Annotated in this window: 52 protein-coding genes (2 of these 52 cut by a window edge); 25 read left to right on the forward strand and 27 right to left on the reverse strand. The window is 70.9% G+C overall.

Annotation, left to right across the window (positions count from 1 at the left end; genetic code table 11):
* A protein-coding gene (locus COA07_RS11720) for a transglycosylase domain-containing protein (protein WP_096641038.1) crosses the window boundary here: on the reverse strand, positions 1-273 show its 5' portion. 1,932 nt of this gene lie to the left of the window's left edge; the window shows 273 of its 2,205 coding nt (coding positions 1-273); its start codon is at positions 271-273; the stop codon falls past the left edge of the window.
* Between the two features lie 193 nt (positions 274-466).
* Between COA07_RS11720 and COA07_RS11725 the strand changes: the two genes are divergently transcribed.
* The 7 genes from COA07_RS11725 to COA07_RS11755 all read left to right on the forward strand — a co-directional run bounded on the left by COA07_RS11725 (position 467) and on the right by COA07_RS11755 (position 8,169).
* Entirely contained in the window at positions 467-1,582 is a 1,116-nt protein-coding gene (locus tag COA07_RS11725; protein WP_066712286.1) for an Rv3169 family protein, read from the forward strand.
* Complete coding sequence (locus tag COA07_RS11730; RefSeq protein ID WP_211280962.1) at positions 1,579-2,607, forward strand: phosphotransferase family protein; 1,029 nt, start codon at positions 1,579-1,581, stop codon at positions 2,605-2,607. Before COA07_RS11725 ends, COA07_RS11730 begins: the two co-directional genes overlap by 4 nt.
* The gene (locus tag COA07_RS11735) at positions 2,604-2,999 is read left to right on the forward strand and encodes a hypothetical protein (protein ID WP_066712282.1); all 396 of its coding nucleotides are present in this window, start codon (positions 2,604-2,606) and stop codon (positions 2,997-2,999) included. Before COA07_RS11730 ends, COA07_RS11735 begins: the two co-directional genes overlap by 4 nt.
* A gap of 26 nt (positions 3,000-3,025) precedes the next feature.
* A complete protein-coding gene (locus tag COA07_RS11740) occupies positions 3,026-3,829 on the forward strand; it encodes a crotonase/enoyl-CoA hydratase family protein (protein WP_066712280.1) in 804 nt (267 codons plus the stop codon).
* On the forward strand, positions 3,826-5,337 hold the full coding sequence (locus COA07_RS11745; protein ID WP_066712277.1) for an acetyl-CoA acetyltransferase: 1,512 nt from the start codon (positions 3,826-3,828) through the stop codon (positions 5,335-5,337). The genes COA07_RS11740 and COA07_RS11745 overlap by 4 nt, the downstream gene beginning before the upstream one ends.
* A 41-nt stretch (positions 5,338-5,378) precedes the next feature.
* Positions 5,379-6,236, forward strand: coding sequence for an HpcH/HpaI aldolase/citrate lyase family protein (locus COA07_RS11750; protein WP_096641039.1), 858 nt, complete (start codon positions 5,379-5,381; stop codon positions 6,234-6,236).
* Positions 6,237-6,336: 100 nt separating this feature from the next.
* Entirely contained in the window at positions 6,337-8,169 is a 1,833-nt protein-coding gene (locus COA07_RS11755; RefSeq protein WP_245842138.1) for a methyl-accepting chemotaxis protein, read from the forward strand.
* A gap of 16 nt (positions 8,170-8,185) precedes the next feature.
* Here the strand turns inward: COA07_RS11755 and COA07_RS11760 are convergent, their stop codons facing one another.
* From COA07_RS11760 to COA07_RS11770, 3 genes are all read right to left on the reverse strand, one after another.
* Complete coding sequence (locus COA07_RS11760; RefSeq protein WP_211280963.1) at positions 8,186-9,367, reverse strand: aspartyl protease family protein; 1,182 nt, start codon at positions 9,365-9,367, stop codon at positions 8,186-8,188.
* A 411-nt stretch (positions 9,368-9,778) separates the two neighbouring features.
* Positions 9,779-11,326: a TadA family conjugal transfer-associated ATPase gene (locus tag COA07_RS11765; RefSeq protein WP_174525866.1), complete on the reverse strand. Its 1,548-nt coding sequence runs from the start codon at positions 11,324-11,326 to the stop codon at positions 9,779-9,781.
* Between the two features lie 61 nt (positions 11,327-11,387).
* Complete coding sequence (locus COA07_RS11770; RefSeq protein ID WP_096641107.1) at positions 11,388-12,224, reverse strand: Ada metal-binding domain-containing protein; 837 nt, start codon at positions 12,222-12,224, stop codon at positions 11,388-11,390.
* Between the two features lie 85 nt (positions 12,225-12,309).
* Here COA07_RS11770 and COA07_RS11775 point away from each other — a divergent pair, with 85 nt between their 5' ends.
* The 6 genes from COA07_RS11775 to COA07_RS11800 all read left to right on the forward strand — a co-directional run bounded on the left by COA07_RS11775 (position 12,310) and on the right by COA07_RS11800 (position 18,235).
* Positions 12,310-13,116 (forward strand): enoyl-CoA hydratase, encoded by an 807-nt coding sequence (locus COA07_RS11775; RefSeq protein WP_096641041.1) that lies wholly within the window; start codon positions 12,310-12,312, stop codon positions 13,114-13,116.
* Positions 13,117-13,260: 144 nt separating this feature from the next.
* Positions 13,261-13,830, forward strand: a complete 570-nt coding sequence (locus COA07_RS11780; RefSeq protein ID WP_066710672.1) for a F0F1 ATP synthase subunit delta — start codon at positions 13,261-13,263, stop codon at positions 13,828-13,830.
* A gap of 4 nt (positions 13,831-13,834) precedes the next feature.
* Complete coding sequence (gene atpA, locus COA07_RS11785) at positions 13,835-15,364, forward strand: F0F1 ATP synthase subunit alpha (protein ID WP_066491266.1); 1,530 nt, start codon at positions 13,835-13,837, stop codon at positions 15,362-15,364.
* 99 nt (positions 15,365-15,463) lie between these two features.
* Positions 15,464-16,342 carry a F0F1 ATP synthase subunit gamma gene (locus COA07_RS11790; protein ID WP_066710669.1) on the forward strand — a complete coding sequence of 293 codons (879 nt, stop codon included), beginning with the start codon at positions 15,464-15,466 and terminating at the stop codon, positions 16,340-16,342.
* Positions 16,343-16,451: 109 nt separating this feature from the next.
* Entirely contained in the window at positions 16,452-17,930 is a 1,479-nt protein-coding gene (atpD, locus tag COA07_RS11795) for a F0F1 ATP synthase subunit beta (protein ID WP_066491260.1), read from the forward strand.
* 53 nt (positions 17,931-17,983) lie between these two features.
* Positions 17,984-18,235, forward strand: coding sequence for an ATP synthase F1 subunit epsilon (locus tag COA07_RS11800; protein WP_066710667.1), 252 nt, complete (start codon positions 17,984-17,986; stop codon positions 18,233-18,235).
* Positions 18,236-18,725: 490 nt separating this feature from the next.
* Here COA07_RS11800 and map read toward each other — a convergent pair whose 3' ends face one another.
* The 4 genes from map to COA07_RS11820 all read right to left on the reverse strand — a co-directional run bounded on the left by map (position 18,726) and on the right by COA07_RS11820 (position 24,169).
* On the reverse strand, positions 18,726-19,493 hold the full coding sequence (map, locus tag COA07_RS11805; protein ID WP_066710655.1) for a type I methionyl aminopeptidase: 768 nt from the start codon (positions 19,491-19,493) through the stop codon (positions 18,726-18,728).
* A gap of 25 nt (positions 19,494-19,518) precedes the next feature.
* Complete coding sequence (locus COA07_RS11810) at positions 19,519-21,690, reverse strand: primosomal protein N' (RefSeq protein WP_066710650.1); 2,172 nt, start codon at positions 21,688-21,690, stop codon at positions 19,519-19,521.
* Positions 21,691-21,760: 70 nt separating this feature from the next.
* Positions 21,761-22,594 carry a transferrin-binding protein-like solute binding protein gene (locus tag COA07_RS11815; RefSeq protein WP_066710648.1) on the reverse strand — a complete coding sequence of 278 codons (834 nt, stop codon included), beginning with the start codon at positions 22,592-22,594 and terminating at the stop codon, positions 21,761-21,763.
* 105 nt (positions 22,595-22,699) lie between these two features.
* On the reverse strand, positions 22,700-24,169 hold the full coding sequence (locus tag COA07_RS11820) for a diguanylate cyclase domain-containing protein (protein ID WP_066710646.1): 1,470 nt from the start codon (positions 24,167-24,169) through the stop codon (positions 22,700-22,702).
* Positions 24,170-24,495: 326 nt separating this feature from the next.
* On the opposite strand from COA07_RS11820, the gene COA07_RS11825 reads away from it, so the two are divergent.
* Positions 24,496-25,428 (forward strand): tyrosine-type recombinase/integrase, encoded by a 933-nt coding sequence (locus COA07_RS11825; RefSeq protein ID WP_211280964.1) that lies wholly within the window; start codon positions 24,496-24,498, stop codon positions 25,426-25,428.
* A 184-nt stretch (positions 25,429-25,612) separates the two neighbouring features.
* On the opposite strand, the gene COA07_RS11830 is transcribed toward COA07_RS11825, so the two are convergent.
* Both COA07_RS11830 and gshB read right to left on the reverse strand, forming a co-directional pair.
* Positions 25,613-26,215: a DedA family protein gene (locus COA07_RS11830; RefSeq protein WP_066713329.1), complete on the reverse strand. Its 603-nt coding sequence runs from the start codon at positions 26,213-26,215 to the stop codon at positions 25,613-25,615.
* A gap of 115 nt (positions 26,216-26,330) precedes the next feature.
* Complete coding sequence (gene gshB, locus COA07_RS11835; protein ID WP_066713326.1) at positions 26,331-27,290, reverse strand: glutathione synthase; 960 nt, start codon at positions 27,288-27,290, stop codon at positions 26,331-26,333.
* 134 nt (positions 27,291-27,424) lie between these two features.
* On the opposite strand from gshB, the gene COA07_RS18595 reads away from it, so the two are divergent.
* Positions 27,425-28,174 (forward strand): helix-turn-helix domain-containing protein, encoded by a 750-nt coding sequence (locus COA07_RS18595; RefSeq protein ID WP_066713323.1) that lies wholly within the window; start codon positions 27,425-27,427, stop codon positions 28,172-28,174.
* On the opposite strand, the gene COA07_RS11845 is transcribed toward COA07_RS18595, so the two are convergent.
* Positions 28,168-28,548 carry a YraN family protein gene (locus tag COA07_RS11845; protein WP_096641043.1) on the reverse strand — a complete coding sequence of 127 codons (381 nt, stop codon included), beginning with the start codon at positions 28,546-28,548 and terminating at the stop codon, positions 28,168-28,170. The genes COA07_RS18595 and COA07_RS11845 overlap by 7 nt on opposite strands.
* Positions 28,549-28,961: 413 nt before the next feature.
* Entirely contained in the window at positions 28,962-29,804 is an 843-nt protein-coding gene (gene rsmI, locus COA07_RS11850) for a 16S rRNA (cytidine(1402)-2'-O)-methyltransferase (protein ID WP_066712130.1), read from the reverse strand.
* Between rsmI and COA07_RS11855 the strand changes: the two genes are divergently transcribed.
* A complete protein-coding gene (locus tag COA07_RS11855) occupies positions 29,803-30,996 on the forward strand; it encodes a penicillin-binding protein activator (protein WP_066712132.1) in 1,194 nt (397 codons plus the stop codon). The two genes, rsmI and COA07_RS11855, sit on opposite strands and share 2 nt — an antisense overlap.
* Positions 30,997-31,190: 194 nt before the next feature.
* On the opposite strand, the gene COA07_RS18315 is transcribed toward COA07_RS11855, so the two are convergent.
* Positions 31,191-32,012: a DUF6454 family protein gene (locus COA07_RS18315; RefSeq protein WP_157085322.1), complete on the reverse strand. Its 822-nt coding sequence runs from the start codon at positions 32,010-32,012 to the stop codon at positions 31,191-31,193.
* Positions 32,013-32,222: 210 nt separating this feature from the next.
* Here COA07_RS18315 and COA07_RS11865 point away from each other — a divergent pair, with 210 nt between their 5' ends.
* On the forward strand, positions 32,223-33,512 hold the full coding sequence (locus COA07_RS11865; RefSeq protein WP_066712136.1) for an adenylosuccinate synthase: 1,290 nt from the start codon (positions 32,223-32,225) through the stop codon (positions 33,510-33,512).
* Between the two features lie 61 nt (positions 33,513-33,573).
* Here COA07_RS11865 and COA07_RS11870 read toward each other — a convergent pair whose 3' ends face one another.
* The 3 genes from COA07_RS11870 to aroC form a co-directional block, all read right to left on the reverse strand.
* The gene (locus COA07_RS11870) at positions 33,574-33,933 is read right to left on the reverse strand and encodes a hypothetical protein (protein ID WP_066712139.1); all 360 of its coding nucleotides are present in this window, start codon (positions 33,931-33,933) and stop codon (positions 33,574-33,576) included.
* A 136-nt stretch (positions 33,934-34,069) separates the two neighbouring features.
* The gene (locus tag COA07_RS11875) at positions 34,070-34,624 is read right to left on the reverse strand and encodes a hypothetical protein (RefSeq protein ID WP_141396529.1); all 555 of its coding nucleotides are present in this window, start codon (positions 34,622-34,624) and stop codon (positions 34,070-34,072) included.
* A 72-nt stretch (positions 34,625-34,696) separates the two neighbouring features.
* Positions 34,697-35,764, reverse strand: coding sequence for a chorismate synthase (gene aroC / locus COA07_RS11880; protein ID WP_096641047.1), 1,068 nt, complete (start codon positions 35,762-35,764; stop codon positions 34,697-34,699).
* Between the two features lie 142 nt (positions 35,765-35,906).
* Between aroC and COA07_RS11885 the strand changes: the two genes are divergently transcribed.
* Positions 35,907-37,592, forward strand: a complete 1,686-nt coding sequence (locus tag COA07_RS11885) for a hypothetical protein (protein WP_096641049.1) — start codon at positions 35,907-35,909, stop codon at positions 37,590-37,592.
* A 521-nt stretch (positions 37,593-38,113) separates the two neighbouring features.
* Here COA07_RS11885 and COA07_RS11890 read toward each other — a convergent pair.
* The 8 genes from COA07_RS11890 to COA07_RS11925 form a co-directional block, all read right to left on the reverse strand.
* Positions 38,114-38,638 carry a GNAT family N-acetyltransferase gene (locus COA07_RS11890; RefSeq protein WP_066712568.1) on the reverse strand — a complete coding sequence of 175 codons (525 nt, stop codon included), beginning with the start codon at positions 38,636-38,638 and terminating at the stop codon, positions 38,114-38,116.
* Positions 38,639-38,648: 10 nt separating this feature from the next.
* On the reverse strand, positions 38,649-39,440 hold the full coding sequence (gene fabI, locus COA07_RS11895) for an enoyl-ACP reductase FabI (protein WP_066712574.1): 792 nt from the start codon (positions 39,438-39,440) through the stop codon (positions 38,649-38,651).
* 38 nt (positions 39,441-39,478) lie between these two features.
* Entirely contained in the window at positions 39,479-40,426 is a 948-nt protein-coding gene (locus tag COA07_RS11900) for a YihY/virulence factor BrkB family protein (protein WP_066712577.1), read from the reverse strand.
* Positions 40,427-40,432: 6 nt separating this feature from the next.
* Positions 40,433-41,371 (reverse strand): DnaJ C-terminal domain-containing protein, encoded by a 939-nt coding sequence (locus tag COA07_RS11905; protein WP_096641051.1) that lies wholly within the window; start codon positions 41,369-41,371, stop codon positions 40,433-40,435.
* Between the two features lie 21 nt (positions 41,372-41,392).
* Entirely contained in the window at positions 41,393-42,325 is a 933-nt protein-coding gene (locus COA07_RS11910; protein ID WP_066710922.1) for a transglutaminase family protein, read from the reverse strand.
* Positions 42,326-42,332: 7 nt separating this feature from the next.
* Complete coding sequence (locus COA07_RS11915) at positions 42,333-44,810, reverse strand: circularly permuted type 2 ATP-grasp protein (RefSeq protein ID WP_066710928.1); 2,478 nt, start codon at positions 44,808-44,810, stop codon at positions 42,333-42,335.
* A 71-nt stretch (positions 44,811-44,881) separates the two neighbouring features.
* On the reverse strand, positions 44,882-45,760 hold the full coding sequence (locus COA07_RS11920) for an LOG family protein (RefSeq protein WP_066710931.1): 879 nt from the start codon (positions 45,758-45,760) through the stop codon (positions 44,882-44,884).
* Between the two features lie 45 nt (positions 45,761-45,805).
* On the reverse strand, positions 45,806-46,426 hold the full coding sequence (locus tag COA07_RS11925; RefSeq protein ID WP_083956853.1) for an extensin family protein: 621 nt from the start codon (positions 46,424-46,426) through the stop codon (positions 45,806-45,808).
* A gap of 212 nt (positions 46,427-46,638) precedes the next feature.
* Here COA07_RS11925 and COA07_RS11930 point away from each other — a divergent pair, with 212 nt between their 5' ends.
* From COA07_RS11930 to COA07_RS11945, 4 genes are all read left to right on the forward strand, one after another.
* Positions 46,639-47,793, forward strand: a complete 1,155-nt coding sequence (locus COA07_RS11930; RefSeq protein ID WP_066710934.1) for a phosphoserine transaminase — start codon at positions 46,639-46,641, stop codon at positions 47,791-47,793.
* A gap of 121 nt (positions 47,794-47,914) precedes the next feature.
* Positions 47,915-49,492, forward strand: a complete 1,578-nt coding sequence (gene serA, locus COA07_RS11935; RefSeq protein WP_066710936.1) for a phosphoglycerate dehydrogenase — start codon at positions 47,915-47,917, stop codon at positions 49,490-49,492.
* Between the two features lie 145 nt (positions 49,493-49,637).
* Positions 49,638-50,033, forward strand: a complete 396-nt coding sequence (locus COA07_RS11940; RefSeq protein ID WP_245842139.1) for an endonuclease domain-containing protein — start codon at positions 49,638-49,640, stop codon at positions 50,031-50,033.
* Positions 50,030-51,130: an ATP phosphoribosyltransferase regulatory subunit gene (locus COA07_RS11945; protein WP_066710938.1), complete on the forward strand. Its 1,101-nt coding sequence runs from the start codon at positions 50,030-50,032 to the stop codon at positions 51,128-51,130. Before COA07_RS11940 ends, COA07_RS11945 begins: the two co-directional genes overlap by 4 nt.
* 108 nt (positions 51,131-51,238) lie before the next feature.
* Here COA07_RS11945 and hemW read toward each other — a convergent pair whose 3' ends face one another.
* Positions 51,239-52,405, reverse strand: a complete 1,167-nt coding sequence (hemW, locus tag COA07_RS11950) for a radical SAM family heme chaperone HemW (protein ID WP_066710939.1) — start codon at positions 52,403-52,405, stop codon at positions 51,239-51,241.
* A gap of 21 nt (positions 52,406-52,426) precedes the next feature.
* Between hemW and COA07_RS11955 the strand changes: the two genes are divergently transcribed.
* Together COA07_RS11955 and COA07_RS11960 are read left to right on the forward strand one after the other, a co-directional pair.
* Positions 52,427-53,002 (forward strand): CAP domain-containing protein, encoded by a 576-nt coding sequence (locus COA07_RS11955; RefSeq protein WP_245842140.1) that lies wholly within the window; start codon positions 52,427-52,429, stop codon positions 53,000-53,002.
* 77 nt (positions 53,003-53,079) lie between these two features.
* On the forward strand, positions 53,080-53,637 hold the full coding sequence (locus COA07_RS11960) for a hypothetical protein (RefSeq protein ID WP_141396530.1): 558 nt from the start codon (positions 53,080-53,082) through the stop codon (positions 53,635-53,637).
* 202 nt (positions 53,638-53,839) lie between these two features.
* Here the strand turns inward: COA07_RS11960 and rdgB are convergent, their stop codons facing one another.
* On the reverse strand, positions 53,840-54,508 hold the full coding sequence (rdgB, locus tag COA07_RS11965; protein ID WP_066711696.1) for an RdgB/HAM1 family non-canonical purine NTP pyrophosphatase: 669 nt from the start codon (positions 54,506-54,508) through the stop codon (positions 53,840-53,842).
* A complete protein-coding gene (gene rph / locus COA07_RS11970; protein WP_066711695.1) occupies positions 54,505-55,218 on the reverse strand; it encodes a ribonuclease PH in 714 nt (237 codons plus the stop codon). Before rph ends, rdgB begins: the two co-directional genes overlap by 4 nt.
* Before the next feature lie 223 nt (positions 55,219-55,441).
* Here rph and COA07_RS11975 point away from each other — a divergent pair, with 223 nt between their 5' ends.
* Positions 55,442-56,681, forward strand: partial view of a TonB-dependent receptor gene (locus COA07_RS11975; protein WP_066711694.1) — the beginning only. 1,517 nt of this gene lie beyond the right edge of the window; the window shows 1,240 of its 2,757 coding nt (coding positions 1-1,240); its start codon is at positions 55,442-55,444; the stop codon falls past the right edge of the window.

Raw genomic sequence — 56,681 nt, forward strand, 5'->3', positions numbered from 1 at the left:
GCGCACGATCCACTTGCCCGCGCCGGCGAAGCGGCGGCGGCGCGGCGGGAGCGGGGGTGGCGCGCCGTCCCAGCCGCCGCCGTTGCCGCCGCCGTCGCCGCCATATCCGCCGCCGCCGTGCCACGCGTCGAACGAGGGCAGCGGCGCTGCCGGGGCAGCTGGCGGAAGCGCAGGCGGCGGGGGCGGCGAACCGGGCGACGGGGCGGGATCGGCCGCATCGGCGCGGGCGTGATGGTAGCGGACGCGGCCGGGTTCGTAGGGGTCGGGGCGCATGGTCAGTTGGTGTCTTACGTTGATATGACAGTCGCCGCAAGCCGGCGCCCTCGCAAAGGATAGCGGCGGACGCCGCGCCACGAAAGCGCCTCGCCGTAACTCTTGTTATCTTGTCGTTGACACGGGGCGCGCGGCTGGTCCACCCACGGGCCAACGACAGGCGGGCAGCGATCCGCATGCGGGAGAGCGAGCGATGGTCCTGACCAAGGGTGACGACTACCCGATCCACCAGACGCCGGACCCGGTGGCCTATGCCGGGACCGACCGCAATTTCTACGACCGCTATTACTTCAACGGCTATGCCCCGGGGGTCGAGGACGACGGCTTCTTCGCGGCCGCGCTGGGCGTCTATCCGCACATCAACGTCATCGACGCCAGCTTCTGCTGGCTGATCGGGGGGCGGCAGGTCAACCTGCACGCCAGTCGCGGGCTGGGGATGGAGCGGATGGACACGCGCGTCGGCCCGATCGCGATCGAGGTGGTCGAGCCGCTGCGCATCCTGCGCGTGACGGTGGACGCGCCCGACGAGGGCGTTCGCGCCGACATCACCTTCACCGGCCGCGCCTTTCCGCTGGAGGAGCCGCGCTTCACCCGCCGCAACGGGCCGCGCGTGCTGATGGACGTGACGCGGCTGACGCAGAACGGGCGCTATGCCGGGTGGGTCGAGGTGGACGGGGTGCGCACCGACGTCACCGGCTGGGTCGGCACGCGCGACCGCAGCTGGGGCGTGCGCCCGATCGGCGCGCCCGACGCGCAGCCGCCCAGCCCGCCGATCGCGCCGCAATTCTACTGGTTGTGGAGCCCGTGCGTGATCGAGGGCGGCGACCTGTATTTCCACACCAATGACGATGCGCACGGCCGCTTTTGGAACCGGCGCGCGACATGGCGGCCGGAAGGCGGCGGCGCGGCGGACGAGCATCATTACGACGATGCCGACTGCACGGTGCGCTGGCGCACCGGCACGCGGCGGGCGGAGGCGGCGGGCATCACGCTGCACGATGCCGAGGGCGAGACGCGCGTCGACTTTGCGATCGGGCGCACGTTCATGATGAAGGGGCTGGGCTATGGCCACCCGACATGGGCGCACGGGCTGAGTCATGGCGAGGCGCTGACCGTCGAGCGCGAGGATTTCGTGCCCGAGGAATGCGACCCGATGCAGCCGCACCATTTGCACGTCCAGGCCAGCGTGGGGGTGACGATGACCGGCCCCGACGGGACGGTGCGGCGCGGCAAGGGGGTGCTGGAGCAGCTGGTGATCGGCCCGCACGCGCCATCGGGGTTCCGCGACGTGATGGACCCGGCGTCGTGACCGGCACCGCGTTGCACGACCATCAGGTCGCGGCGTATCTGACGCGGCTGTGGGATGAGCCTGTCGCGATCGAGGGGCTGGCGCGCATTCCCGGCGGGGCGAGCCGCGAGACGTGGCGGTTCGATGCGCTGGTCGGCGGCGAGCGGCGCGCGCTGGTGCTGCGCCGCGATCCGGGCGGCAGCCTGATCGATACTGAGAGCGAGACCGAATATCGCGCCTATCAGAGCGCGGCGGGGATCGTCCCGGTGCCGGGCGCGGTGGCGCTGGAGCGGGACGGTGCGGAGCTGGAGCGGCCGTTCTTCGTGATGGAGCGGATCGACGGGGGCGAGGTGTGCTCGCCGTTCGTCACCGCGCCGTTCGGCGATCATGCCGCCGCGCTGGGGCAGGCGTTCTTCGGTGCGCTGGGTCGGCTGGCGGCGGCGGAGCCGGCGGGGACGCCGCTGGCCGCGCATGTCGCCGCGCCCGCGCCGGGCGACTGCTGGCGCGTCGCGCTGGACGAATGGGAACGGGTGATCGACGAGGATGCGACCGCGCCGATCCCGGTGGTGCGCGCCGCGATCCGCCGGCTGCGCGCGAACCCGCCGCCGCCGGCGCAGCGGATCGCGATCGTCCATGGCGATTATCGGTCGGGCAACATGATGCACGACGGCGCGGGCCGGATGCTGGCGATGTTCGACTGGGAAATGGCGCATCTGGGCGATCCGCTGGAGGATCTGGGCTGGGCGCTGGACCCGATCTGGGATCATTTCGAGCCGGGCAGCGCGTGCGGGATGCTGCCGCGCGACGAGGCGCTGGCGGTGTGGCGCGCGCACAGCGGGCTGGACGTCGACCCGGCGGCGATGCGGTGGTGGGCGCTGTTCAATTCGGTGAAGGGCCGCGCGATCTGGACGTCGGCGTACCGCGAATTCATCGACGGCGGGCGCACCGATCCGGTGCTGGCGTTCTCGGGCTGGTACCTGCCGCGGCGGCAGGATGCGATCATCGCCGCGCAGCTGGAGACGCTGACAGCGGGGGGCGGGGCATGAGCGACATCGGCGAGGTGCTGACCGGCACGGGCATGGTCGCGCTGGGCACGGGCGAGGCGCTGGGCGCGACCCAGGCCTTTGGCGGGGCGATGCTGACCGTGGCGGGGCTGCTGGCGATGCTGGCCGCGCAGGAGGCCGGGCAGGCGGCGGCGTGGCGGATCGCGGACATTGCGGAGATGCGCGCGTTGCTGGCCGACGGCGGCGCGGCGATGCCGGAGGTGGCCGAGGGGTTCACGCTGGAGGCGCTGGACGCGGCGTGGAACATGCTGTCCGCCGCGCTGGAGGCGCATCATGCCGCGGTGGAGGCGCGCCGCGATGCGGCGCGCGATGCCGCGATCTGCGCCTTCTATCGCGAGAGCACGGCGCGCCGCGGGCTGGTGTGGCCGGGATGACGGGACGGGCAAGGGAGACGACCGAGATGACGCAATTGGGTAACGACGCTGTGCTGGTGGAGCGGCGCGGGCATGTGATGATCGTCACGATCAACCGGCCCGAGGCGCGCAATGCCGTCAACCGCTTCGTCCACGAAGGCGTGGGCGATGCGCTGGCGGCGGCGGATGCCGACCCGGAGGTGCGGTGCGTGATCGTCACCGGGGCGGGCGACAAGTCGTTCTGCGCCGGTGCCGATCTGGTCGCGCTGTCGCGCGGCGAAAGCCTGGCGCCCGACGACCGCGCCAAGCAGGCCTGGGGCTTCGCCGGGCTGGTCAGCCACGCCGTTTCGACCCCGGTGATCGCGGCGGTGAACGGCCATGCGCTGGGCGGCGGGCTGGAGATCACGCTGGCGTGCGATCTGGCGGTGGCGGTCGATACCGCGCAGTTCGGCCTGCCGGAGCCCAAGCGCGGGCTGTTCGCGGCGGCCGGCGGGGTGTTCCGCCTGCCCGACCAGCTGCCGCGCAAGATCGCGATGGAGATGATCCTGACCGGCGAGCCGATCTCTGCGCAGCGCGCGCTGGAGCTGGGGCTGGTCAATGCGCTGGCCCCCGCCGGGCAGGTCGTCGACGCCGCGCTGGCGCTGGCGGAGAAGATCGTCGCCAATGCGCCGCTGTCGGTGCAGGCATCCAAGCGGATGGCGCAGGGGATCGTCGAAGGCGCCGTCCCGCACGAGGCGGCGGCGTGGAAGCAGAACCGCGCCGAAACCGCGATCGTGTTCACCAGCGAGGATTCGCGCGAAGGCCCGCTGGCGTTCGCGCAGAAGCGCGCGCCGGTGTGGAAGGCGAAATGAGCGTCGATCCCGAACGCGTCGCCGTGATCGTGGGGGTAGGGCAGGTCAACGACCGCCCCGCCGACCCGGCGCAGGGAATGGAGCCGGTGGCGCTGATGCGCGCCGCGCTGGAGGCGGCGGACCGCGACGCGGGCGGCGGCTGGCTGGCCGATGTCGCGTCGCTGGGGGTCGTCCAGCAGATCAGCTTCCGCGACCAGAACCCGCTGGCGGACAAGGTCGCCGCGACGATCGGCGCGGGCGGCGCGGCGGCGTACGAATCGGTCGGCCCCAACGGCGACAGCCCGATCCTGCTGCTGAACGAGGCGGCGAACCGCATTGCGCGCGGCGAGGTGCGGGTGGCCGCCGTGGTCGGCGCGGAGGCTCTGCGCACCGCCAGCCAGCGCGCCGCGCGGGCCGCGAAGACCAGCGTGGCCGAGCAGAACCCGATGGCCAATCTGGCGAAGCGCGCGGCGCCCGGTTACCGCCAGCGGTACGGGCTGGCGATGCCGGTCGACGTCTATCCGCTGTACGAGAACGCCGGGCGCGCCGCCTATCGCCAGACGCTGGCCGAGGGGCAGCGCGAGTCGGGCGAGATCTGGTCGCGGTTCAGCCAGGTCGCGGCGCAGACCCCGGCGGCGTGGATCCACGCACCGCGCACCCCCGAGGAGGTGCTGACCCCCACCGCGGACAACCGCCCGATCGCCTTTCCCTACACCAAGCTGATGGTCGCCAATTCCAGCGTCAACCAGGGCGCCGGCTTCATCGTCACCAGCTGGGCCGAGGCGCGGCGGCGCGGCGTGCCGGAGGCGCGGATCGTCCATGTCGGGCGCGGCGCGGCGGCGCATGAGAGCGACGATTACCTGGCGCGCGACCGATACGACATGTCGCCCAGCATGGCGACGTGCCTGACGCGCACGCTGGAATGGAACGGGGTGACGGTGGACGACCTGGACCTGGTCGAACTGTATTCGTGTTTCCCGTGCGTGCCCAAGATGGCGCGGCGGGTGATCGGCTGGCCGGTGGAGCGGCCGGCGACGGTGTTCGGCGGGCTGACGTTCGGCGGCGGGCCGATCGGCAACTACATGAGCCATGCGGTCGCCGAGATGGTCGACGCGCTGCGCGCCGGCGCAGGGGCCAAGGGGCTGCTGTTCGCCAACGGCGGCTATGCCACGCACAATCACGCGATCGTGCTGGCCACCGATCCGCCGCCCGGCGCGGGCGCGGCGCACGATTTCGACGTGCAGGCCGAGGCGGATGCCGCGCGCGGGCCGGTGCCCGAGCTGGTCAAGGACTATGTCGGGCAGGCCACGGTCGAAACCTATACCGTGTTCTACAAGCGCGACGGATCGCCGCGCGCGGGAGTGATCGTGGCGCGTACCCCCGCCGGGCAGCGCACGCTGGCGAAGGTGCCGGGCGAGGATGCCGCGACGATCGCGTGGCTGACCGACGGCGCCGCCGAGCCGGTCGGCAGCGTCGGCGAGATCGTCGCGCAGGGCGAGGAGATGGTGTGGACGCGGGCGACCGGATGAACCCGGTCGCCACGGCGGCGCGGGGTGGCTAGGGTCGCGCGATGACGACGATCCGTCCGCGCCGCAGCGCGCTGTACCTGCCCGCGTCCAACGCACGCGCGATCGAGAAGGCGCGCACGCTGGACTGCGATGTCGTGATCCTGGACCTGGAGGATGCCGTCGCGCCCGACCAGAAGGCGGCGGCGCGCGACGCCGCGGTGGCGGCGGTGCGCGGTGGCGGGTTCGGGCACCGCGAACTGGTGGTGCGTGCCAATGCGCCCGACACGCCATGGGGCGCGGACGATCTGGCCGCGCTGGCGGGCAGCGGGGCGGCGGCGGTGCTGCTGCCCAAGGTATCCGCCCCCGCGACGCTGGTCGAGGCGCGCGCCGCGCTGGGCGACGGCCCCCCGCTGTGGGCGATGATCGAGACGTGCCGCGCGATCGTCGACCTGCCCGCGATCGCCGATGCGGCGGGCGCGACCGGGCTGGCGGCGTTCGTCGTCGGCACCAACGATCTGGCCAAGGAAATGCGCTGCCGCCCCGGCGCCACCCGTGCGCCGCTGCTGCCGGTGCTGACGCAGGTGGTGCTGGCGGCGCGGATGGCGGGGCTGATCGCGCTGGACGGCGTGTGCAACGTGCTGGACGACGAGGCGGTGGTGGAGGCCGAATGCCGCCAGGGGCTGGACTGGGGCTTCGACGGCAAGACGCTGATCCACCCGGCGCAGATCGCCGCGGCCAACCGCGTCTTCACGCCGTCCGCCGCCGAGGTCGAATGGGCGCAGGCGATCGAGGCGGCGTTCGCGCGGCCCGGCAATGCCGGCAGGGGCGCGATCCGTGTGGAGGGCAAGATGGTGGAACTGCTCCACCTGGAGGAAGCGCGCCGGACGCTGGCGATCGCGCACGCGGTGGCGAGGCGGTAGCGGATTCGCGCGCGACGGGGCGGGGGGCGCGCAAAGGTAGGCTGGCATCAACCTTTTAGACTTAGGTCTACAAAACAAATCAGATGCGCCAGGGAGCAGGATGACTATCAAGCGTAACAGCCAGATCGGTGCAGCGATCATGGCGACCGCCCTCCTGCTGGGTACGGGAACGACCGCGATGCTGGTCGGCGAGATCCGCGTCGGCGGACCGATCGACAGCGCCGGACAGCAGATCGACGATCTGCAGGCCGCGATCCTGCCGCCGCCGGCCTATATCATCGAACCGTATCTGGAGGCGTCGCGACTGCTGGGCGAGCCGTCGTCGCAGGCCGCGCACCTGCGCCGGCTTTCGGCCCTGGAGCGCGACTATCGCGCCAGCATGGCCGACTGGCGCGCGTCGTCGCTGGACCCCGACCTGAAATCCGCACTGATCGAGAGCGCGGCGCGCCCCGCCGACGCCTTCTGGCGCGAGTTGCACGCCGCGTTCCTCCCGGCGGTGCGCCGCGGGGACATGGCGGGCGCGCGTGCCACCTACGATCGCCTGACCGTCAGCTACGACCGGCATCGCGCCGCGATCGACCGGCTGGTCAGCCAAGCGGCGGAGCGCAAGAAGGCGCTGGTCGCGCGCAGCGCCGAACGCGTCGGTATCGCGATGATCGTGCTGGGCGCGGTCGCGCTGTTCCTGATGGCGCTGCTGGTCGCGGGGATCGCGGCGCTGTTCCGCGGCGCGCTGACCCCGCTGGGCGACACCGCGGAGACGATGCGCCGGATGGCCGACGGCGATCTGGAGCGGGCCGTCAAGGGCGCGGGGCGGCGCGACGAGGTGGGCACGATGGCGGCCGCGACCGAGGTGTTCCGCACCGTCGCGCTGGAACAGCGGCGTACCGCGGCCGAGCAGCAGCGCGTGGTGGCGACGCTGGCCGAGGCGCTCGACCAGCTGGGCGAGGGCAGGCTGACGCATCGCATCGGCGATGCCCTGCCGGAACAGTATCGCGGTGTCGCCGCCTCCTACGACCAGGCGGTCGCCCAACTGGCGACCGCGCTGTCGGCGGTGGGCCGCTCCGCCGCGCGCGTGAACGAAGGGTCCGGCGAGATCCGGGTGGCGTCCGACGACCTGTCGCAACGGACCGAACAGCAGGCGGCCAGCCTGGAGCAGACGGCAGCGGCGATGGACGAGATCACCGCGACCGTCCGCCAGACGGCGGAGCGTGCCGACAGCGCCAATGCCGCGGTACGCACGATGCGCGAGATGGCCGAACGGTCGGGCGCCGTGGTGCGCGACGCGGTGGAGGCGATGGGCGGGATCGAGCGGACGTCCAACGAGATATCGGACATCATCGCGGTGATCGACGGGATCGCGTTCCAGACCAATCTGCTGGCGCTGAACGCGGGGGTCGAGGCGGCGCGTGCGGGGGAGGCGGGCAAGGGCTTCGCCGTCGTCGCGAGCGAGGTGCGCGCGCTGGCGCAGCGATCGGCGGACGCCGCCAAGGACGTCAAGGGCCGCATCACCGCATCGTCGGCGCAGGTCGCGACGGGCGTGCGGCTGGTCGGCGAGACCGGCGAATCGCTGATCGGCATCGTCGCGCGGATCGGCGAGGTCAGTGCGCTGGTCGGCGACATCGCGGCGGCCGCGACACACCAGTATGGCGGGCTGAAACAGGTCAATATCGCGATGTCCGAGCTGGACGGCGTCACCCAGCAGAATGCCGCGATGGTCGAGGAGGCGACGGCCGCCGCGCGCGGCCTGGCCGACGAGGCGGACCGGCTGACCGGGCATATCGCACGTTTCCGGACCGGTGACGTGCCGGCGGCGGCGGTGGCGAGCATGCACCGGCTTGGCGGCCATGCCGCACCGGCGGCGCGGCGGACCGGCGGGGCGCCGGTGCGGGTGGCGGGCAATACGGCACTGGCCGCGGACTGGTCGGCGTTCTAGGGCCGGGCGCGCGGCCCTAGTAGAAGCGTCGCAGCGTCAGCGTGCGCTTCGTGCCGTCGCACATCGCCAGCTGCACGACGCGGCCGGGCGTGCCGGTGGGCCAGCGCGCCATCGGGGTGCCGATATAGCCGGGGGTGACCGCGGTGCCGTCCACCGCGCAGATCGTGTCGCCCTCCCGCCAGCCCGCCGCCGCCGCCGGGCCGCCGCGCATGACGTGGAGCACCTTCAGCCGATCGCCCGCCAGCCCCAGCAGCAGCCCGCTGGTCGATCGTTCGGGCGCCCGCGCGGCGCCTTCGGCGCGCAGCAGCATGTGGCCCGCGCCGGGATCGAGCAGCACGCGATAGCGTTGCAGGAAGCCCGAGCCGATCCGCCCGGCGGTGCCGATCGTTTCGGAAAAGCCGCCCGCGCCCTCGATCCGCACCTCCACGTCGCGCGCGGCGACCTGCCCGATCGTCAGCACCGGCACGATCGCGACGTCGCTGACCACCGGGCCGGCAAGCCCGTAGGAGATGGTGGTGGTCGCCCCCGCCGTGCCGCCCGCCGCCGCCCAGGCGGGGGCCGCGACGGTCACCGCCGCACCGTCGCCGGTATCGACCACCATCGGGCGCAGCGGGCGCCCCGCCAGCGCGGCGGTGGTGACGTACAACTGCCGGTCTGGCGCGATCGACAGCGGCGCGGACGGCGCGGCGAACGGCATCCGCCCGCTTTTCAGCAGGCGGAAGCGACGCGCCTGATAGTCGATGTCGAGCGCGTAGCCGGCGGTGAGGTCGCGCCCGACCAGCAGGTCGACCGCCGCCGCGCCGTCATGCCCGCCGCCGGTCGCCGTCGCGGGCAGGTCCGCGATCAGCAACGCGCCGCCGCGCCGCGTCAGCCCGCCCAGCGTCAGCGTGGTCACCGGCGTCCTGCCCACCGTCAGCGTGCCGCCGATGACGTCGGCGCGCCCTTCCTCCGTCACGCGCAGGCCGCTGGCGCGGGCATGGTCGCGCGACAGCACCGACATGCTGACCCCGGTATCGAGGATCGCGGTGACGCGCCGCCCGTCGAGCGTCATCGCAAAGCGGATCTGGTTGCCCGCCGTCAGGTCGAACGGCACCCAGCGCGCCTCCGCATCGGGCGCGAGCGTATCGACCGGCGTGCGCGACGGTGCGGGGGGAGGGGCGGCGGCGGCGAGCAGCAGCGGCAGGAGGATGGCGGGCACGCGGGGATGCTTAGAGGGATTTGCGCGCGGGTTGAACCGTCGTCATGGGGCCGGGGGCGCTCGTGGGGCGGCGTTGGCGACACGCACCCGGCGTGTTTCGCAGGCACCGCGACGTTCGCAGCGGACCCCGGCCCTGCTCGGAACCTCTGCGAAAGCCGCTCCCGTCATGCCGGACTTGTTCCGGCATCCATGTTGCCGCGCACGCACAAGCCGATGCTTTTGTGGCACCATGGATCCCGGCTTTCGCCGGGGTGACGGGCGTAAGCGGCAGGAAGCCGATCCCGGGACGTTGTTCTGCTCGGCCCTGGGCTCCTGCCTGTGCGGGAGCACGGCGCCATTACCGCTGGAGTGTCTGCGGAAGCATGGATGCCGGAACGGGTCCGGCATGACGGGGGCCTCGCGCGGCGGGCGTTACAGGCAGGCTTCCAGATAGGCCTGGTCGAAGCCGAACTGCTTGGCCTTGTCGATCGTGTACGGGCGCAGCCCCATCGAGCGATATTCGCCGATGATCTTCCCGTCGGCGCTTTCGTCCAGATATTCGAACTTGAACAGTTCCTGCGTGACGATCACCGGACCTTCCATGCCGATCACCTCGGTGATGTTGGTGACGCGGCGGCTGCCGTCGCGCAGGCGCTTCACCTGGATGATCATGTCGACCGAATCGGCGATCTGGCGGCTGATCGCTTCCTTCGGCACCTTGATGTCGGACATCATCACCATGTTCTCCATACGCGCCAGCGCCTCGCGCGGGGAGTTGGAGTGGAGCGTACACATCGACCCGTCGTGGCCGGTGTTCATCGCCGCCAGCATGTCGAAACATTCGGAGCCGCGGATTTCGCCCAGGATGATGCGGTCCGGGCGCATACGCAGCGCGTTCTTCACCAGGTCGCGGATGCTGATCTCGCCCTGACCCTCCAGGTTGGCGGGGCGCGTTTCCAGCGGCAGCCAGTGCGGCTGCTGCAAACGCAGTTCGGCCGCGTCCTCGATCGTCAGCACGCGCTCGCCCGGGTCGATCATCTTCGACAGCGCGTTGAGCATCGTCGTCTTGCCCGAGCCGGTGCCGCCCGAGATGACGACGTTGAACCGGCACGCGCCCGCGATCTTCAGCGCGGTGGCCATCTTGGTCGACATGCTGCCGAACCCGGCCATCATGTCGAGCGTGATCGGCTTGGCCGAGAATTTGCGGATCGAGATGGCGGTGCCGCGCAGCGACAGCGGCGGCACGATGACGTTGACGCGGCTGCCGTCCTTCAGCCGGGCGTCGGCGAGCGGCGTCGTCTGGTCGACGCGGCGGCCGACCGAGTTGCAGATGCGCTGCGCGATCTGGAACAGATGCTCTTCGTCGCGGAACGCGATCTGCGCCAGTTCCAGCTTGCCCTTGCGCTCCACGAACGTCTGTTCGGGGCCGTTGACCATGATGTCGCTGATGTCGGGATCGGCGAGCAGTTCCTCGAGCGGCCCCAGCCCGAGCAGCTCGTCGACCAGCACCTTTTCCAGCGCGAACTGTTCGCGGCGGTTGAGCGTCAGTTTGAGCTCGGCCAGCACCTCGCCGATGATCGGGCGGAATTCCTCCGCCAGCTCGTCCTTGCCCAGCGTCGCGGCGGCCTCGGGGTCGACGCGCTCCAGCAGGCGCGGGAGCACCTGTTCCTTGATCTTGTGGATCGACGCCTCGAACCCCTCGACCCGGCTGTTGCCGGCCTCGCCGCTGGCGTTCTGGCGATCGGACAGCCGCTGCATCGCGTCGATCTGCGATTGCGGCGTGGTGTTGTTGATGTCGACGTTCGCCTCGTCCGGGCGCAGCGCGAGCGAATCGAGCGGCGGGAACTGGTCGAGCGACGGGGCGGGCGCGGGGGGCGGGGTGTCGGCGCGCTGGCCGCCCTGCATCGGGCGCGCGACCCCGAATCCGGTGCGGGTGCCGCCCGTCGCCATGCCGCCGTTGCGCCGTCCGAACGCGCTCATCGTGCTGTTTCCGTCCCCTGGGTCCAGCGGACGGGAGTAAGCGCGATGGCTTTACAATTGCCTAACCATCGGCGGCGGCGCGGCGCACCGCCTCCAGGAAGGCGAGCCGCCGGGCATCGTCGGGCAGGGCCGGATCGTGACGTTCCGCCGCGGCGCGCGCGGCCAGCGTGGCGGCCCAGCGCCGGTGCGCATCGTCCCCGGCGACCAGCGTCGCGGCGGGGAACAACTCGCCGGGCGTGGGGCCGTCGCCCAGCGCGGCGTGGCACAGCCCGCGCGGCGTGGTGGCGACCAGCAGCGGCCCCAGCGCGGTATCGACGCGCGACCAGCGGATCGTCACCCCCGCGCCGCCCTCCGCGAAGGTGGCGGGCGTCATGCCCAGCCGCGCGGCATCGGCGTAGAAGCGGCTGGGGGCGGCATAGCCGGCGGCATAGATGGCATCGGTGACCCGCGCCGCCCCGCGCAGCTGCTCGGCCGCGTGCGCGGCGCGCAGCGCGCGGGCGTAGGCCGCCGGGGTCAGGCCGGTGTCGCGCTTGAACAGGCGCAGGAAGTGGTGCGGGGCATAGCCGACCGCATCGGCCAGCGCGGCGAGCGGCGGCGGCGCGCCGTTCGCGGCGGCGATCAGCCGCGTCGCATCGGCCACCGCCGCGCGGTCGCGCGCGACCGAATCGGGGCAGCAGCGCCGGCACGCGCGATAGCCGCGCGCGCGGGCGGCGGCGGCGTCGGCCAGCATCTCCACATTCTCGCGACGCGGGCGGCGCGCGGCGCAGCTGGGCCGGCAGTAGATGCCGGTGGTGCGCACCGCGACGACGAAGCGGTCGTCCAGCCGCCGGTCGCGGCGGGCGAAGCCCTCCCACGCCTCGTCCAGGGTCAGGCCGGCGATGGAGGTGGCGTCGCTCATCGCGCTTATGTATGCGATCGCGACGCGCCGGCCATCCCGCGGCTTGCGCCGAAACCAGAACCGGCGGGGCAGGAGGAGGCCGACGATGACGAGCGCCGCGCAGCCCGTGCTGATCGACCCCGTGCTGATCGACAGGCCCGGCGACGGCGTCGCGATCGTCACGCTCAACCGGCCGGAGGCGATGAACGCGCTGTCGGTGGCGATGCGCGCGGCCCTGTACGATGCGATGCGGCAGGTGGATGCGGACCCGGCGGTGCGCTGCGTCGTGCTGACGGGGGCGGGGACGCGCGCGTTCACCGCCGGGCTGGACCTCAAGGAGTTGGGCAGCGTCGACGGCGCGCTGGGCGCGGCCAATGCCAGCGGCCCGGCCGACAACCCGGTGCGCGCGATCGAATCGTGCCGCAAGCCGGTGATCGGCGCGATCAACGGCGTCGCGATCACCGGCGGGTTCGAAGTCGCGCTGGCGTGCGACATGCTGATCGCCAGCGACACCGCGCGCTTCGCCGATACCCATGCGCGCGTCGGCGTGATGCCCGGCTGGGGGCTGAGCCAGAAGCTGTCGCGGCTGGTCGGCATCGCGCGCGCCAAGGAACTGTCGCTGTCGGGCAATTTCCTGGACGCGGCGACCGCCGAACGCTGGGGGCTGGTCAACCGCGTGGTCGCGCCCGGCGATCTGCTGCCCGCCGCGATCGCGCTGGCGAGGGATATCGCATCGGCGGATGCGGCCTTCGTCGCCGATTACAAGCGGCTGATCGACGACGGTTTCGGGCTGCCGTTTGCGGCGGCGCTGGCGCTGGAGACGGAGCGGTCGTCGGCGGCCAATGCGCAGGTCACGCCCGCGGCGCTCGAGGCGCGGCGCGCGGGCGTCCAGGCGCGCGGGCGGGCACAATGAAGCGATGATGAACAAGCTTCCGCCCATCCGGTTGCATAGCGGCCCCCCCTTTGCTACGCGCCCGGCATCCCAAGCGAGGTGCGTTCCGCGCGCCATCCCTTCGCATGGGCCAACACCCTTGGGTTTTCGAGGAAAGTGAATCGCGTGGAGAGCTCCAGCGGTAATCAGGGCAGCAACATTCAGGCCAGCCTGGGCGGCCGCTACGCGAGTGCGCTGTTCGATCTGGCGGTGGAGGCCAAGGCCGTCGACCGAGTCGAGGAAAGCCTGTCCGCCGTGCGCCAGGCGCTGGCCGAATCGGCCGATTTCCGCATGCTGACCGCATCGCCGGTGGTCGCCCGCGGCGAAGCGGTGAAGGCGGTGCTGGCCACCGCCGACCAGCTGGGGCTGGACACCACGACGAAGAGCTTCCTGGGGGTGCTGGCGGAAAACCGCCGCCTGTCGCAGCTGCCGCAGGTGATCGCCGCCTATCGCACGCTGGCCGCGCGCCACCGCGGCGAAACCACCGCGGAGGTGACCAGCGCCCACCCGCTGTCCGACGACCAGGTCGAGGAGCTGAAACAGCAGCTTCGCCGCCGCGTCGGTCGCGAGGTGTCGGTCGACCTGACGGTCGATCCCGCGATCCTGGGCGGGCTGGTCGTCCGCATCGGTTCCCAGATGATCGATTCGTCGATCCGCACCCGTTTGAATGCGCTCGCCAGCGCGATGAAAGGCTGACGTAATGGATATCCGCGCCGCAGAAATCTCCAAGGTCATCAAGGACCAGATCGCCAATTTCGGTACCGAGGCCGAAGTCAGCGAAACCGGCCAGGTGCTGAGCGTGGGCGACGGCATCGCGCGCATCTACGGCCTCGACAACGTCCAGGCGGGCGAGATGGTCGAATTCGCCAACGGCGTGCAGGGCATGGCGCTGAACCTGGAAGCCGACAACGTCGGCGTCGTGATCTTCGGCTCCGACGCCGAGATCAAGGAAGGCGATACCGTCAAGCGCACCGGCACGATCGTCGACGTCCCCGTCGGCAAGGGCCTGCTGGGCCGCGTCGTGGACGGCCTGGGCAACCCGATCGACGGCAAGGGGCCGATCGTCGCCGAGAAGCGCAGCCGCGTGGAGGTGAAGGCGCCGGGCATCATCCCGCGCAAGTCGGTGCACGAGCCGGTGCAGACCGGGCTGAAGGCGATCGACGCGCTGGTGCCGGTCGGCCGCGGCCAGCGCGAGCTGATCATCGGCGATCGCCAGACCGGCAAGTCGGCCGTCGCGATCGACACGTTCATCAACCAGAAGCAGGCGAACGCCGGCAGCGACGAATCGAAGAAGCTGTACTGCATCTACGTCGCGGTCGGGCAGAAGCGCTCGACCGTCGCGCAGCTGGTCCGCACGCTGGAGGAAAACGGCGCGATGGAATATTCCATCGTCGTCGCCGCCACCGCGTCCGACCCCGCGCCGCTGCAGTTCCTGGCGCCGTACACCGGCTGCGCGATGGGCGAATATTTCCGCGACAATGCGATGCACGCGGTCATCGTCTATGACGACCTGTCGAAGCAGGCGGTGGCGTATCGCCAGATGTCGCTGCTGCTGCGCCGTCCGCCGGGCCGCGAAGCCTATCCGGGCGACGTCTTCTATCTCCACTCGCGCCTGCTGGAGCGCGCGGCGAAGATGAACGACGACAACGGCAACGGTTCGCTGACCGCGCTGCCGATCATCGAGACGCAGGCGGGCGACGTGTCGGCGTACATCCCGACCAACGTGATCTCGATCACCGACGGGCAGATCTTTCTGGAAACCGACCTGTTCTTCGCGGGCATCCGCCCGGCGATCAACGTCGGCCTGTCGGTGAGCCGCGTCGGCTCGGCCGCGCAGACCAAGGCGATGAAGAAGGTGTCCGGCTCGATCAAGCTGGAGCTGGCGCAGTATCGCGAAATGGCCGCGTTCGCGCAGTTCGGATCGGACCTCGACGCCTCCACCCAGAAGCTGCTGAACCGCGGCGCGCGGCTGACCGAGCTGCTCAAGCAGCCGCAGTTCAACCCGATGCCGTTCGAGGAACAGACCGCGTCGATCTATGCCGGCACCAACGGCTATATCGACAGCGTGCCGGTCGCCGACGTGACCCGCTATGAAGCGGCGATGCTGGCGTTCCTGCGCGATCGCCATGCCGGCGTGCTGACCGCGATCCGCGACACGCGCGAGCTGGGCAAGGACACCGAGGCGCAGCTGAAGGCGGCGCTGGACGAGTTCGCGAAGACGTTTGCGTAACATCGCGTCACCCCGGCGAAAGCCGGGGTCTTCGGCCGCGGACGAGCGGCCTGTGGCACGAGATCCCGGCGTTCGCCGGGATGACGAAGTTGGGAAAAGATGGCGTCACTGAAAGCCCTCAAGATCCGCATCGGCTCGGTGAAGTCGACGCAGAAGATCACCAAGGCGATGAAGATGGTCGCCGCCGCCAAGCTGCGCCGTGCGCAGGAAGCGGCGGTCGCCGGGCGCCCCTATGCCGAGCGGCTGGAGGCGGTGGTCGCCAGCCTGGCCAGGAACGTCGGTGTCGGCGCCTCGCCGCTGATGGCGGGGACGGGCAAGGACCAGGTTCACATGCTGGTCGTCGCCACGTCCGAGCGCGGGCTGGCGGGTGCGTTCAACACCAACATCGTGCGCGCCGCGCGCCGCAAGGCCGAGGAGCTGGAGGCCGCGGGCAAGACCGTCGTCTTCTACCTGGCGGGCAAGAAGGGCCGCGTGCTGCGCCGCTTCTATCCCAAGGGGATCGCGGTGGACCGCGACCTGTCGGAGATGAAGGTCGCCGGGTTCGACCATGCCAAGGCGATCGCCGACGACCTGATCGCGCGGTTCGAGGCGGGCGAGTTCGACGTCGCGCACCTGTTCTACGCCCGCTTCCAGTCGGCGCTGGTGCAGGAGCCGGTCGCGCAGCAGATCATCCCGGTGGCGATCCCTGCGAGCGCCGCGCCGAAGCTGGCCAACAGCGGCGACGCGACCGTCGCCTATGAGCCGAGCGAGGAAGCGATCCTGGCGGACCTGCTGCCGCGCAACGTGGCGATCCAGATCTTCCGCGCGCTGCTGGAAAATGCCGCATCGGAACAGGGTAGCCGGATGACCGCGATGGATAACGCCACGCGCAACGCCGGCGACATGATCAAGCGGCTGAGCATCCAGTACAACCGTGCCCGCCAGGCGGCGATCACGACCGAACTGGTCGAGATCATCTCGGGCGCGGAGGCGCTGTAATTCTGGTATGACGTCCGGCGAACGCCGGGCGCGTGCCGCAAGCGATACTCCCGCGGAGGGAGATCCCGGCCTTCGCCGGGATGACGAGTAGAAGGCAAGGAACGAACCAATGGCAACCGCCGCTGAAGACATCCGTCCGGCCACCGGCTCGGGCAGCAACAATGTGGGCCGTATCGCGCAGGTGATCGGCGCCGTCGTCGACGTGCAGTTCGGCACGCAGCTGCCCGCGATCCTGTCCGCGCTGGAAACCGAGAACAACGGCCAGCGGCTGGTGCTGGAAGTGGCGCAGCATCTGGGCGAGAACACCGTCCGCACGATCGCGATGGATTCGACCGAGGGGCTGACCCGCGGCCAGACCGTCACCGACACCGGCGCGCAGATCCAGATGCCGGTCGGCCCCGCGACGCTGGGCCGCATCATGAACGTCGTCGGCGAGCCGATCGACGAGCGTGGCCCGATCGCCACCGACCTGCGCGCGCCGATCCATGCCAAGGCGCCGGAATTCGTCGACCAGTCGACCGAGAGCGCGATCCTGGTGACGGGCATCAAGGTCATCGACCTGCTCGCCCCCTATGCGAAGGGCGGCAAGATCGGCCTGTTCGGCGGCGCGGGCGTCGGCAAGACCGTGCTGATCCAGGAACTGATCAACAACATCGCCAAGGGCCATGGCGGCACGTCGGTGTTCGCGGGCGTGGGTGAGCGGACCCGCGAGGGCAACGACCTGTACCACGAATTCCTCGACGCGGGCGTCATCGCCAAGGACGCCGACGGCAAGGCGATCAGCGAGGGATCGAAGGTCGCGCTGGTCTACGGCCAGATGAACGAGCCGCCGGGCGCGCGCGCCCGCGTCGCGCTGTCGGGCCTGGCCATCGCGGAATATTTCCGCGACCAGGAAGGGCAGGACGTGCTGTTCTTCGTCGACAACATCTTCCGCTTCACCCAGGCGGGCGCGGAAGTGTCGGCGCTGCTGGGCCGCATCCCGTCGGCGGTGGGCTACCAGCCGACGCTGTCGACGGACATGGGCGCGCTGCAGGAGCGCATCACCTCCACCAACAAGGGGTCGATCACCTCGGTGCAGGCGGTGTACGTGCCCGCGGACGACCTTACCGATCCGGCGCCGGCGACCTCGTTCGCGCACCTCGATGCGACGACCGTGCTGAACCGCGCGATCTCCGAGCTGGGCATCTACCCGGCGGTCGATCCGCTCGATTCGACCAGCCGCGTGCTGGAGCCGCGCATCGTCGGCCAGGATCACTACGAAACCGCGCGTGCGGTCCAGGCGATCCTGCAGAAGTACAAGGCGCTGCAGGACATCATCGCCATCCTGGGCATGGACGAGCTGTCGGAAGAGGACAAGCTGACCGTCCAGCGCGCGCGCAAGATCCAGCGCTTCCTGTCGCAGCCGTTCCACGTCGCCGAGGTGTTCACCGGCATCGCGGGCAAGTTCGTGCAGATCGAGGACACGATCCGCAGCTTCAAGGCGGTGGTGAACGGCGAGTACGATCACCTCCCGGAAAGCGCCTTCTACATGGTCGGCGGCATCGACGAGGCGGTCGCCAAGGCCGAGAAGATGGCGCAGGAGGCGTAAGCCCGATCGCGCGAAGCCCCTCCCCGTCGGGGAGGGGCCGGTAAGGTAGAGATATGCTGCACTTCGAACTGGTCACTCCCGAACGCCTGGTCCGCTCGGACGAGGTCTATATGGTCACCGTGCCAGGTGCCGACGGCGATTTCGCGGTGCTGGAGGGCCATGCGCCGTTCATGTCGACGATCCGCGACGGCGACGTGCTGGTCCAGAAGACGCAAGGCGGCGCGCCCGAGACGATCGCGATCCGCGGCGGCTTCGCCGAGGTCAATGCGCGCGGGCTGACCGTGCTGGCCGAACACACCGGCTGACGCGGGTTTCCCGAACGCGTCCGATGACGGGCGTCCCGCGGCAGCGCGGGGCGCCCGTTTCGCTGTGGGACGCCAGCGACGGGCGGGGCGGGCATGTCCGGGGCGGGCCGTTCCTGACCCCGGGGCGCGGCCCGTTCGATACCGGAGCGACGTGCGGCCGGGGAACGGGCTTTCCCGTCATGCCGGACCTGTTCCGGTATCCACCGGGCTGCATACCCATAAGCCGTTGAGTGCGCGGCAGGGTGGACCCCGGAACAGGTCCGGGGTGACGGATCGTGTGCGGCGCGGGGGCGCCCGCAACGCGCGGTAGGCCGGGGCTGTTCGAAGGCGGGCACCGCGTGGTGCCTGCCTGTTCCGGTATCCACCGCGCCGCCTGCGGCATGGTGGCCCGCTGGGCAAAGGATCGGTGGGCGAGGACGCGAGCGAGCGCGGCGGTTATCGCAGCGCCGGCGCGGCGAGGGCGACCGTCTCCGCCCCGCGATCCCTCCCGTCAGGCGGCGGCGCGCTCTCCGGTGCGCAGCGTCAGTACCTCCACGCCGCGAGCGGTGACCGCGACGGTATGTTCGAACTGCGCCGACAGCTTCCCGTCGGCGGTGACGACGGTCCAGCCGTCATCCTCCCCCATGACGCGGCGCGTGCCCTGGTTGAGCATCGGCTCGATCGTGAAGGTCATCCCCTCGCGCAGCTCCACCCCCGTGCCGGCGCGGCCGAAGTGCAGCACCTGCGGCTCCTCGTGCATCTCGCGCCCGATACCGTGTCCGCAATAGTCGCGGACGACCGAATAGCCGTGCTTCTTGGCATGGCGTTCGATCGCGAAGCCGATGTCGCCCAGCCGCGCGCCCGGGCGCACCTGCGCGATGCCCTTCCACAGCGCCTCCTGCGTCACGCGCACCAGCCGCCGCGCAGCGGGCGGGGCGGCGCCGACGACATAGGTCTTGCTGGAATCGGCGATGAAGCCGTTCTTTTCCAGCGTGATGTCGAGGTTGACGATATCGCCGTCGCGGATGACGACGCCGGCGTCGGGCACGCCGTGGCAGACGACGTTGTTGATCGAGGAATTGAGGACATAGGCGAAGCCATATTGCCCCTTGCTGGCAGGGCGGGCGGCCAGATCGTCGGTGATGAAGCGTTCGACTAGGTCGTTGACCTCCAGCGTCGAACGCCCGGCGAGGTCGAGCGTGTCGAGCATGTCGAACACCTGCGCCAGCAGCCGCCCGGAGATGCGCATCAGCGCCAGTTCGGCGGGTGTCTTGACCATGGGTGCGGTAACCTTCTGCACGATGTCACAGGAAGCTGTACGGATCGACGTCGACCGCGACGCGGACCTTGGCGGGCCAGTCGAGCGCGCCCAGCCAGTCGCGGATCACGTCCTGTACGTCCAGCGCGCGGCGCGCGTGGACCAGCAGGCGGTAGCGGTGGCGCCCGCGCAGCATCGCCAGCGGGGCGGGGGCGGGGCCGTACACCTCCATCCCGTCGACGCGCGGAGCGCTGCGCCCCACCGAGCGGGCGATCTCCAGCGCGGCCGGCTGATCCTCGCTCGACACGATGATCGCGGCGTAGCGGCCGAAGGGCGGCGCGTCGGCATCGCGGCGCGCCTCGGTCTCGGCGGCGTAGAAGGCGTCGGCGTCGCCGGTGACCAGCGCCTGCATCACCGCCGCCTTCGGGCTGTGCGTCTGGATGAAGACATGGCCCGGCTTCGCCCCGCGCCCGGCGCGCCCGGATACCTGGCGGATCTGCTGGAAGGTGCGTTCCGCGGCGCGCAGGTCGCCGCCGTCCAGCCCCAGATCGGCGTCGATCACGCCGACCAGCGTCAGGTTGGGGAAATGATAGCCCTTGGTCACCAATTGCGTGCCGACGACGATGTCGATCGCGCCTTCCTCCATCCGCGCGACGAATTCGGCGGCGCGCGCGGGCGACCAGATCGTGTCCGAGGTGACCACCGCGGTGCGCGCCTCCGGGAAGAGCGCCGCGACCTCGTCCGCGATCCGCTCCACGCCGGGGCCGCAGGCCACCAGCGTATCCTCGTTCTGGCATTCCGGGCACAGCCGCGGCACCGGTTCGACATGCCCGCAATGGTGGCAAGCCAGACGCCGGGTCAGCCGGTGCTCGACCATCCAGGCGGTGCAGTTCGGGCATTGGAAGCGATGCCCGCAGGTGCGGCACAGCGTCAGCGGGGCATAGCCGCGGCGGTTTAGGAACAGGAGCGACTGTTCGCCGCGCTCCAGCGTCTCGCCCATGGCGGCGACCAGCCGCGGGCTGATCCAGCGGCCGCGCTCGGGCGGTTCGGCGATCAGGTCGATCGCCTCGATCGTCGGCAGTTGCGCCACGCCGTAGCGGCCGGGCAGCTTCACCTCGGCATAATGGCCGAGCGCGACCTGGTGGCGAGTCTCGATTGCGGGGGTGGCGCTGGCCAGGATCACCGGGCAGCGTTCGAACTTGGCGCGCATCACCGCGACGTCGCGCGCGTGGTAATGGACCCCGTCCTCCTGCTTGAAGCTGGTTTCGTGCGCCTCGTCGACGACGATCAGGCCGAGGTTGGCGTAGGGGAGGAACAGCGCGGAGCGCGCACCGACGGTCACGCGCGCTTCCCCGGCGGCGATCGCGCGCCATGCGCGGCGGCGCTGGGTGGAGCGCAGGCCCGAATGCCACGCCACCGGCTCGCACCCGAAGCGGTCGTGGAACCGCTTCAGGAACGGTTCGGTCAGCGCGATTTCGGGCAGCAACACCAGTACCTGCCGGCCCGCCCGCAGCGCGGTGGCGACCGCCTCAAAATACACCTCCGTCTTGCCCGATCCGGTCACGCCGTCGAGCAGCGTCGGGGCGAAGGCGGCGGCAGCGACCCCGGCGGACAGGGTGTCGGCGGCGGCGCGTTGATCGTCGGACAGCTGCGGGGGCGCGTGATCGGGGTCGGGGACGGGAAAGGGGCTGTCGATATCGACCTCGACCGCCTCGATCGCGCCGGCCTTCACCAGCCCGCGGATCACGCCGTCGCTGACCTCCGCGATCGCCGCCAGCTCGCGGATCAGCCCCTGTCGCTCGCCGATCCGCTCCAGCGCCTGCGCGCGCTGCGGGGTGAGGCGATCGGGGACATGGCCGGTGGCGCGATATTCGGTCGCGGTGCGCGACCCTTCCAGTGCGGCGTTCGAGGACAGCGCCATGCGCACCACCGCGGCGGGCGGCGCCAGATAGTAATCGGCGGTCCATTCGATCAGCCGGCGCAGCGGCGCGCGCAGCGGGGGCACGTCGGCGACCGCGAGCAGGTTGCGCAGGCGATTGTCGCCGACCTCCGCATCGGAGGGCATCCGCTCCGCCTCCCACGCCACGCCGGTCAGCTGGCGCGGGCCGAGCGGGGCGACGACGATCGACCCCGGTTCCACCGCCATGCCGTGCGGCACGCGATAGTCGAGCGGGCCGAGCGCGGAATTGAGGACCAGGACACGCGCGCGGGAGGACATTGTCCGTCCCATATGGGAGCATGGCGGGCGGTGCAAAGGCGGCGAGGCGTCCCCGCGCCGTTTCGCCGCGTCAGTCCGGAATCGTGCCGCTCAGCACCGACCGGGTGGTGATGCCGTTGCGCGTCACCGCCGCGACCAGTCCCAGATCCTTGCCGCCCGGACCGTAGAAACGGCCGCGCAGCTGCCCGGTCACGCTGCGATCGGCCGAGGTGAAGGTGCCGGTGACGGTATTGCCCGAGTCGACCGTGCCCGTGACGGTCACGTCGATGTCGGGATTGCCGATCAGCGCGACCGTACCCGACACCTTGCGCGACACCAGGTCGACGACCAGCGGTTTCAATCGGTCGCGATACAGGAAGGTGTCGCCGAAATAGAGCAGCGCCTGATAGGTGCGGGTCGAAAAGCGTGCGAGATCGGCGGAGTAGGTGACATCGCCGGCGATCGTGAAGATCTCTCTCTGGCTGTCGGATGCCTGGGCCACCGCGAAATATCGCGTGATCCACAGTTCCGGCGACACCAGCGACGCCGTGGTCGGCACGCCGTTCACGTTCATGCGGAAATCGATGATATTGCTCTTGCTGCTGGACTCCGTCGCGCCGACGTCGCGCGCGAAGACGGTATCCGCGGCGAAGAAATCGGACCGCGGCATCGTCAGGCCATAGCGATCGCGCGACCACGACGTGACCGCCGTCGTGGACGACGTCAACGTCGCGCCCGCATTGGTCCCGCTGGGATCGGGCGGTGCGTAGAAGGCGTCATAGCCGGTCCAGCGATGATCCTGTGCGAAGCTGTTGGCCTGGCTGTAGGAGAAGGTCGGCGAGGGTGACGGCGTCGGGGTGGGCGCAGGTGCCGGCGCACCGCCGTCGCCACCGCCGCAGCCCGCGACCAGCAGTGCCAACGCCATCACACTTCCCAAACGCCGCCGCATCATGTCCCACCATTTCTCGTTCCGTTCTCGCACCGAAACGAAAGAAACGGGACTCGGTTGCCGGCTTCGCCCCGGCAATGGTCAGGCGGCGCGGCGGGACCCGAGGGAGGCCGGACGTCGCCCGACGCGGCCGCGCTTGGCGGTGTAGAGGTTGGTGTCGGTGCGCCGCACGAAATCGCGCGGGGAGCGATCGTCGGCGTCGAACGCCGCGATGCCGACCGATCCGCCGCTGATCATCGTCAGCCCGCCCGAGCCGACCGTGATGCGCAACGCTTCGTCGATCTTGAGGCGCAGCGCCTCCGGGTCGGCCAGCAACGCCGGATCGTCGACGATCAGCGCGAATTCGTCGCCGCCGATCCGCGCGGCGAGGCTGCCCTTCAGCCACGACTGCGTCAGCGCGGTGCCGGTCATCCGCAACACCTCGTCGCCGGCATCATGGCCGAGCGTGTCGTTGATCGCCTTGAACCCGTCCAGGTCGATCAGGACGAGCATCAGGGTGACGCCGTCGCGGCCGTGCGCCGCCGCCATCGCCCGTTCCAGCGCCGCATCGAAGGCCGCGCGATTGGCGAGGCCGGTGAGCGCGTCGGTGCTGGCGAGGCGCCGCAGCCGCGTTTCCAGTTCGTGGCGGACGGTGACGTCCTGGAACACCCCGATCACCCCGGTGACGCGCCCGTCGACGATCTCCGCCTCGCCCATCGAACGGACGCGGCGGCGGTGCCCGCGCGCGGTGACGAAGTCGTTCTCGATATCGAACGGGGCGCCGTCGTTCAGCGTGCGCTGCAGCGTCCGGCGCACCTCCTCGCGATCCTGCGGCGGATAGAAATCGAACGTATGGTCGCGCGCCGGCTGCTGTCCCAGCGGCAGGCCGTGCAGCGCATAGGTGTTGTCGGACCAGTGGATCCGGCCGTCGGCCAGCGACAGATGCCACGAACCGATCGACGCGATCCGCTCGACATGACGGAAGATGCGATCCTTGCGCGCGAGGTCGCGCAGCAGGCGCTCCCCCTCCTTCGCGACATCCACTGCGCGCAGGGCGGTGCGGCGCCCTTCCAGCAGCGCCTCCGCCAGCGTGGCGAGGTGAGCGAGCGCGTCGAGCGCGGCCTGGCTGACCCGGTGGCAGACCGAATCGATCACGCACAGCGTCCCGATCGGCTGGCGGACGCCGGCATCGTCGCACAGGTGCAGCGGCGTCCCGGCGTAGAAGCGATAGCCGGCATCGACGACCAGCGGACTGTCGCGATAGACGGCGTCCTGCGCCAGGTCGTCGATGACCAGCGGTCCCTTCCCCCGGATCGTGCGGTCGCACATCGCGACGTCGCGGCTGATCTCGCGCGGGCCGGCGATCGTCCCGGCGGCGACCCACAGGCGATCGCGATCGACGAGGTTGAGCAGCGCGATCGGGCAGTCGAGCATCCGCGCCGCCAGCGCGACGAGGCCGTCGAACGCCTGTTCGGGTGCGGCGCCGATCAGTTCGAGCGAATGGAGCGCCGCCAGCCGTTGCGCTTCGCGTTCCGCATCGTGATCGTGGGAGGCCGGGGGCGTGCTATCCATCGCGCCATCCTGTACCGGGACGTCGTTAATATTCCGCCCCAAGGGTCAGGCCCCAATACTGGCAACGGCCGTGATCGCCCGTGGAGGCCCGCCGACGAGGAGCGCAGCGCAGCCGCGTAGCCATAGCTACGCGCCAGCAAGCGACGACGCTCGGCGGGCCTCCACGGGCGACCGCGCAGCGGCGGGCCGGAAAAGGTGCACGGCGGCGTCGCGCGTCGGTTACGATGCAAACAGCATCGCTCCCTCCTTGCTCCTACCCGTGCGCCTTTTCCGGCTCCGTCACGACCATTGCCAGTAATGGGGCCTGACCCTAGGCCCGGAGGATCATGACGCAGGATGCCGATCGCGCGGACGCCGGGGGGCTGCCGCAGGGGCCTTTGCCGCTCCCCGTGCAATGGAGCATCCACCTGGCGCGCGACCGGCGGCGGTCGGAACATACTGTCCGCGCCTATCGCGCGACGGCCGAGCGGTTGCTGGCGTTCCTGTCCGGGCATTGGGGCGGCGCGGTGACGCGCGTGGCGCTGGCGGAGGTGACGGCGGCGGACCTGCGCGCCTATCTGGCGGCGCGGCGCGGCGGCGGGCTGGGCAACAGTTCCGCCGCGCGCGAGCTGTCGGCGGTGCGCGCATTCCTGGACTGGGCGAACGGGGTGGGCAGCGCGCCGGTGCTGCGCGGGCCGCGCGTGAAGGCGGGGGTGCCGCGCCCCGTCGCGCCGGCAGAGGCGGTGGCGCTGGCGCAGGAGGTCGCCGACGAAAGCGACGAGCCATGGGTGGCGGCGCGCGACTGGGCGCTGCTGCTGCTGCTGTACGGTGCGGGGCTGCGCATCGGCGAGGCGCTGGCGCTGACCGGCGCGGCGCTGCCGCCGGGCGAGACGATCGCGGTGACCGGCAAGCGCGCCAAGACGCGGATCGTGCCGCTGCTGCCCGCGGTGCGCGATGCGATCGCCGATTATGTCGCGCGCACGCCCTGGCCGGTCGCCGCGGATGCGCCGCTGTTCCGCGGGGTGCGCGGCGGCGCGCTGTCCCCCGGGGTGGTGCGGGTGAAGGTGCGCGCGGCGCGGGCGCGGCTGGGCCTGTCCGAACGCACCACCCCGCATGCGCTGCGCCACAGTTTCGCGACGCACCTGCTGGGGCGCGGCGCGGACCTGCGCGCGCTGCAGGAACTGCTGGGCCATGCCAGCCTCAGTTCGACGCAGGTCTATACCGCTGTCGATGCCGCCCACCTGCTCGACGTCTATCGCGCGGCGCATCCGCGCGCCTAGAGCGTTCTCCGACCAGGTTGAACCATCGTCATCGCCCTGCGGGCGCCCGCTTCGCGGCGGGGCGCTGTCGATCCGGTGCGGCGTTGCTTGTCGGTCACGATGCCCCGGCATCGCTCCCTCCGCGCGCCTTGCACTGAACCGACATCACCTCCGCGCCGATGGTCCAACCTGATCGGAAAACGCTCTAGTCGCCGCGCGGGTGCCAGGTGACGACGCGGTAGAGGTAATAGCCGATCGCCAGCACCGTCAGCGCGATCCCCGCCGGGCCGACGTAGCGATCGAGATCGGCATAGCGGCTGCCCAGCACATAGCCCGCACCCGCCAGCACGCCGTTCCAGATGACGCTGCCCGCGAAGGTCGTCGCTAGGAACGGCCACAGCCGCATCCCCGCCATGCCGGCGGGCAGCGAGATGAGCGTGCGGAACGTCGGCATGAAGCGGAACACGAAGATCACCCAGCCGCCATGGCGGTGGAAGAAGGTGCGCACGCGCTCCACATCGTCCCATTCCAGCGTCAGCCAGCGGCCGTGGCGCTCCACGAACGGCCGGAAGCGCGCATAGCCGAGCCGCCGCCCGATCTCGTACCAGAAGACATTGCCCGCGGTGGTGCCCGCGGTGCCCCACAACAGCAGCGGCAGCATCTCCATCTCGCCGCGCGCGACCGCGATCCCGCCCAGCCCCATGATGACCTCCGACGGGATCGGGGGCACGACATTCTCGAGCGCCATCAGCAGGAAGATGCCGATGTACCCGCCCCAGACGATCCAGTTGATGATGAAATCGGTCATGTGGAGCGCCGTGACCGTGCTTCGAGACGGCCTCTCGGCTTCGCTCGATGCCTCCTCGGCACGAACGGGGTGGGGCGGGGACGCGAGACGTCGGTCATCCGGCCCCAACCGCCGGTCAGGCGGCGCGTTCCGCCAGCCTGCGGTCGATCGCGTCCCAGATCAGCCCGGCGACGTCGGTGCCGTCGAACCGCTCGATCGCGACGATGCCGGTGGGGGAGGTGACGTTGATCTCCGTCAGCCATTCGCCGCCGATCACGTCGATGCCGACGAAGATCAGCCCGCGGCGCTTCAGCTCCGGCCCCAGTTCGGCGCAGATCGCGCGTTCGCGATCGGTCAGCTCGGTCTTCTCCGCCGATCCGCCGACCGCCAGGTTGCTGCGAATCTCGCCCTCGCCCGGCAGGCGGTTGATCGCGCCCGCGACCTCGCCGTCGACCAGCACGATGCGCTTGTCGCCCTTCGCCACGTCGGGCAGGAACGCCTGCACCATATGAGGTTCGCGCCACGTCTGGTTGAACACCTCCATCAGCGCGGACAGGTTCTCGCCCTCCGGACCGACGCGGAAGATCGCCTTGCCGCCGTTGCCGTGGAGCGGCTTCACCACGATCGCGCCATGCTGCTTCAGGAAGGCGCGTGCCTCCTCCAGCGAGCGCGTGACCAGCGTCGGCGGCATGAAATGCGCATAGTCGAGGACGAATACCTTTTCGGGCGCGTTGCGCACGCTGGCCGGGTCGTTGACCACCAATGTCCGGTCGGCGATCCGCTCCAGAAGGTGCGTGGCGGTGATATAGCCGAGGTCAAACGGCGGGTCCTGGCGCATCAGCACCACGTCCGCCTCCGCCCCCAGATCGAGGCTGACGGGATCGCCGAAGCGGAAATGATCGCCGGCGACGCGCTGGACGGTGACGGGATGCGCGCGGGTCCACAGCCGGCCGTCGGACCAGTTGAGATCCTCCGCGGTGTAGTGGAACAGCCGGTGCCCGCGCGCCTGCGCCGACAGCATCAGCGCGAAGGTCGAATCGCCCGCGATGTTGATCGAGGCGAGCGGGTCCATCTGGACGGCGACGGTCAGTGTCATGCGGATGCCCTGTCGATGGGTGGCGGATCGGCCGGTGAGGTAGGCGGTCGGCGGGCCGGCGTCACCCACAAGTTTTTTGTACTCCCTTATGGCGGCATTTGTCGCCAATCGGCCGTCGAGGAGATGCCTGGCCGATGACGCCGCCGACCGAGCCTGCCGCCGACGTGATCGACTTCACGGTCCTGAGCGCGGCGGAACGCGATATCCTGACGCTGCTGGCGCGCGGCCATACCGCCAAGAGCATCGCCGCGCTGACCGGACGGTCGGAGGCGTCGGTCAACGAACGGCTGCGCCAGGCGCGGCGCAAGACGCAGCTGGGCAGCAGCCGCGAACTGGCGCGGCGGTTCGCGGCCCAGGAAAATCGTGACGAGAAAAGCGATCTCGATCCCCCCGCCGCCGGCGGCGATGCGCCGCTGCGGTTATCCGTACGAAAGGGAGTGATCGTCATGTTCGTATCCGTCATCGCATCGATCGGTATCGCGGTGTCACTGGTGTCGCCGGACACCGCGCAGGAGGCGCGGCTCGACCCGGCGCTGGACCGCCTGCTGGCGCCGGCGCGGAGCGAGCCGCGCGGCCTGGCCCTGCAACTGGCCGGGGAGGCGCGCGATGCGGCCTGGGCAGGTGCGGGCGAAGCGGCGCTGGAGCGGCATTATGCCGGGTTGCGGCGCGAGACGGGCGTCGTGGTCGACAAGGCCGAATGCCGCCGGACGCTGTGTCAGGTGATCGGCACGCTGCCGGCGTCCGCCGACCACGCCCGGACGAACGCGGCGATGGAGGCGCTTCAGGGCGCCGCCGCCGCGCCGGCCGGCCTGACGCTGGAGAGCGCCGCGTTCGGCAGCGGCGGGCGGTTCGTCATCTTCTGGCGGCGGGCCGGCGCTCAGTAGCCGATCCACGCATTCTCGATATGGCGCGGTGCGGTGCGCGGGGCGAGCAGGATGACGTCGACGCGGATATCCTCGCCCTGCGTGGCGTAGCGCGGCATCAGCACCTCCGCCGCGGCGGCGACGCGGGCGAGGCGGCGGTGATCGATCGCGTGATCCAGCTCGGCGGCGGTGGCGCGGCTCTTCACCTCGACGAAGGCGACCAATCCGCCGCGCTTCGCGACGAGATCGACCTCCCCCGCGGGGGTGCGGACGCGGCGGTCGAGGATCGACCAGCCCTTCAGCCGCAGCCACCACGCCGCGATCCGCTCCCCGCGCCGCCCGGCCGCCTCTGCGGCAATGCGGGCGGCGGCGGGGCGTGGGGTGGGGCGGCGCATGGGCAGGGAGGATGGCGGCGGCGCGAATGTTGTCAATGTTGAGACGCTGGCGGGGAAGGGGGGACGGGGGTGGGGGAGTGAGAAGAACGTTCTGGAGGTGTGGCAGAGCGGGTGGGCGTAGGACAGGGTTTTTCACGCGAAGACGCGACGACGCGAAGGAGGTTGTTCACGCGGAGGCGCGGAGGCGCAGAGAGGGGGTGGGTGGGGCGCGGTGGCGCGGCTTTTGCGGGCGGTTTTTTTGGGAAGTTGCCTGCGGCGGCGAACGCCGGTTTTCCCGGCGCTTCCGTCCGTCACCCCGGCGAAGGCCGGGGTCCATGGCGCCGCAAAAGCAACGGCTTGCGTGTTCGGGGAGACATGGATGCCGGAACAAGTCCGGCATGACGGTGTCTTCGCTGGAGCAACGCAGGTGGGCCTTACCCCTTCATCTCCATCGCGCGGGCGTAGAGTGCCTTGCGGTCCAGCCCCAGCGCCCTGGCGACTTCGCCGGCGGCCTTGGAGGCGGGGAGGCGGGTAAGGGCCTCGGCCAGCGCGGCGTCGGCGTCCGCGGCGCTGGCGGGGGCGGGGGGATCGGGGGGCGCGACGACGACGACGATCTCGCCCTTGGGCGGTGCGTCGGCGTAGCGCGCGGCGAGCGCGGCGAGCGTGCCGGTGACGGCTTCCTCGAACTTTTTCGTGATCTCACGCGTGACCGCCGCCTCGCGGTCGCCCAGCCCGTCGGCGAGCGCGGCGAGGCAGGCGGCGAGGCGCGGACCCGATTCGTAGAAGACCAGCGTGGCGCGGATCGCGGCGACCTCCGCGATCGTTTCCGCGCGCGCCTGTTCCTTCGACGGCAGGAAGCCCATGAACAGGAACCGATCGGTCGGCAGCCCCGCCAGCGTCAGCGCGGCGACCGCTGCGCACGGGCCGGGGATGGTCACCACCGCATGGCCCGCCGCACGTGCCTCGCGCACCAGCTTGAACCCGGGATCGGAGATCAGCGGCGTGCCCGCATCGCTGACCAGCGCCACCGCCTCGGTGCCCATGCGCGCGATCAGTTGCGGGCGGACATGCGCGGCATTGTGATCGTGATAGGGGGTCATCGGCCGCTTGACCCCGATGTGGCGCAGCAGCCCGGCGGTCACACGCGTGTCTTCTACCGCGATCACAGCGGCTTGGCTCAAAACCTCGGCAGCACGCGGCGACAGATCACCGAGATTGCCGATCGGGGTGGCGACGATATACAGCCCAGGCGTCAACGAGTTCACGAGGGGTGTCATGGCAGAGGCGATCACCTGGCCGCAACGGTCCAGAGCACTTTCGCGATGGGTCGCAGGATTGGCAGCGATCCTGCTGTCCGCCTGTTCCACGGTCGTGCCGCGCGCACCGATGGAGCCAGGACGCACGCAGACCGGCGCGCAGACGCCGCGCCCGACCAACCCCGAGGTGGTGCAGGGGCTGCCGCAGGATGTCGCGCGCAACCGCGTGGCGTTGCTGGTGCCGCTGTCGGGCGGCAATGCCGGCGTGGGCAAGAGCCTGGCCAATGCGACCCAGCTGGCGCTGCTCGACACGCGCAACCAGCAGGTGCGAATCACCAATTACGATACCGCGCCCGGCGCGGCGCAGGCGGCGCGGCGCGCGATCGCCGACGGCGCGCAGCTGATCCTGGGGCCGCTGCTGGCGGACGACGTGCGCGCGGTGGCGCCGATCGCGCGCGCCGCGGGGGTGCCGGTGCTGTCCTTTTCCAACGACGTGAGCGTCGCGGGCAATGGCGCGTACCTGTTGGGCTATGCCCCGGCGCAGGCGATCGAGCGTGTCGTCGCCTATGCCAGCGGCAAGGGGATCAGCAATTTCGGCGGGCTGGTGCCCAATGCGCTGTACGGCAGCCGCGCGTCGACCGCATTCCTGCGTGCGGTGGAGGATGCCGGCGGGCGCGTCGTCTCGCTCCAGACCTATGATCGGGGCGCGGTGGGCGCGGCGGTGCAGCGGATGGCCAAGGATGCGCCGTTTGGTGCGGTGCTGATCGCGGACAGCGCGCCCGCGGCGGCGGCGGCGGTGCCGCTGCTGCGCCGCGCCAGCCCGTCGACGCAGGTGCTGGGCACCGAATTGTGGAATTCGGACAACAACATCGCCGCGACCAGCGCGCTGAACGGCGCGTGGTTCGCCAGCGTGCCCGACAATCTGTATCGCCAATATGCGCGCAACTATCGCGCGCGGTTCGGCGCGGCGCCGTATCGCCTGTCCAGCCTGGGGTATGATTCGGTGCTGCTGGTGGTGCGGATCGCGCGCGACTGGCGCGCGGGCACGCCCTTTCCCGAGGGGCGGCTGCGCGATTCGGACGGGTTCGCCGGGATCGATGGCGCGTTCCGTTTCGGCCGCGACGGCGTGGCCGAGCGCGCGCTGGAGGTGAAGGAAATCCGCGGCGGGGCGACCGTGACGGTATCGGCGGCGCCGACCGGGTTCGGGAAGTAACGCGCGGTTCGGGTTCACGCGAAGACGCGAAGACGCGAAGAATATGTTCGCGCAGAGACGCGGAGGCGCAGAGAGGGGGCGGAGTGGGCGCGGTAGCGCGTTATCTCAAAGCCCTTGCGTGACGGGTGTGATCGCCTGCGGCGCAAACCTCTCTGCGGCTCTGCGTCTCTGCGCGAGAACCGCTTCTTCCACACTCACGCCGTGATGCGGAAGCGGAAGAGGCGGCTGGGGCCGTCCTCGGGCAGGACGTAGAGGTCGCGGCCGTCGATCGCCATGCCTTCGCCGGTATAGGGGCCGCCGCGGCCGAACGGGCGGATCGGGCCGATCGCGCCGGCGCGCAGCGTGCGGCGGACCGTCATCGTCGGCCAGTCGAGCCAGTCGACCGTGCCGCTCCACCAATTGGTGTTGCCCCCGGCGACCAGATGGTCGCCCGCGAACTTCATGTCCTGATAATGGGTGCGCGACGGGTTGGGGACGGCGCGCATGCGGCGCGGATCGTCGGGGTCGATGACGTACAGCAGGCGGCTGTCCCAATTGCCCGCGACCAGCCGGCCGGGCGCGGCGGCGATGCAGCCGATGTGATCGGCGACGCGGATGCGGCGACGGACGCGCAGCGTCGCGGCGTCGATCTCCAGCAGCACCGACGAGCTGTCGGGGCGCATTTCCGCGACCGGCACCCACAGGGATCCGCCGCTGCGCGAGATGCCGCCGGGGTGGTAGCGCACGCCGTCGGTCAGCTCGATCCGGCGCAGGAAACGCCCGGTCGCGCGATCGAATTCATGCAGGTAGCCGCGATGGTTGCGCCCATCGACCGAGGTGACCCACAGGTGCGGGCCGTCCATTTCCAGCCCCTGCACATGAAACAGCTCGCCATCCAGCGGCAGCGTGCCGATCAGCCGCGTCCCCTCGATCGCGTCGTCGGGCCGCGCGGGCGCGCGCGCCGCGGACAGGCCGGCGAACACGACGAGCAGCGCGAGCAGGGCGGGGCGGCGGGAGGTTCGGGACTGGCGGGACATGCGGACAGGCTCCGTCACCGTGGGACGTGCCGCGGCCCCTGTCACAGCGATGTGTCAGCGCGATGGGATTTGCGTTTCGGTTTGATGAGAGGAGCGGTTGACCGCGCCGCGCCGCATCGCTACCCGGCGCCGCGACATCGCTGAACCACTCGCGCGCCGAGTCCTGTCGAAGGGCGCGCGGGTTCGCCCGGCAGGCGGAGACCTGTATCCATGGCCAATGTAGCAGTCATCGGCGCGCAATGGGGCGACGAAGGCAAGGGCAAGATCGTCGACTGGCTGGCCGAGCGCGCCGACATGGTCGTGCGCTTCCAGGGCGGGCATAACGCCGGCCATACGCTGGTGGTGGGCGAGAACGTCTACAAGCTGTCGCTGCTGCCGTCGGGGATCGTGCGCGGCACGCCGTCGGTGATCGGCAACGGCGTGGTGCTGGACCCCTGGGCGCTGAAGGCGGAGATCGAGCGGCTGGTGGCGCAGGGCGTCGTCGCCACGCCCGAGACGCTGCGCATCGCGGACAATTGCGCGCTGATCCTGCCGTTCCACCGCGACCTGGACGGCCTGCGCGAGGATGCGTCGGGCGCGGGCAAGATCGGGACGACGCGGCGCGGGATCGGCCCGGCGTATGAGGACAAGGTGGGCCGCCGCGCGATCCGCGTGTGCGACCTGGCGCATCTGGACGATCTGGGGCCGCAGCTGGACCGGCTGACCGCGCATCACGACGCGCTGCGCGCCGGGTTCGGGGAGCCGCCGATCGACCGCGACGCGCTGATCGCCGAGCTGCGCGACATCGCCGGTTTCGTCCTGCCGTTCGCCAAGCCGGTGTGGCGCGACCTGAACGCGGCGAAGGAGGCCGGGCGCCGCATCCTGTTCGAGGGCGCGCAGGGCGTGCTGCTGGATATCGACCACGGCACCTATCCGTTCGTGACCAGCAGTAACACGATCGCGGGCACCGCCGCGGGCGGATCGGGGCTGGGGCCGGCGGCGGTCGGTTTCGTGCTGGGGATCGCCAAGGCCTATACCACGCGCGTCGGATCGGGGCCGTTCCCGACCGAGCTGGAGGATGCCACCGGCGAGCGGCTGGGCCAGCGCGGGCATGAATTCGGGACCGTCACCGGGCGCAAGCGCCGCTGCGGCTGGTTCGACGCCGTGCTGGTGCGCCAGTCGGCGGCGGTCGGCGGGATCACCGGGATCGCGCTGACCAAGATCGACGTGCTGGACGGGTTCGACGAGGTGAGGATCTGCACCGGATACCGGCTGCGCGGCGAGACGCTGGACTATTTTCCGTCGCACGCCGCCGACCAGATGGCGGTCGAGCCGGTGTACGAGGTGATGGAGGGCTGGCACGAATCGACCGCCGGCGCGCGCAGCTGGGCCGACCTGCCGGCGCAGGCGATCAAGTACATCCGCCGCGTCGAGGAGCTGATCCGCTGCCCGGTGGCGCTGGTGTCGACCAGCCCGGAACGCGAGGACACGATCCTGGTGCGCGATCCGTTCGCGGACTGACGCGGAACGGCCCCGCCCCCGGATGACGGGGACGGGGCCGTTTGCCGTCGGGTGACCGACGTTACGCCTGCGGCGGGGTGGTGCCGGTCGGCGGTGCGGTGGGGCCGGTGGTGCCGGTCATCGGATCGGGGCTGGTCGGCGTGCCCATCGTTCCCGACGGATCGCCGGTCGGCGGCGACATGGTATCGGGCGTCGGCGTCGCGGTGCCGCGCGGGCGGGTGGACGGGCGGGTGGTGTCATGCCCGCGATGGTCGGGCATCGGCGTCGTGGTGGTACCCGGCGGGGTCTGCATCCCGGTGGTGCCGGGCTGGCCGGTCGTCGTGCCGGTGGCCGGCGGCGACATCGGCGGGGACATGGTCTGGGCCGAGGCGGCGGCGGGAAGCAGCAGGGCCGCCGTCGCCAGAATGATTGTCGAGCGCATGATAACCTCTCCTGTGTTTTCAGCCGTATCAACGACTTGCCGGCACAGGAAGTTGCGCGCTTCGACCGGGTTATGCGCCCGTCCGTCGTAACGGCGGATGGCCCCGTCCCCCGGGCGGGGGGACGGGGCCGACCGTTCAGCGCGGCGTCGCGGTGACGGTGGTGGTGCCGCCGGCGCTGGTCCCCGCGGCGACGCCCGAGGGACTGGCGGTGGTGCCGCCGGCCAGGCTGCCGCCGGTGGCGACCGACCCGTTCGGGGTGGTGATGGTCGCGCCGAGCGCACCATTGCCGCCGCCCATCGCGCCGCCCGACGATGCCGAGGTCGCGCCGTTAGCGCCGCCGCTCACGCCGACGCTGGTCCCGGTGACGGTATCGCCCACGCGCTGGCCGGTGTTGCGCGCGGCATCGGCGGTGCGATCCGCGGTGCGGCGCGCGGTGGCGCGGGTGCGATCGGCGGCGCGGCGCGTCGCCTCCCGCGTGCGCTGCGTCGTGCGGGTGGCGGTGTCGCGCACTGCGCCGGTGTCCGGGGTCTGCAGCTGGCCCGTCGCGCTGCCGCCGAGCGTGCCGCCGACCTGACCCATGGTGCCGCCGACGGTGCCGCCCAGGCCGCCACCGAGGCCGCCCGCCAGCTGCGCCGATGCGACGCCCGGGACCAGCAGCGCGGCCGAGGCCAGAAGGATGGTGATACGCATATCCATTCTCCGTTTATTCCACGGGAGCAACGGTGCGATCAGGGTAATTGTTCCCGAACCGGTACTATAACATTACCCGCATTGGGCACGATGGAGCAGCGCCTGATCGGCCAGCACCAGCGCGACCATCGCCTCCACCACCGGGACGCCGCGGATGCCGACGCACGGGTCGTGCCGGCCTTTCGTCGCGATATCAGCCGCTTCGCCGGTGCGAGTGATCGTTTCGACCGGGGTCAGGATCGAGCTGGTCGGCTTGAACGCGGCACGCACGCGGATCGGCTGCCCGGTGGCGATCCCGCCCGCGATCCCGCCGGCGTGATTGGCCAGGAAGCGCGGGCCGCCGTTGCCGGGGCGCATCGGATCGGCATTCTCCTCCCCCGACAAAGCCGCCGCGGCGAAGCCGTCGCCGATCTCCACCCCCTTCACCGCGTTGATCGACATGATCGCGGACGCCAGTTCGCTGTCGAGCTTGGCATAGAGCGGCGCGCCCCAGCCGGCGGGCACGCCGGTCGCCTCGCACGCGATCACCGCGCCGAGCGACGAGCCGGACTTGCGCGCGGCATCGACCTTCTCCTCCCAGCGCGCCGCGGCGGCGGCATCGGGGCAGAAGAAGGGATTGGCGTCGATCTGCGCATCGTCGAATGCCGCCGGGTCGATCTCGTCGCCGCCGATCGCCTCGACCCAGGCGCGCACGCGCACCTGCGGCACGACCGCGCGCGCCACCGCGCCCGCCGCGACGCGCGCGGCGGTTTCGCGCGCCGACGACCGCCCGCCGCCGCGATAGTCGCGAAAGCCGTATTTGGCATCATAGGCGTAATCGGCATGGCCGGGGCGATAGGCGAGCGCGACGTCGGAATAATCCTTTGACCGTTGGTCGACATTCTCGATCATCAGGCTGATCGGGGTGCCGGTGGTGCGCCCGTCGAACACGCCCGACAGGATGCGCACCTGATCCGGCTCGCGCCGCTGCGTCGTGAAGCGCGACTGGCCGGGGCGGCGCTTGTCGAGCCACGGCTGGATATCCGCCTCGCTCAGCGCGATCCCCGGCGGGCATCCGTCGACCACCGCGCCGAGCGCCGGCCCATGGCTTTCCCCCCAGGTGGTGAAACGGAAGACGCGGCCGAAGGTGTTGAAGCTCATCGCGGTGTACCGGGGCGGGGGGCGGGGGCGAACATGGTGCTCGCCATGGCAGATTGCGAGCGGCTATGACAGGGGCCGATCGTCGTGGGGGACGGCGCCGGGGGGGGCGCCGCGCGGCGATGGCGCGAAGGGGGCGTTCCGGGTGGCGAAGGCGAAGAAGGCGGCCGTGCTGATGGCGGGGCTGGCGATGGCGACGTTGGGCGCGGGCGTGGCGCATGCCGACGACAAGGCGGATTTCGAGCGGTGCGACGGGCGGCAGCATCCCGGCAAGCAGCCCGACGGCCTGCGCGGGCCGGTGGGTTCCACGCCGTTCCGGATGGTCGGCGACGATCATGACGCGCAGACGATCGCGGCGTGCACCAGCGCGCTGGCCAGCCCGCGGCTGTTGCCGACGCAGACGCTGCGGCGGGTACATCTGTTGCGGGCGCGGGCGGCCGCGCGGCTGCATGCCGACGATCCGGCGGGGGCGGTGGCGGACCTGGACGCGGCGGATGCGGCGGCCGGCGCGCTGGCGCAGGATCGCTTCTACCAGCGCAGCATGGGCGTGTCGCTGACGCTGCTGCGCGCGCTGGCGGCGGCGCGGACCGGCGACGTGGCGGCGGCGGCGCCGCTGGCGCGGCAGGCGATCGCGGCGCGCCCCTATGCCTTGCAGGTGCAGCAGGTGGCGGCGACGATCCTGCAGTTCGACGCCGGCGGGACGCCGGGCGAGCTGCTGCGGCTGGACCCGGATGCCGCGACCGAGATGCTGGTCCGCGAGGCGCAGGCGGGCAATGTCGCGCGGGTCGCGGCGCTGGCGCCGACCGTCGCCGTGGCGTGGCCGACCGAGCCGTTGCCGCCGCTGGCGCTGGCGCTGCGCTCCCCCGATTCGGACCGGTTGCTGGCGGCGATGCTGGTGAGCCATCACATCGCCTATGCGCGCGCCGCGACCGGCGATGTCGCTGGCGCGAAGGCGATGCTGGTGGAGGTGCGCGAGCGGATGGCCGCCGCGCTGCCCGCCCCTGCGGCGGCGCCCGCCCCGGCCGCCGCCCCGGCCGCCACGGGCAAGGACGCGGAGAAGGTCGGCGCGGGGCTGTCCGCGCTGGCGACCGGGATCCGCGAGCGGCTGGGCGAGTTTTCCGACCGTTACGCCAGGCGGACAGAGGCGCGGATCGGGGTGGCCGAGAAGCGCCCGGACGATGCGCTGGCGATCATGAAGGCGACGGAGCTGCCGGCCGACGCGACGACCGCGGAACTGATGACCGCGGTGAAGGCGGCGCTGCCCGCGGACAAGGCGGCGGCGGTGGGATCGTTCCAGGCGGTGGACGCCGACGCCGGCAAGGCGCGACGCGACGGGCTGCTCGCGGCGATCCCGCTGGCGATGGTGGCGCCCGAAACGCCGCGGTCGGTGGTCGATTACGACCGCGCGCGCCCCAACATCCTGGGCGCGCTGATCGGCGGCGCGCTGAGCATGGGGACCAGCCTTTTGGGCGGGATCAGCCGCACCGACGGCTTCCGCTCCACCCCCAATGCCGACGGGACGGTGATGGTCGAATTCATCGGCAATACCCCGTCGCAGACGCTGGTGCAGGAAATGACGCTGCTGCGCGCGGCGGAAGTGGCCAAGGCCGCGGGCAAGCCGGCGTTCGTGATCGTCAAGCGCAAGGATTACATGCGCCGGCTGGTGCAGACGCAATATGGCCAGGAAATCAGCAGCACGCCGACCGGGTACAAGACCGAACTGACGATCCGCGTGGTCGACAAGGGCGCGGACGCGGCGCGCGAGATGGACGCGACCGGGGTGATCGATGCGCTGGGGCCGCTGTATTACGAGGAGAAGAAGCCGGCGTGAGGGTGGGGGCTCGCGACGGGTGGCGTTGCCCGGATGCGGGCTGTTGCGGCCGCTGTTTTGTGATGTCGGCGGGAGATCCGGGCGTTCGCCGCACTTCGGCGGGAGGCAGTGTCCTTACCTCTTTCGTCCGTCACCCCGGCGAAGGCCGGGGTCCATGGTGCCGCAAAAGCAACGGCTTGCCCGTATGCGGAGACATGGATGCCGGAACAAGTCCGGCATGACGGGAGTGGGTTTTGCGAAGGTTCTGGCGGTCGCTGGGATGACGTTTGGCGGGTAGGTGCGGGTCGTTGTTAGGGCATGACGTCGCCCCAGCATAGGCTGTGGCCTTTTGCGGCGGCTGTCCCGTGTTGTCGGCGGGAGATACCAGCTTTCGCTGGGATGACGGATGGGGCGGCGGGGGTGTGCTCAACGCATGACGTCTCCCCAGCATAGGCTGGGGCCTTTCGCCGCATATCGGTACCATCCGCGCCGTGACCCAATTGCGAGGCCCCTGCCGTCGCAGGGGCGACGTCATGCGGTGGTCAGTCCGCCGACAGGGCGGCGAAGGCGGGGGCGTGGCGGGCCTCGCCGCGGGTGCCGCAGGGCATCAGTCCGCCCTGCAGCGGCAGCGCCATCAGATAATCGCCGGCATAGGGGGAGGCGAAGTTGCGGGCGTAATCGGCGTGGAAGCCGAAGCGTTCGTAGAACGCCGGTTCGCCCAGCACGAAGCACAGGACGATGCCGGCGCGTTCCAGCTGTTCCAGCCCGGCCTGAATCAGCGCCTCCGCCACGCCCTGCCGCCGGTAGGCCGGGGCGACCGCGACGGGGGCGAGCGCGACGGCGGGGATCGACTTTCCGCCGGCGTCCACCGCCATCCGGCTGAACGCGACCGCACCGGCGAGCGTGCCGCCATCCTCGTCCACCGCGACCAGCATCAGCACCATGTCACGCTCGACGCACAGCCGGCGGACCAGATCGGCCTCGTCCGCGCGCGGGAAGCCGGCGCGCAGCAGCGCGTCGATCGCGGCGACATGCGCCGCGCCGGCGGGGTGGATGGCGATGGTCATGCGGCTGGCGTCAGGCGAGCGCGATGTCGGGCGCGTCCTCCGCCTTCATCCCGATGACGTTGTAGCCGGCGTCGACATGGTGGATCTCGCCGGTGACGCCGCTGGCGAGGTCCGACAGCATGTACAGGCCCGCACCGCCGACATCCTCGATCGTGACGGTGCGGCGCAGCGGGGCGTTCAGCTCGTTCCACTTGAGGATGTAGTTGAAGTCGCCGATGCCGCGCGCCGCCAGCGTCTGGATCGGACCGGCGGAGATGGCGTTGACGCGGATGTTGCGCGGGCCGAGATCGACGGCGAGATACTTCACGCACGTTTCCAGCGCGGCCTTCGCCACGCCCATGACGTTATAGTGGGGGATGACCTTTTCCGCGCCGTAATAGGTCAGCGTCAGGATCGCGCCGCCGTCCGGCATCATCGCCTGCGCGCGCTGCGCCACCGCGACCAGCGAATAGGCCGAGATGTTCATCGTCATCAGGAAATTGTCGAGCGTGGTGTCGTAGAACTTGCCGCGCAGCTGCGACTTGTCGGAAAAGCCGATGGCGTGGACGACGAAGTCGATCGTCGGCCATTCCTTCGCCAGCTCGGCGAAGGTCGCGTCGAGTGCGTCCATGTCCGACACGTCGCAGTCGAACAGGCGGGCGACGCCCAGCTGCTCGGCCAGCGGGCGGACGCGCTTTTCCATCGCCGCCCCCTGATAGGAAAAGGCCAGCTCCGCGCCCGCCTCGCTCAGCTGCCTGGCAATCCCCCAGGCCAGCGACTTGTCGTTGGCCAGGCCCATGATCAGCCCGCGCTTGCCCGCCATCAATCCGTTCACGCCGTCACGCCCTTCATTCGATTTCGCTAAGTCGTTGCGCTCCCCTCTACTACCGGTTCGGGCGGCTCCGCCAGTGCCGCGTTCAGATGCGCGCCGAACACCAGGCCGAGGCCGATCAGGTAGAAGAACAGCAGCATCACGACGACCCCCGCCAGACTGCCGTAGGTGAGGTCGTAGCCGCCCAGCTGCGACAGGACGAACGGCAGACCGGCGGTCATGCTGACCCACCAGACCGTCGTGAACAGCGCGCCGGGCCATTTGCGGCTGTCCGACTTGCGGTACTTCCCCGGCGTGACCGAATAGAACAGCATGTAGAGCGCGCCGAACATGATCGCGGCGGGGACCAGCCGGGCCAGGCCCAGCCAGCTGGCGACGTCCTGCGCGACAGGCAGCAGGCGGTAAATGAACTGTTCGGCGGCGGTCAGCACGCCCTGTACCAGGAACGAGATCAGCGCGATCACCACCGAGGCGATGATCGCCAGGCTGAGGCCGAGGCGCGCGCGCCACAGCGACTGGCTGCTTTTCGTGCCATAGGCGCGGCGGAAGATGTCGCGGATCGTCTCCGCGAAGCTGCCGACCGTCCACAGCCCGATCAGCGCGCCCAGCCACAACAGCGACCCGGTGCGCGCGGCGAGCACGTCGGCGATCGGCTTGCGCAGGATGTCGGCGACATTGGGGGGCAGCACCGACAGGAAGCTACGCACGGCATGCTGCACGTCGTCGCTTTGCCCCACGACCGAGGCGATCGCGGCGGCGACGATGAAGAACGGAAACACCGTCATCAGCGCCAGATAGGCAAGATTCCCGGCGTGCATGAACCCGTCGTTATAGACGCCGATCAGCGCGCGCTTGACCACTTCCCATGCATAGGCGCCGGGCCGCACGCGTGCGAGCCGCCGGTCGAACCGGCGGCGCGCCGCAGCGTGATCGCGGCCGCGATCCTCGGGGGTGAGTGCCGTCTGGCCGTCTGTCACGGGGGATCAGACGCCCATCGCGGCGCGCGGGTTCCCTCCTCCGGTCCAGCCGGCGACGAACGCCTTCAGCGCGGCATCGTCGGCGGGGACGTCGACCACCAGCGTGACCAGCTGGTCGCCGCGCTCCCCGCCCTTGCGGTGGAAGCCCTTGCCCTTCAGGCGCAGCGTCTTGCCGGACGTGCTGCCGGGGGGGACGGTGATCATCACCGGGTTTTCGACGGTGGGGCATTTCACCTTGCCGCCCTCCACCGCCTCACGCAGAGTGATCGGCAGGTCGAGCCGCACGTCGTCGCCGTCGCGGGTGAAATAGCGGTGCGGCTGCACCTCGATCGTGACGATCGCGTCGCCCGCGCCGCCCGGACCCTGTTCGCCCTTGCCGGCCAGCCGCATCTGCGTGCCCGTCTCGACCCCGGCGGGCAGTTTCAGGTCGATGGTGCGCCCGTCGGCCAGCGTCACCCGCTGCGGCGCGAGCGCGGCGGCGTCGACGAACGGCACGGTCAGGCGATAGGCGGTGTTCGCACCCTTCTGCGGCGGGGCGCCGCGCCGGCCGAAGCCGCTGGCGAAGCCGCCGCCGGTGCGCCCACCGAACAGCCCTTCGAAGATGTCCGACATGTCGGCGCCCTCGCCGCCGAATTCGAACCCCTGCGACCGGAAGCCGCCGCCGCCCGGGCCGCCGGGGCGCGGACCGCCGCCCGCGCCGCCGAAGCCGAACGGGGCGGTGGGATTGCCGTCGCCGTCGATCTCCCCGCGGTCGAATCGCGCGCGCTTGTCCTTGTCGGTCAGCAGATCGTAGGCGGACGTCACCTGCGAGAAGCGTTCCGACGCCTTGGGATTGTCCTTGTTGCGGTCGGGATGCAGTTCCTTGGCGAGCTTGCGATACGCCTTCTTGATGTCCGCTTCGCTGGCGCCGCGCGCCACGCCCAGCGTCGCATAAGGATCGGCCATAATGTCCCCGGTTGTTACTACCTAGCTATGTGGGGCCAGCACGGGCGCGGCGCAATCTTCGTTCGCGATCGCGGCCTCCTCGATCGGCGCGACGTCGACGCTGACCTCCATCGACTGCGCCCCCGAGCCGAGGACGACGCCGTCGACGGGCGCGATCTCCGCATAGTCGCGGCCGATCGCGACGATCACATGGTCGCCCGCCATCCAGATGCCGTTGGTGGGATCCACCCCCACCCAGCCACGCGCCGGCCCGCACCACAGCAGCACCCAGGCATGGGTGGCATCCGCGCCGACCAGCCGCGGTTGGCCGGGCGGCGGGATGGTGCGGATATAGCCCGAGGCATAGGCGGCGGGCAGCCCGGCGGCGCGCAGCCCGGTTATCATGATCTGCGCGAAATCCTGGCACACGCCGCGGCGGTGGCGGAACGCCTCGTGCGGGGGGGTATCGACCAGCGTGGCGGCGGGATCGAAGGCGAAATCCTCCTGGATGCGCCGGGCCAGCGCGATCCCCGCTTCCAGCGCATTGCGATCCGGCGACAGGTCCGCCGCGCAATAGTCGGCGATCGCGCGGTCGAGCGGAATCAGCGGCGAGGGGTAGAGATAGGCCGCGGGGCCGGCGGCGGAAATGTCGGTGGAGGCGCGCGCCATCCGCGCGACGTCGGCCAGCGTCGGGTCCGACGCGTCGGGGACGGGCACCAGCCGGTCGACCGTCAGCCGCGCGCGGCTTTCGATCGTCAGCCGGCGCACCGGCTGGTCGACCACCAGCCGGGTGACATGCGCCAGCCCCGCCTCCGCCCGCGCGGGCATCGCGCGGCCGGACGGTTCGACGGCGAGCGAATAGTCCTCCAGCCGCTGGCCCGGCCAGTCGATCGGTTTCAGCCGCAGGTTGCAGCGCGCGAACTTGACCGCATTGCCATAGTCGAAGCGGGTGATGTGGCGGATGTCGTAGCGCATGATGGGATCAGGCCAGCGTCAGGCCGCCGGCGCGCAGCGGCTCTGCCCCGCGCAGGAAATAGCGGTGCGCGATCGCATCCGACAGGCGCATCAGCCGCCGCTCCACCTCGCCCAGCGTCGCGGCGTCGAGCGTGCTGGCCTGCGCGGTGGCGACCACGGCGCAGAGGCCGGTCGCCTCCACCTGCTGCGGCTCGGCCATGCCGTCGTCGTCGAGCACCGGCAGCCGCGCGAGATGGTCGCGGATCGCCTCCACCTGGAACGCCAGCGCGCGCGGATTGCCCGGGTCCAGCACCGTCAGGTCCACCACCGGCACGCGCGCGATCCCGGTCAGGTAACGCTGGCGATAGCTGATCTGGCTGTCGGCCAGGTCGAGCAGCGTCGACAGATCGTCCACCGACGCCCCCGCCAGCCCGAACGCGCGCGCGGCGCGCGTGATCGCGGTGCCGCGTTCGATGCGCCGCCCCAGATCGTGGAAGCGCCACGCGGCGGTGCGGCCCATATGTTCCGCCGACAGCCCGGCGATCGCGGCATAGCGGCGCTGGAGCGAGCCGGCGCGGTCGAGCATCCCGCGATGCGTGGGGAAGGGCGCGTCGAGCAACCGCACCATGTCCGCCGACAGCCGGTCGCGCGAGCCGGCGGCGATCCGTTGCGCATGGCCGTTGATGGTCGCGACCGATTGCCAGTCGGGCGATTCCATCGCGATGCGCGCCATCTGCGTCAGGTCGTGGCGGCGCAGGCTGTCGGGGCGCGGCGCCGCGCCGACCCCGACGATCGCATCGACCAGCGCGCCCACGGTGCGCGCGCCCAGCGCCGCGCCCGCATCGGCGTCGATCGAATTGCCCAGCATCACGCGGATCGCCGCCAGCAACGCCTCGCCGCGTTCCAGATAGCGGCCCAGCCAGTAGAAATTGTCCGCGACGCGGCTGGGCAGCGTGCCGGGGTTGCGGCGGACGTGGAGCGAATCGGCGGCGGGGAGCAGCGACGTCTGCGGCACCGGATCGCGCCCGTGGACGCATACGTCGGCGGACCAGGTGCCTTCGCCCAGGACCGCGGCGCGCGGATCGGGATGTTCGCCGATGCGCGCGAACCCGCCGGGCATCACCTGCCACCGGCCGTCGCCGTCGCGCGCGGCGAAGACGCGCAGCGTGAACGGGCGCGGCTCCAGCCGGTCGCCGATCACCACCGGCATCGACGACAGCCGCACCACTTCCTGCCCGACGTAATCCTGCGGCCGGCGGGTCAGATCGTCGAGGAAGGCGGCGCGCTGTTCGCGGGTCAGCTCCGCGCCGGCGACCGCGCCGTCGCCGGGCAGCCCCAGCGTGCGCGCGCCGAACGCCGACGACAGCAGCATCGAATCGAGTTCGGCGGCGACATGCTCGGCCTCCGCCGGCTGGCCGCACCACCAGGTGGCGATATTGGGCAGGATCAGGTCGGCACCGGTCAGCCGCGTCGCCAGTTGCGGCAGGAAGGCGCCGAAGGCGGTGCTTTCCAGCACGCCCGACCCCGGCGCGTTGGCGATGACGACGTTGCCTTCCGCCCAGCTGTCGATCAGCCCGGGCACGCCGATCCGCGAGTGCGAATCGAACGCCAGCGGATCGAGCAGCCGCGGGTCGAGCCGTCGCCACAGCGCATCGACACGCTTCAGCCCGCCGATCGTGCGGACGTAGAGCTTGTCCTCCAGCGCGGCGAGATCGTCGCCCTCCACCAGCAGGAAGCCGAGGTAGCGTGCCAGATGCGCCTGTTCGGCGTAGCTGGGATTGTAGCGCCCCGGGGTCAGCAGCCCGATGCGCGGGTCGCTGCGCCGGCACGATGCCGCCAGCCCGTCGCGGAACGCCGAGAAGAACGGCGCGTGGCGGCGCACGTTGAGCCGCCCCTGCAACCCGCCCAATGTGCGGCTGACCGCCAGCCGGTTTTCCAGCGCATAGCCCGCGCCCGTGGGGGTGCGCAGGTGATCGGCGAGCACGCGCCATTCGCCCGATGGCCCGCGCCCCAGGTCGATCGCGACGAAATGCAGGTGGCAGCCGCCCGGCGGCGTCACCCCCACCAGCGGGCGCAGGTAGAAGGGGCTGCCGGTGACCAGAGTGGCGGGCAGGTGCCCGCGCGTGACCAGCGCCGCCGGGCCGTAGAGATCGCGCAGGATCGTTTCCAGCAGCTCGGCGCGCTGCACCACGCCGCGTTCGATCGTCGACCATTCGGCATCGTCGATCAGCAGCGGCACCGGGCTGAGCGGCCAGGGCCGCTCGGCCTCCTCCCCGATGATGCGGAAGCCGGTGCCGATGTCGGCGGCGTGGCGCTGCACCCGTTCGCGCGCGTGCGACAGGTCGTCGCCCGCGATCGCGGCCAGTTCCTCCAGCATCGCCAGCCAGCTGGCGTCCGCCGGATCGTGGAACACGTCCGCGCGCGCGCCGGCGGCCGCATAGCCGTCCGCCCAGCGGCGGGCGTGCGTCCCGGCATCGAACAGCGCGGCCTGTGTCGCCAACTCCATCCCCTCTATCGCGTGGCGACGGTGACCCTAGGGGACGTTGCAATGCAACACAAAGGCTTTACCGGCGATCGTCAGCGCGGCGCCTTGCCGTCGCGCTCGCGATAGAATTCCTGCACCACGCGCCAGCCCTCGGCCGCGCTGTCGACGTAGCGGAAGATGCCCAGGTCGCGTTCGGACACCACGCCTTCTTCCACCAGCGCGTCGAAATTGACGACGCGTTCCCAGAATTCGCGGCCGAACAACAGCACCGGGATCGGCGCGACCTTGCCGGTCTGGATCAGCGTCAGCAGCTCGAACAGCTCGTCGAAGGTGCCGAACCCGCCGGGGAAGGCCGCCAGCGCGCGCGCGTGGAGCAGGAAGTGCATCTTGCGCAGCGCGAAATAGTGGAATTGCGTGCTGAGCGCCGGGGTGACGTAGGGGTTGGGCGCCTGTTCGTGGGGCAGCACGATGTTGAGGCCGATCGATTCGGCATGGACGTCCGCCGCGCCGCGGTTGGCTGCCTCCATGATCGACGGCCCGCCGCCCGAACAGACGACGAAGTGCCGCCGTCCCGCTTCGTCGCGCGGGAAGTTCGAGCACAATTGCGCCAGTTCGCGCGCCATGTCGTAATATTTGCTCTTGGCGACCAGCCGCTCGGCGATGCGGCGGCTCTTGTCGTCGGTGGCCATGTCGAGCAGCGCCTGCGCCTTGGCCGGTTCGGGGATGCGCGCCGAACCGTAGAAGACGAAGGTGGAGCCGATATGCGCCTCCTCCAGGATCAGCTGCGTCTTGAGCAGTTCCAGCTGGAAGCGGACCGGGCGCAGATCCTCGCGCAGCAGGAAGTCCATGTCCTGGAACGCCAGGCGATAGGCCGGGCTTTCGGTCTGCGGGGTGGAGATGTTGTGGGCGGCGGCGTCGGCATCCTGCTTGGCAGCGGGGAAGACGCGGCTGGGAACGCGGGTTTCTGTCATCCGGGGGGTGTAGTCACGCTTCGTGACGCCTGCAAGACGGCGCCGTCAGCGGCAGAACGCCTTGCCGTCGTCCTCCAGGTGCAGATGGTCGCGGTGCGCCTCATTGTAGTCGGGCGACAGGACGGTGCCGAAGCGGCGGCAGGCCGAGGTGCGGACCGTCGCCAGGAAGCGGCGCACCTGCGGATCGGGGGAGTTCCAGTCCGACAGGATCGAGATGCGCCGCCCGTCCTTCAGCTCGAACGCGGCGATGTCGATCGCATTGGCGATGGCATGCCCCGACCGGCGCGCCGGGCCGGCGGTGCCGACGGTGTTGCGGCAGGCGTAGCTGCCCATCGAGACGACGCGCGACAGCTGCGATCCCAGGATCTGGTACGCCGCCGGCGCGACGCCGTTGCGCGCCCAGGCGGCATAGGCGCGCGCCTCGCCGCAGCGCACCGCGCCCAGATTGGCGGTCGGCACGCCGATGTCGAGCAGCTTGACCGTGCCGGAAAGCGCACAGCCGGGCGCGATCTGCCGGTCGGGCAGCGGCTGGAAATCGACGCCCAGCGCGCGCAGGTCGGCATGGCATTGCGCGGTCTCGCGCAGCGACGGCCCGGCGACCTCCGCCCGCGGCGCCTCAGGGGCGGGGCGCTCGACCCGGCCGCACGCGGCGAGGGCCAGGGCCATCGCGATCGTCGTGCCGGCCCTGTCGCGATAACCCCTCATCCGCATCGCTTGCGGCATGGTGGACCCGGGAACAAGTCCGGGGTGACGGAAGGGTCGGGGGGCGCGGCAGATGGTTGACGTCTGGTGGTTGACAGGGCGCGATTGGCCGCTAGGGCAGTCGACGGGCCACGCGGTCCCAACGCCGCGCGTGCTCTCTGTGAGGAGAGTCTGACATGACTGATTCGATTGCCGCCGACGCCACCCTTGCGCCCGCGAAGCCCGCCACCCGGCCGGCACGCCCGCATTTTTCCTCCGGCCCGTGCGCCAAGCCCCCCGGCTATGACCCCGCCAAGCTGGCGACCGACGTCCTGGGGCGTTCGCACCGCTCGAAGCTGGGCAAGCAGCGGCTGCAATATTGCATCGACCTGATGCGCGACCTGCTGAACCTGCCCGACACGCACCGCATCGGCATCGTCCCCGGTTCCGACACCGGCGCGTTCGAAATGGCGATGTGGACGATGCTGGGCGCGCGCCCGGTCACCGCGCTGGCGTGGGAAAGCTTCGGCGAGGGCTGGGTGACCGACGCGGTCAAGCAGCTGAAGATCGACCCGACCGTCATCCGCGCCGATTACGGCCAGCTGCCCGACCTGACAAAGGTCGACTGGTCGAACGACGTGCTGTTCACCTGGAACGGCACCACCAGCGGCGTGCGCGTGCCGGACGGCGACTGGATCGCCGCGGATCGCGAGGGGCTGTGCTTCGCCGACGCGACCAGCGGCGTGTTCGCCTACGACCTGCCGTGGGACAAGATCGACGTCGCGACGTTCAGCTGGCAGAAGGTGCTGGGCGGCGAGGGCGCGCATGGCGTGCTGATCCTGGGTCCGCGCGCGGTCGAGCGGCTGGAAAGCTACACCCCGGCCTGGCCGCTGCCCAAGGTGTTCCGCCTCGTCTCCAAGGGCAAGCTGACCGAGGGCGTGTTCAAGGGCGAGACGATCAACACGCCGTCGATGCTGGCGGTCGAGGATGCGATCTGGGCGCTGGAATGGGCCAAGGGGCTGGGTGCGGGCGGACTGATCGCGCGTTCCGACGCCAATGCCGCCGCGCTGGACGCGATCGTCGCCGAGCGCGACTGGCTGGGGCATCTGGCGCAGGTTGCCGCGTCGCGGTCGAAGACCAGCGTCTGCCTGACGGTGGATGCGGACGAGGCGGTCATCAAGAAGATGGTGTCGCTGCTGGAGGCCGAGAGCGCCGCGTTCGACATCGGCGGCTATCGCGACGCGCCACCGGGCCTGCGCATCTGGTGCGGCGCCACGGTCGACACCGCGGATATCGCGGCGCTGGGGCCGTGGCTCGACTGGGCCTATGCGACGGCGAAGGCCGCCGACTGACGATCCGGTGCCCCGGCGGAGGCCGGGGCCCAGTTACGGGGCGCCCGTGACGACGCACCGCACGCACTTACCTCAACCTTCCCAACTGGCCCCGGCCTTCGCCGGGGAACGGAGTAGAACCATGCCCAAGGTACTGATTTCCGACAAGATGGACCCGCGCGCTGCCGAGATCTTCCGCGAACGCGGGGTCGAGGTGGACGAGATCACCGGCAAGACCCCCGACGAGCTGAAGGCGATCATCGGCGAATATGACGGGCTGGCGATCCGCAGCTCGACCAAGGTGACCAAGGACATCCTGGAACATGCCACCAACCTGAAGGTGGTCGGCCGCGCCGGGATCGGCGTCGACAATGTCGACATCCCCGCCGCTTCGGCGAAGGGCGTGGTCGTCATGAACACGCCGTTCGGCAATTCGATCACCACCGCCGAACATGCCATCGCGCTGATGTTCGCGCTGGCGCGCCAGCTGCCGGAGGCAGATGCCTCGACGCAGGCGGGCAAGTGGGAGAAGAACCGCTTCATGGGCGTCGAGATGACGGCCAAGACGCTGGGCCTGATCGGCGCGGGCAACATCGGTTCGATCGTCGCCGACCGCGCACTGGGGCTGAAGATGAAGGTCGTCGCGTTCGACCCGTTCCTGACCGAGGAGCGCGCGGTGGAGCTGGGCGTGACCAAGGTGACGCTGGACGAACTGCTGGCGCGCGCCGACTTCATCACGCTGCACACGCCGCTGACCGACCAGACGCGCAACATCCTGTCGGCCGAGAACCTGGCCAAGACCAAGAAGGGCGTGCGGATCGTCAATTGCGCGCGCGGCGGCCTGATCGACGAGGCGGCGCTGAAGGCGGGGCTGGACAGCGGCCACATCGCGGGCGCGGCGCTGGACGTGTTCGTGACCGAGCCGGCGAAGGAAAGCCCGCTGTTCGGCACGCCCAACTTCATTTCCACCCCGCACCTGGGCGCGTCGACGACCGAGGCGCAGGTCAACGTGGCGATACAGGTGGCCGAGCAGATGGCCGATTACCTGGTGTCCGGGGGCGTCACCAACGCGCTGAACATGCCCAGCCTGTCGGCGGAGGAAGCGCCGAAGCTGCGCCCGTACATGGGGCTGGCGGAAAAGCTGGGCAGCCTGGTCGGGCAGCTGTCGCACGGGGCGATCGACCGCATCTCGATCCATCGCGAGGGTGCGGCGGCGGACCTGAACCCCAAGCCGATCACCAGCGCGGTGCTCACCGGCTTCCTGGGCACGCAGACCGCGACCGTCAACATGGTCAACGCTCCCGTGCTGGCGCGCGACCGCGGCGTCGAGGTGCGCGAGATCCGTACCGAGCGCGAGGGCGATTACCACACGCTGCTGCGCGTCGCGGTGCGCACCGCCGATGGCGAGCGGTCGGCGGTCGGCACGCTGTTCGGCGACAGCGCGCCGCGGCTGGTCGAGCTGTTCGGGATCAAGGTGGAGGCGGACCTCGCCGGGCCGATGATCTATGTCGTCAACGAGGACGCGCCGGGCTTCATCGGTCGCATCGGCACGCTGCTGGGCGAGGCGGGGGTCAATATCGGCACCTTCCACCTGGGCCGCCGTGAGGCGGGCGGCGAGGCGGTGCTGCTGCTGTCGGTGGACGAGACGGTCGACGCCGCGCTGCTGGCGAAGGTGAAGGCGCTGCCGGGGGTGAAGACCGCGATGGCGCTGTCGTTCTGACGGGGTGGGGGCGGTTGGTCTCGATGAGACACCGGCCCCTCTCCCAACCCTCTCCCCGGAGGGGAGAGGGCTATCCCTTCTAAGCCCTATCGCCTCCGGGGAGAGGGGTTGCCGCGTACGCTGCCGCCGATGATGGTGAGCGCCGATGCAAACCGACCCTCTCCTCCTCGATCGCGCCCGCGGGATGCGGCGCGCGATGACCGAGCCTGAAAACCGGCTGTGGCTCGCGCTGCGCGGGCGGCGGTTGAACGGTGTCAAATTCGCGCGGCAGGTCGTGGTCGGCCCGTACATCGTCGACTTTTGTGCGCGTACGCCAAGGCTGGCGATTGAGGTTGACGGCGACACCCACACCGACCAATCGCGCGACGACCGGCGCACTTCTGCGCTGGCCCGCATGGGTTATCGCGTGATCCGCTTCGCCAATTCCGACATCATGACGAATATCGACGGCGTTCTGCACGACATCGGCGTGGCGCTTGCGGCAACCCCTCACCCAACCCTCTCCCCACCGGGGAGAGGGCTATCGGACGATCGACCATGACCGCGCTGCTGCCCGAGGGGCTTCGTGACCGCCTGCCGCCCTATGCCGATGCCGCCGCCGCGATCGAGGCGCGCGTGCTGGGTGCGATCCGTGCGCATGGCTATGAACGGGTCGATCCGCCGCTGGCGGAATTCGCCGAGGCGCTGGGCACGCGGCTGAAGGCGGGCGCGCTGCACGATGCGGTGCGCTTCGTCGATCCGGTGTCGCAGCGTACGCTGGCGATCCGCCCGGACATCACCGCGCAGATCGCGCGGATCGCGGCGACGCGGATGGGGCACCACCCGCGCCCGGTGCGGCTGAGCTATGCCGGATCGGCGCTGAAGCTGCGCGCCAGCCAGCTGTCGCCCGCGCGCGAGACGCGGCAGATCGGTGCCGAGCTGTTCGGGCTGGATTCGGTCGCGGCGGCGGCGGAGATCGCGACCGTCGCGGTGGAGGCGATGGCGGCGGCGGGGGTCGCGCAGCCGTCGATCGACTTCACCTTGCCCGATCTGGTCGATGCGCTGGCGGCGGGGCCGCTGCCGGTCGCACCCGAGGTGCTGGCGCCGCTGCGCGAGCGGCTGGACGCCAAGGATGCCGGCGCGGTGGCGCAGATCGCACCCGATTACCTGCCGCTGATCGCCGCCGCCGGGCCGTTCGCCCCCGCGCTGGCGCGGCTGCGCGCGTTCGATCGCGACGGCACGCTCACCTCGCGGCTGGATGCGCTGGCCGCGATCGCCGCGACGCTGGACGGGCGCGTCGCGATGACGCTGGACCCGACCGAGCGGCACGGGTTCGAATATCAGACGTGGCTGGGCTTTTCGCTGTTCGGCGGCGCATCGGCGGCGGAGCTGGGGCGCGGCGGCACCTATATGGTGGTGCACGAAGGCGGCGCGGAGGAGGCGGCGACCGGCTTCACCCTCTACGCCGACCGGCTGGTGGGCGATTCCCCGACGGGCGAGCGGCGGCGGCTGTTCCTCCCGCTGGGCACCCCGGCCGAGGACGGCGCGCGGTGGCGCGGCGACGGCTGGGTGACGGTCGCGGCGCTGGAGGCGGGCGATACGCCCGAGGCGCAATTGTGCACGCATGTGCTGGCGGAGGGTGCGGCGCGGGCGCTGTAGCGCCGGCTGGAGCCTTTTTCCGCGGGCGGTTCCGTCCCAACCGGGAAGCCCCTGCCTGCGCAGGGGCGACGTTTGGGGCGGGCAGCGGCGACGTTCGGGGTGGGTGGTTCAGGCGATCGCGGTGTCGGGGGTGCGCACGACGCGCGGCAGGATCGCGTCGAGCAGGATCATCCCCGCTTCGGTGACGCGCAGGTGGGTGCCGGTGCGCGCGATCAGCCCGGGCAGCGCGGCGATCTGGCGGTCGTCCACCAGTTCGCCGATCGCGACCCCGGTCAGCGCGGCGATGCGCGCCAGGTCGACTCCTTCGTCAAGGCGCAGGCCCATCAGCAATGCCTCGCTGGCGCGGGTCGCGGGATCGAGCGGCTCCTCGCTTTCCAGGCCATGGCCGTTGCGTGTAAGTGCGGCGAGCCAGTTTTCGGGCTTGCGCCGGCGGAAGGTGGCCAGCGCGTCGCGCCGGCCGTGCGCGCCGGGGCCGATGCCGGCATAGTCTCCGTAGCGCCAATAGGTGAGGTTGTGGCGGCTCTGCGCGCCAGGGCGGGCGTGGTTGGAGATTTCATAGGCGGGGATGCCCGCCGCCGCGGTGATCGCGCGCGTCGCCTCGAACAGGTCGGCGGCGGTGTCGCCGTCGGGGATGACGAGGCGGCCGGCGGCGGCGTCGGTGGCGAAGCGCGTGCCCGGTTCGATCGTCAGCTGATAGAGCGACAGATGCTCGGTGCCGAAGGCGAGCGCGCGTGCCAGTTCGGCCTCCCACGCCGCCAGCGACTGGTCGGGGCGCGCGTAGATGAGGTCGATGCTGACGCGCGCGAAATGGCGCTGCGCGATGGCGAGCGCGCCCAGCGCCTCGTCCACGCCATGCGCGCGGCCCAGGAAGCGCAGCGCGGCATCGTCGAGCGCCTGCACCCCCAGCGACACGCGGTTCACCCCGGCGGCGGCGAGATCGGCGAAGCGCGCCGCCTCCACCGACGACGGATTGGCCTCCAGCGTGATCTCCACACCCCCCGGCGCGGCGGGCCAGGCTGCGAGCGCGGCGTCGATCAGCGCGGCGACCGTGGCGGGCGGCATCAGCGAGGGCGTGCCGCCGCCGAAGAAGATCGAGCCGAGCCGGCGACCGGGGAGCAGCCCGGCCTCATGCGCCAGATCGGCGAGCAGCGCGTCGCGCCACTGCGCCTGATCGACCGAGGCGCGCACATGGCTGTTGAAATCGCAATAGGGGCATTTGCTGACGCAGAACGGCCAGTGGATATACAGCGCCAGCGGGGGATTGTCGGGAACCATGCCGGCGCCGATATGGCGGCGATGCGCCCGAAACGCCATGCCGCCCGCCTGTTCGCGTTCCTGCTGCCGATGATCGCGGCGGCGTGCACCGGCGATGCCGGACCGCCGCGGGTGGTGGAGCCGCGTCCCGACGCGCCCGCGCCGGCGCGCGGCGAATCGGTGCTGCGCCGGGCGATGCTGGCCGGGCACAACGCCTCGCGCGCCGCGGTGGGCGTGGCGCCGTTGGTGTGGGACGACGCGCTGGAGCGGTCGGCGGCGGCCTATGCCAAGGAGCTGGCGCGGACGGGGCGGTTCGCGCATGCCGAGCAGCCGCAGGGGCCGGGGCGCGAGGGCGAGAATCTGTTCACCGGGACGCGCGGCGCCTATGGTTATGACGAGATGGTCGCGCTGTGGGTCGCGGAGAAGAGCGACTTCGTGAACCGTCCGGTGCCCGAATCGAGCCGGTCGGGGAACTGGGGCGGGGTGGCGCATTACGTGCAGATCGTGTGGCGCGGATCGGGGCGCGTGGGCTGCGCGGTCGCCTCCAGCCGCAGCGACGATTATCTGGTGTGCCGCTATTCCCCCGCGGGCAATGTGATGGGCGAGCGGGCGTTCTGACCCGCGCGCGCCGATTTGACAGCGACCGGCGCGTCGCGCAGCACCGCGCGCGACAGTCACAGCGGGAGTAGGCGACCATGCGTTTCGTAGCGGTGATCGGGGCGGCGTTGTTGGTGGTGGCGGCAGCGCCCGCGGCGGCGCAGGACCGCGAGGGCGAAGACCATCCGCTGCTGCCGCGCTATCCGGGCGCGGTGATCGACGATTATCGCGCGCCGTCGCTGGACGAGATCACCATCCCGACCGGGCAGATCACCAGCCAGGATGCCGCCGGCAACCGCCAGCTGCTGGAAGGGCAGGTGACGCACATCGGCTATCGCGTGGAGCCGGCGGTCGCGCCGCTGCAGATCCAGCGTTACTATGCCGACCGGCTGGCCAAGGACGGGTTCCAGACGGTGTTCAGCTGCACCGGGCCGGCGTGCGGGCGCGACATGGGGGCGCTGATCCTCAATTCGGGGAAGGTCGCGCCGGTGGGGTTCGACGGGCTGTTCAACGACCGGATCCGCGTGGTCGTGGCGAAGCGCGGCGGGACCTGGGTGCTGCTGCACATCGCCGATGCGTCCGACCGGTCGATCATCTACGAAGCGGTGGTGGAGGATGCGAAGGCGGCGGAGGCGCCGCCGGCCGGCGGGGAGTGAGGCCGGGGGGCACGTTCCGGGAGCCGATCGCAAGACGGGCGCGGTGGGTCATCGGATGATCGTCACCCCGGCGCGGGCCGGGGTCCATGATGCCGCGAACGCAACGGCGGGTGCGTTCGCGGAGACGTGGATGCCGGAACAAGTCCGGCATGACGGGTCCTCCACCGGGCGGCGGGACGCGACGCTGGCTTCGGCCCGCCGCTCAGAAAGCGGCGGCGACCAGTTGGCGGAAGGCGTCGCCGCGGTGGCTGATCGCGTTCTTGTCCTCCTCCGCGATCTGTCCGAAGGTCAGGTCGCTGCCGATCGGCTGGAAGATCGGGTCGTAGCCATGGCCCAGGTCGCCGCGCGGCGGCCAGACGAGCGTGCCGTCGACGCGCCCTTCGAACCATTCGACATGGCCGTCGGGCCAGGCGAGCGCGAGCGCGCAGACGAAATGCGCGTCGCGCGGCGCGTCCGGTATCGCATCCAGCTTGTCGGTGACGCGGCGCATCGCCAGCGCGAAATCGCGCCCGTCGAACGCGGGCACCGGATCGACGCCGGGCAGGCCGGGATCGGCCATTCCCCAGCGTGCCGAGAAGATGCCCGGATCGCCGCCCAGCGCATCGACGCACAGCCCGCTGTCGTCGGCCAGCGCGGGCAGCCCCGACAGGTCGGCGGCGGCGCGCGCCTTCAGTTCGGCATTCATGACGAAGGTGGTGCCGGTCTCCTCCGGCTCCGGCAGGTCGAGCGACGCGGCCGAGACGACCTGAAGCCCGCGGCCTTCGAGCAGCGCGGCGATTTCGCGCACCTTGCCCTCGTTATGGCTGGCGATCACCAGCGTGCCGGCGGCAAGCTTGCGGATCGCCTGCGGCGCGTCGCCCTCGCCGCTCATGCGACGGCCTTCGCCTGCGCCGCGAAGATCTCCGCGCAGCCGATCCGGGCGAGCCGCAGCAGCCGCAGCAGCGCCTCCTCGTCATAGGTGGCATGTTCGGCGGTCGCCTGCGCCTCGGCGATATGGCCGTTTTCGAGCAGGACGAAATTGGCGTCGGCGTCGGCGTTCGAATCCTCGTCATAATCGAGGTCGAGCACCGGCTGCCCCTGGTAGATGCCGCAGGACACCGCCGCGACCTTCTGCGTCAGCGGATCGGCGGTGAGCTTGCCGTTTTCCAGCAGGCCGTTGATCGCCAGGCGCAGCGCGACCCACGCGCCGGAAATGGCGGCGGTGCGGGTGCCGCCATCGGCCTGGATGACGTCGCAGTCGAGCGTGATCTGGCGTTCGCCCAGCAGCGCCATGTCGGTCACGGCGCGCAGCGAGCGGCCGATCAGCCGCTGGATTTCCTGCGTCCGGCCGGACTGCTTGCCCTTGGCCGCCTCGCGGCTGCCGCGGGTGTGGGTGGCGCGCGGCAGCATCCCGTATTCGGCGGTGACCCACCCCTGCCCCTTGCCGCGCAGGAACGGCGGCACGCGTTCCTCGACGGAAGCGGTGACCAGCACCCTGGTATCGCCGAACCCGATCAGCACCGATCCTTCCGCATGGCGGGTGAAGCGGGGCTGGATGGTGATGGTGCGCATCTGGTCGGGCGCGCGGCCGCTGGGGCGCATTCAACTCTCCTGAAACATGGACGCGCCGGCCGTAGGCGCAGACGCGCGCGGCAACAAGGGGCGAGGCGCGCGCACTGTGCGCCGCAAGAGCGGCCGGGAAGGGGCAACGTCCTGCAACCGGGGGATAATCCCGGCCGGAGGGGCCGCCCGCGTTAACCCGAAAGTATCAATCGGGATCGTAGGGAAGAAGGTGAAGACAAGCACGAAACGGGGAATTTACCAGATGGGGAAGTGGGGATGTCTGCTGGCGACCACCGCCGGCGCTGCGATCGCGCTGGCCGGAGCCGGACCGGCGGCGGCGCAAGGGTTGCGCGAGGTGGTTCCCACCCAGAAGGAGCAGGCACCCGGCGCGCAGCCCACGCCCGCCCCCTCCGCCAACACCGCCGACATCGTCGTCACCGCGACGCGCCGGTCGCAGCGATTGTCGAACGTGCCGATCGCGGTCAGCGCCTATAGCACCGCCGCGCTGCAGAATTCGGGCGCGACCGACATCCGCCAGATGGCGCAGCTGGCGCCGTCGCTGATCGTGTCGTCGACCGGATCGGAAGCCAATGCGACCGCGCGGCTGCGCGGCATCGGTACGGTGGGCGACAACCCGGGGCTGGAAAGCTCGGTCGCGGTGTTCATCGACGGCGTGTATCGCAGCCGCACCGGATCGGGGCTGAACGACCTGGGCGAGGTGGAGCGGATCGAAGTGCTGCGCGGGCCGCAGGGCACGCTGTCGGGGCGCAATTCGTCCGCCGGCGCGATCAGCATCTACACCAAATATCCCGACTTCACCTTCGGCGGTTACGGCGAGGCGACCTACGGCAATTTCAACGCGGTGCGGCTGGCCGGTGCGCTGACCGGGCCGGTGGTGGCCGACAAGCTGGCGTTCCGCGTCGACGGCGTGTTCGCCAAGCGCGACGGCTTCTACCACGATGTCGTCAACGACACAGACTATAACGACCGCAACCGCTATTTCGTGCGCGGGCAGCTGTTCTTCAAACCGTCCGCCGATTTCTCGATCCGGCTGATCGGCGACTATACGCATCGCGACGAGAAGTGCTGCGGCGCGGTCTATATCGACACGCGCGAGAAGTTCGATCCGACGCCGGGCGCGCCGGGCGATTACGAGGTTGCGGCGCAGAACCGCATCGTGTCGGTGTTGCAGAGCCTGGGCGGCGTGCTGCCCAGCGCGGGCAATCCGTACAACCGGCTGATCGCCAACACGCGCGGCCGCGCCTATTCGAACGTCACCACCGATTACGGCGTGTCGGCGCGCATCGGCTGGAACATCGGCAGCGTCCAGCTGATCTCGATCAGCGCGTATCGTGAGTACAAGGCCGGCGGCGCGGCCGACATCGACTATGGCAACGTCGACATCGGCTATCGCCCCGACGACGGCAACGCCTATCGCGAATTCCATACCTTCACGCAGGAAACCCGGCTGAGCGGCGGGCTGTTCGGCGGGCGGCTCGACT

Source organism: Sphingomonas adhaesiva (genome assembly GCF_002374855.1).
GTDB lineage: Bacteria > Pseudomonadota > Alphaproteobacteria > Sphingomonadales > Sphingomonadaceae > Sphingomonas > Sphingomonas adhaesiva.

Bases quoted from the DNA above. Each gene is read 5' to 3' on its own strand.
- COA07_RS11725 (WP_066712286.1), top strand. From the start codon at position 467: ATGGTCCTGACCAAGGGTGACGACTACCCGATCCACCAGACGCCGGAC.
- COA07_RS11735 (WP_066712282.1), top strand. From the start codon at position 2,604: ATGAGCGACATCGGCGAGGTGCTGACCGGCACGGGCATGGTCGCGCTG.
- COA07_RS11740 (WP_066712280.1), top strand. From the start codon at position 3,026: ATGACGCAATTGGGTAACGACGCTGTGCTGGTGGAGCGGCGCGGGCAT.
- COA07_RS11745 (WP_066712277.1), top strand. From the start codon at position 3,826: ATGAGCGTCGATCCCGAACGCGTCGCCGTGATCGTGGGGGTAGGGCAG.
- COA07_RS11750 (WP_096641039.1), top strand. From the start codon at position 5,379: ATGACGACGATCCGTCCGCGCCGCAGCGCGCTGTACCTGCCCGCGTCC.
- COA07_RS11755 (WP_245842138.1), top strand. From the start codon at position 6,337: ATGACTATCAAGCGTAACAGCCAGATCGGTGCAGCGATCATGGCGACC.
- COA07_RS11765 (WP_174525866.1), bottom strand. From the start codon at position 11,326: ATGAGCGCGTTCGGACGGCGCAACGGCGGCATGGCGACGGGCGGCACC.
- COA07_RS11770 (WP_096641107.1), bottom strand. From the start codon at position 12,224: ATGAGCGACGCCACCTCCATCGCCGGCCTGACCCTGGACGAGGCGTGG.
- COA07_RS11775 (WP_096641041.1), top strand. From the start codon at position 12,310: ATGACGAGCGCCGCGCAGCCCGTGCTGATCGACCCCGTGCTGATCGAC.
- atpA (WP_066491266.1), top strand. From the start codon at position 13,835: ATGGATATCCGCGCCGCAGAAATCTCCAAGGTCATCAAGGACCAGATC.
- COA07_RS11790 (WP_066710669.1), top strand. From the start codon at position 15,464: ATGGCGTCACTGAAAGCCCTCAAGATCCGCATCGGCTCGGTGAAGTCG.
- atpD (WP_066491260.1), top strand. From the start codon at position 16,452: ATGGCAACCGCCGCTGAAGACATCCGTCCGGCCACCGGCTCGGGCAGC.
- COA07_RS11800 (WP_066710667.1), top strand. From the start codon at position 17,984: ATGCTGCACTTCGAACTGGTCACTCCCGAACGCCTGGTCCGCTCGGAC.
- map (WP_066710655.1), bottom strand. From the start codon at position 19,493: ATGGTCAAGACACCCGCCGAACTGGCGCTGATGCGCATCTCCGGGCGG.
- COA07_RS11810 (WP_066710650.1), bottom strand. From the start codon at position 21,690: ATGTCCTCCCGCGCGCGTGTCCTGGTCCTCAATTCCGCGCTCGGCCCG.
- COA07_RS11815 (WP_066710648.1), bottom strand. From the start codon at position 22,594: ATGGCGTTGGCACTGCTGGTCGCGGGCTGCGGCGGTGGCGACGGCGGT.
- COA07_RS11820 (WP_066710646.1), bottom strand. From the start codon at position 24,169: ATGGATAGCACGCCCCCGGCCTCCCACGATCACGATGCGGAACGCGAA.
- COA07_RS11825 (WP_211280964.1), top strand. From the start codon at position 24,496: ATGACGCAGGATGCCGATCGCGCGGACGCCGGGGGGCTGCCGCAGGGG.
- COA07_RS11830 (WP_066713329.1), bottom strand. From the start codon at position 26,215: ATGACCGATTTCATCATCAACTGGATCGTCTGGGGCGGGTACATCGGC.
- gshB (WP_066713326.1), bottom strand. From the start codon at position 27,290: ATGACACTGACCGTCGCCGTCCAGATGGACCCGCTCGCCTCGATCAAC.
- COA07_RS18595 (WP_066713323.1), top strand. From the start codon at position 27,425: ATGACGCCGCCGACCGAGCCTGCCGCCGACGTGATCGACTTCACGGTC.
- COA07_RS11845 (WP_096641043.1), bottom strand. From the start codon at position 28,548: ATGCGCCGCCCCACCCCACGCCCCGCCGCCGCCCGCATTGCCGCAGAG.
- COA07_RS11855 (WP_066712132.1), top strand. From the start codon at position 29,803: ATGGCAGAGGCGATCACCTGGCCGCAACGGTCCAGAGCACTTTCGCGA.
- rsmI (WP_066712130.1), bottom strand. From the start codon at position 29,804: ATGACACCCCTCGTGAACTCGTTGACGCCTGGGCTGTATATCGTCGCC.
- COA07_RS18315 (WP_157085322.1), bottom strand. From the start codon at position 32,012: ATGTCCCGCCAGTCCCGAACCTCCCGCCGCCCCGCCCTGCTCGCGCTG.
- COA07_RS11865 (WP_066712136.1), top strand. From the start codon at position 32,223: ATGGCCAATGTAGCAGTCATCGGCGCGCAATGGGGCGACGAAGGCAAG.
- COA07_RS11870 (WP_066712139.1), bottom strand. From the start codon at position 33,933: ATGCGCTCGACAATCATTCTGGCGACGGCGGCCCTGCTGCTTCCCGCC.
- COA07_RS11875 (WP_141396529.1), bottom strand. From the start codon at position 34,624: ATGCGTATCACCATCCTTCTGGCCTCGGCCGCGCTGCTGGTCCCGGGC.
- aroC (WP_096641047.1), bottom strand. From the start codon at position 35,764: ATGAGCTTCAACACCTTCGGCCGCGTCTTCCGTTTCACCACCTGGGGG.
- COA07_RS11890 (WP_066712568.1), bottom strand. From the start codon at position 38,638: ATGACCATCGCCATCCACCCCGCCGGCGCGGCGCATGTCGCCGCGATC.
- fabI (WP_066712574.1), bottom strand. From the start codon at position 39,440: ATGGCGGGCAAGCGCGGGCTGATCATGGGCCTGGCCAACGACAAGTCG.
- COA07_RS11905 (WP_096641051.1), bottom strand. From the start codon at position 41,371: ATGGCCGATCCTTATGCGACGCTGGGCGTGGCGCGCGGCGCCAGCGAA.
- COA07_RS11910 (WP_066710922.1), bottom strand. From the start codon at position 42,325: ATGCGCTACGACATCCGCCACATCACCCGCTTCGACTATGGCAATGCG.
- COA07_RS11915 (WP_066710928.1), bottom strand. From the start codon at position 44,810: ATGGAGTTGGCGACACAGGCCGCGCTGTTCGATGCCGGGACGCACGCC.
- COA07_RS11920 (WP_066710931.1), bottom strand. From the start codon at position 45,760: ATGACAGAAACCCGCGTTCCCAGCCGCGTCTTCCCCGCTGCCAAGCAG.
- COA07_RS11925 (WP_083956853.1), bottom strand. From the start codon at position 46,426: ATGGCCCTGGCCCTCGCCGCGTGCGGCCGGGTCGAGCGCCCCGCCCCT.
- COA07_RS11930 (WP_066710934.1), top strand. From the start codon at position 46,639: ATGACTGATTCGATTGCCGCCGACGCCACCCTTGCGCCCGCGAAGCCC.
- serA (WP_066710936.1), top strand. From the start codon at position 47,915: ATGCCCAAGGTACTGATTTCCGACAAGATGGACCCGCGCGCTGCCGAG.
- COA07_RS11940 (WP_245842139.1), top strand. From the start codon at position 49,638: ATGCAAACCGACCCTCTCCTCCTCGATCGCGCCCGCGGGATGCGGCGC.
- COA07_RS11945 (WP_066710938.1), top strand. From the start codon at position 50,030: ATGACCGCGCTGCTGCCCGAGGGGCTTCGTGACCGCCTGCCGCCCTAT.
- hemW (WP_066710939.1), bottom strand. From the start codon at position 52,405: ATGGTTCCCGACAATCCCCCGCTGGCGCTGTATATCCACTGGCCGTTC.
- COA07_RS11955 (WP_245842140.1), top strand. From the start codon at position 52,427: ATGCGCCCGAAACGCCATGCCGCCCGCCTGTTCGCGTTCCTGCTGCCG.
- COA07_RS11960 (WP_141396530.1), top strand. From the start codon at position 53,080: ATGCGTTTCGTAGCGGTGATCGGGGCGGCGTTGTTGGTGGTGGCGGCA.
- rdgB (WP_066711696.1), bottom strand. From the start codon at position 54,508: ATGAGCGGCGAGGGCGACGCGCCGCAGGCGATCCGCAAGCTTGCCGCC.
- rph (WP_066711695.1), bottom strand. From the start codon at position 55,218: ATGCGCCCCAGCGGCCGCGCGCCCGACCAGATGCGCACCATCACCATC.